The organism is Streptomyces sp. NPDC002265 (assembly GCF_040296125.1).
Taxonomy (GTDB): domain Bacteria; phylum Actinomycetota; class Actinomycetes; order Streptomycetales; family Streptomycetaceae; genus Streptomyces.
Genome location: NZ_JBEOWS010000033.1, coordinates 1 through 45069, shown reverse-complemented (window position 1 = coordinate 45069; position 45069 = coordinate 1). Strand labels below are relative to the sequence as shown.

The window sequence follows — 45069 nt, the reverse complement described above, 5'->3', positions numbered from 1 at the left end:
GCCACCCGCCACCTGACAGGCGGGTGGCGGCGCGCCACACCCTCCACGTACGCCACACACCCGGAAGCGCGGGAGATCGTGTTCGACTTTCTTGAAGGTTACGACGTCCTCGGGGCGTTCTGGACGACGGTGCAACTCACCGCCCTGTCCGCCGTCGGCTCCCTGGTCTGGGGCACCCTGCTGGCGGGGATGCGGGTCAGCCCGGTCCCGCTGATGCGCGGTTTCGGCACTGCCTACGTAAACATCGTGCGGAACATCCCTCTGACGGTCATCATCGTCTTCTCCTCGCTGGGCCTGGCCGACATCTTCGGCGTCACCATGGGTGCGTCCGACGACTTCAAGCTCCAGGGCTTCCGGCTGGCGGTGCTCAGCCTCTCCGCCTACACGGCGGCCTTCGTCTGCGAGGCGATCCGGTCCGGCATCAACACCGTGCCCGTGGGGCAGGCGGAGGCGGCCCGCGCGATCGGGCTGAGCTTCAGCCAGTCGCTGCGGCTGATCGTGCTGCCGCAGGCCTTCCGGGCGGTGATCGCGCCCCTGGCGAACGTGCTGATCGCCCTGACCAAGAACACCACCGTGGCGGCCGCGATCGGCGTGGCCGAGGCCGCCACCCTGATGAAGACGATGATCGAGAACGAGGCGCAGACACTCGCCATCGGCGCGCTCTTCGCCCTCGGCTTCGTGGTGCTGACCCTGCCCACCGGCCTCCTCCTCGGCTGGGTCGGCAAGCGCATGGCGGTGAAGCGATGAGTTCGGTCCTCTACGACGCCCCCGGCCCGCGGGCCAGACAGCGCAACATCGCCCTGTCGATCGTCTTCTTCCTGCTGCTCGCCCTGCTGCTGTGGTGGGCGTGGGGGAAGATGGACGACAAGAACCAGCTCGAATGGGCCCTGTGGGAGCCCTTCGTCACCGCCCAGGCCTGGAACACCTATCTGCTGCCGGGGCTCGGCAACACGATCAAGGCCGCCGCGCTCTCCATGGTCATCGCGCTTCCGCTGGGCGCGGTCTTCGGCATAGCCCGGATGTCCGACCATCGCTGGGTCCGCGTCCCGGCCGGAGTGGTGGTCGAGTTCTTCCGGGCGGTACCGGTACTGCTGCTGATGCTGTTCGCGATGGAGTTCTACGTCCGTTCCACGAACGTCTCCAGCGACGACCGGCCCTTCTACGCCGTCGTCACCGGTCTGGTGCTCTACAACGCCTCGGTCCTCGCCGAGGTCGTCCGGGCCGGCATCCTCTCCCTGCCCAAGGGACAGACGGAGGCCGCGTACGCGGTCGGTCTGCGCAAGGGCCAGACGATGAGCAGCATCCTGCTGCCGCAGGCCGTCACGGTGATGCTGCCGGCCATCGTCAGCCAACTCGTCGTGATCGTGAAGGACACCGCGCTGGGCGGTGTGATGCTCACCTTCCCCGAGTTGATGAGCTCGCGCAGCACCCTGGCGGCCAACTACGCCAACGTCGTCCCCAGCTTCATCGTGGTGGGGATCATCTTCGTCGCGCTGAACTTCGCCCTCACCTCCTTCGCCTCCTGGCTGGAGCGCCGGCTGCGCCGCAGCAAGCGGGGCACCGGCAAGGTGCTCGGCGCCGAGGACGTCGAGGAGCTCAACGCCGCGGAGGTCGGGGGCTCCTTCGGCGCCGGCGCGGGCGGCAGCATCTGACACTCGCTCAAGTGGCGGGTGCGGCCCGGGAACAGTGGCGTGACCAGTGCGGAAACCTGCCGGAAGCCGTCGGGTGACCGATACGGAGGCCGTGGCGTGATCGCCACGGCCTCCGTCACTTGACGCAAGCAGCGGCAATGGGTTGCATACGTTCTGTGATCGTGCACCCTGCCCCGACCTCCTGCTCACCCACGTCCCCGAGGACTTCGCCGCGGGCAGGAGGCGCCGCGCCGTGGACCCGGTGATCATCGTCGGCGCGGGGCCCGTGGGGCTCACGCTCGCCCTGGCGCTGGCCCGTCAGGAGGTGCCCTCGGTCGTCCTGGACGAGGGACCGGGCAAGGACGAACCCCGCCTCGCGCGCACAGTCGTACTGCGCGCGGACACCGCCGCGCTCGTGGAACGGCTGACCGAGGTGCCGCTCGCCGAGGAGGGCGTGCGCTGGGCCGGATGGCGGTCGCTGCGGCGCAAGCAGGTGATGCGCGAGATCACCTTCGACGACACCGAACCCGGACCGCTGCACCTCGCCCAGCACGTGCTGACCGGCGCCCTGCGCGCGGCCGTCGCCGGCGAGCGGCTCGTCAAGGTCGCCGTGGACAGCCGCCTGGACGCCGTCGAGCAGGAGTCCTCCGGCGTCACGGCGCGCACCCGGGGCGACAAGGGCACCTGGTGGCGCGGCAGTTACCTGGTGGGCTGCGACGGTCCGCGCTCGACGGTCCGCAAACTTCAGGACATCCGCTTCCCGGGCCGCACCGCGGTGGAACGACACGCCGTGGCCGCGCTGCGCACGGAACTTCCCTGGACCGACGAAGCGTTGATCCACCGGATGCCGCCCTGGCGGACGTCCGGGCCCTGGGCCGGAGAGGTCACCGCACGCCCGCTGCCGGACGGCGCCTGGCGGCTGGACTGGCTGCTGCCGCCCGGCAGCAAGGACCTGGTCACCCCCGAGCTCCTGGTCACCCGGGTCCGGGAGACCCTGGCCGGCTGGACGGACGGCTCCACACCGCCGTACGAACTGCTGGACACCGGCGTCCACACGGTTCACCACCGGCTGGCCCGCCGCTGGCGCGCGGGGCGGGTCTTCCTCGCCGGGGACGCCGCCCACCTGCTCGGCACGCTCGGCACCCAGGGGCTGGACGAGGGGCTCAGGGACGCCGACAACCTCGCCTGGAAGCTGGCGCTCGCCTGGCACCACGGCCCGCACGAGACGCTGCTCGACAGTTACCAGACGGAGCGGCGCGCCATCGTCGCCGCCCGGCTGCGCGCCGCCGACCAGGTACTGCCGCTGCTGCGCGGCAGCGGCGGGCTGCGGGCCTTCGTCCCCGGCTCGGCCCGGGGTCACGAGGCTCTGCTCACCGACGGCCACCTCGGCCGCGGCCCGCTGGGGGAACCCGGTGGGTACGCCGGCTCCCCGCTCACGCCACCGCCCCTGGAGGCCGAGGTCCCCGTGGACACCCCGCCGGGCACCCAGGTCGCGGACGTACGGGTGACGGCGGAGGACGGCTCCTTCGTACCGCTCCGCGAGCGGCTGGGCCGGGGGGCGCTGCTCGTCGTCCTGATCGCACCGGGCACGGGCGTGTGGGAGCGCAAGCACTGGGTGACGGCCGGGATCATGCCCCGGCTCGCCGCCGCGGTGACCGCGCTGCCGCACCCGGCGGAGCTGCTGGTCGCCGAGAGCTACCCCGGCGCGGCCGCCCACACCGTCCTCCTCGTCCGCCCCGACGGCCATCTCGTCACCGCCCTGAACGGCGTGCGCCCGGCCGACCTGTACGCGGCGGCCGAGGCGACGCTCGGCGGCCCGGCCCGCAGAGAGGCGACGGTCGGCTCCGCCTCGACGTGACCACATTGGGCGCTTGGGCGCTTGGGCGCTTGGTCAGGCGGGCGGCGGGCGCGGCCCCGCGCGGCCACCCGCGCGCGACTCACCGTCACCCTGTGGTCCGCATGGTGACAGTGAGTTGACCACCCGGCACCGGCATGGTCTACTCCGGATCGTGACCGACACCTGCGTGCGCCTTTGGCGGAGGGTCCATATGGACCTCGTCCGCTACGCGGGCTGCGTGTGTCGCCCGTCCTGCTGAATTCGCATCCCTCTTCACCCGCGCGCGCCGCCCTTCGCCGCCGCGCGCTCTCGCGAACGCTGACCAGGACGGTGCCCGTGTCTGTCACTCCCTCTGCCCCCGTCTCCGCTCCCGCCTCCGTGCCCCACCCGGCCCAGGCCCCCACGCAGGCGGACCTCCTCGACTTCGTACGGCGCACCGCCGCCGACACCGAGTTGATCGCCTCGCTCCCGCTGGACCCGCAGGGCCGCACCTGGGTGCGCCTGGACGGGCCCGGCGGCAGCGAGGCCTGGCTGATCGGCTGGCCGCCCGGCAGCGGCACCGGCTGGCACGACCATGCGGAGTCGGTCGGTGCCTTCCTCACCGCGCGGGGCGAGCTCAAGGAGAACTCGCTCGCCGCGCGCCTGCCCGCCGACGGCTGGAAGACCCTGGAACTCTCCGACGGCGTCGACCGGCAGCGCCGGCTCCCGGCGGGCCGGGGCCGCTCCTTCGGCCGCCACCACGTCCACGAGGTCCTCAACGAGTCCACCGCCGAGCATGCGATCTCCGTCCACGCCTACTACCCGCCGCTGCCGCAGATCCGCCGCTACAGCCGTACCGGACCGGTGCTGCGGCTGGAGCACGTCGAGCGCCCGCAGGACTGGCAGTGAGCGCCCCGGGCGAGCGCCGGCCGACCGGCGTCGACGAGCTGCTGGAGCGGGTGCGTGAGGGCTACGAGCGGATCGAGGCGCCGGCGGCGTACGCGGCCGCTCGGGCGGGCGAGGCACTGCTGGTGGACATCCGGTACGCGGCACTGCGCGAGCGGGACGGCCTGATCCCCGGCGCGCTCGTCATAGAACGCAACGAGCTGGAATGGCGCCTCGATCCGCAGGGCAGCCACCGCGTCCCGGAGGCCACCGGCCACGATCTGCGCATCGTCGTGATCTGCAACGAGGGTTACGCCTCCAGCCTGGCCGCCGCGTCCCTGCACCAGCTGGGCCTGCACCGGGCGACCGACCTGGTCGGCGGCTTCCAGGCGTGGCGGACGGCGGGGTTCCCGGTCAACTAGGGCCTGTCCCAGGGCCCGCCGGGAGTCGACACGCTGATCGCCGAAGGCCGCCCGGACGGGAGCCAGGGCGTCCACCACCCACGGCTCGTCGTCGGCCTCCCACGGCTTCGGCCGCGCCACTCCGCACCCCCCGGCCGGGCTCACCGCCCCTGTCCGACAGGGCCGTTCGGCCCTTGCCGCCGGTCAGGGGCACTGACTTCACTGATCCCGCGCGGGACGGACGGGCGAGCGAGAGCGTCGCAGGGCAGGGAGGGGAGCGGGATGATGATCTCGGTGGTCGGGCACGCCGACCTGACGCCGGACACGCTGGGGCTGGTGGAGGCCGAGCTGCGGGCCCGACTGGAGCAGCGGTTCGCACGAGCGTCCGGGGTGGTGCGTGCGGGTGCCGGTGGTGCCCTGGCGTTCGGGCGGGCGGTGCGGGCGGCGGGACACCGGCTGGTCGTGGTCACTCCCACCCAGGGGATGGTGCCCGCGCTGCTCCCGGCGCAGGACCGGACGGCCACCGGTGCCCTGCTGGACCTCGCCGAGCAGGTGCGCCTGGTGGCGTACGACCCGGCCGACCGCGACGCCTGCGTCGGCGCGGACGAACGGATGATCGCGGGATGCCGGCAGCTGCTGGCCGTATGGGACGGCTCGCCGTCCAGCGGCCGGGACGCCACCGCGCATCTGGTGGCGTACGCCCGTGCGCACGCCGTTCCGGTCGACGTCGTATGGCCCCGGGGCGCAGCGCGCGGAGGCATACGCATCGCACCGGAACCGGACCGCGAGGTCGGTCCGGTTCCGGTCCGCGAGGTCGCTCCGGTTCCGGTCCGCGACGACGGTCCGCGCGGCAGCGGCGACTCGTCGGCCGTCGTGGGTCCGTGGCCCACCCCTAGGACCAGTGAGGCGGGAACACCCCGATGACCGGCACCACCACGACCGCGCACCACCTCACCACCGGGACGGATGGCGGCGGACGCGAACGGAGGACCGTACCGGCGGACGGCACCGGCGCCTCCCGCGCCCTCGCCTGGCTGCTGATCGTCTCCGGCGCGCTCGGCGTCCTCGCCTCCTTCGTGATCACCGTCGACAAGTTCCAGCTGCTGCAGGACCCGCACTTCTCACCCTCGTGCAACCTGAGCCCGATCCTGTCCTGCTCCGACGTGATGAAGAGCGCCCAGGCGTCCGTGTTCGGCTTTCCGAACCCGTTGCTGGGCCTGCTCACCTATCCGGTGGTCGTCGCCGTCGGGTTCGCGCTGCTGGCCGGGGCCCGCTTCCGCCGGTGGTTCTGGCTGGGTCTGAACGTCGGCACGCTGTTCGGCGCGGGCTTCTGCATGTGGCTGATGACCCAGGCGCTGTACGAGATCGGCGCGTTGTGCCTGTGGTGCTGCCTGGCCTGGGCGGCCACCATCGCCATGTTCTGGTACACCACCGCGCACAACCTTCGGCACGGGATCGTCCGCGCGCCCCGCGAAGTGGTCGCGGGCGTGCTGGAGTTCCACTGGGTGGTGCCGGTCACCTGGTGCCTGGGCATCGTGATGCTGATCGCCACACGCTGGTGGGACCACTGGCAGACGCTGCTCTGAGTTCCTCCGTCTCCCGGCCGGCCGGGTCTCCTCGGGTGTCGGGGCGACCCGGCCGGCGCGGACGGTTCGGCGCGGGCTCTCACCCCTGCGTCGGTCTCGGCGAGACCGTGCTGTTCGCCGGCGGGGTGAGCACGACCTGCGGCTGTCCCCCGACCGCGGGCGGCGGGGTCAGGTCCTGGGCCGCGAGCGTGGGCGCGGTGGTCTCCTGGAGGACGACCTGGCCGAAGTCGACCAGGCCGGTCTTCTCCACGGCCGCGATGTGGTCCAGGACCGTGTCGTTGACCTGATCGGCCAGAGCGCGCACCAGCGAGTTCCTCGTGGTGGTGCGGACGTTCGCGATCACGGGGAGGAACTGGCCGTTCGTCGTGCGCACGATGGTGGCCAGGTCGGTGTCGAACTGCTTGCCGCTCTCCGCGTTCAGCCGGGACGCGAAGCCCTGCTGTTGTGGCGACGGCTGGTCGGGCAGTGCGATGCCCAACCGGACGGCGTCGTCGCGGCAGGCGGCGTCCAACACGGCGTCACCGTCGACCAGATGTTCCCCGGCGGTCCTGACCGCCTTCGTCGTTCCCTTCTTCGACGCCGTCCGACCGACGGGGTACTCCCACAGTCCGGTCGAGCGGACCTTGACCACGAAATCCCGGTCGGCTTCCGTCAGCGGTCCGGTCGCCGGGTTGGCGACCACCCGCTCAGGTGCGCTGCCGACCTTCTGGACTCCGAGCATGGAGGGGTAGAGGAGGGAGCCGAGGGTGAGGCTGATCGCGCCACCCACGAAGAGATTTCCCGCCGCCTTCCGTGAAACGAGCACTGTGTCTCCTGATCCGGTTCATCGGATCCCGCACACACGGACATACGGCTGCGAGCGCCCGTGGAACCTTTTGGGTTCGTAAAGTCCCGCGGGGCCGGCGCCCTGCACGCCGAGGAGCGGGGGCCGGCGCTGCAGCCGAGCGAAGAGGGGCCGTTGGGCCCTATCGGCGGGCCGGAGAGGGGCTGTTGGACCCTATCCGGGGCGGGTGCCCCACAGCCGATCATGTGACGGCGGCCGGGAAGGGCCAGGTCCATTCCCGCACTTCTGGTCCTTCCCGGCACGTCGACGACATCAACCGATCGGCATCAGCCGATCGACATCAACATCAACCGATCGGCATCGACCGATGGGGAGGACACCGTCCGGTGGACGAGATACAACAGCCGAGGACCGCACGGCCGGGTGCCGGCGTCGCCGTGGCAGACGGTCCGCCCGGACCTGCGGCAGGACCGGCGCCCCGGCCTGCGTGGACGGACTGGCTGACGACCACCGACCACAAGAAGATCGGGACGATGTACCTGGTCACGGCCTTCGCGTTCTTCCTCGTCGGCGGCGTGCTGGCGCTGGTGATGCGCGCCGAGCTCGCCCGTCCCGGCCTGCAGATCATGTCGAACGAGCAGTTCAACCAGGCCTTCACCATGCACGGCTCGATCATGCTGCTGATGTTCGCGATGCCCCTGTTCACCGGCTTCGCCAACTGGATCATGCCGTTGCAGATCGGTGCCCCGGACGTGGCCTTCCCCCGGCTGAACATGCTGGCCTACTGGCTGTTCCTGTTCGGCTCGTCGATCGCCGCGTTCGGCTTCCTCACCCCGGACGGCGCCGCCGACTTCGGCTGGTTCCTCTACGCGCCGCTGTCCGACGCCGTCCACTCCCCGGGCGTGGGCGCCGACCTGTGGATCATGGGCGTCGCCCTGTCCGGCTTCGGGAGCATCCTCGGCGCGGTCAACTTCATCACCACGATCATCTGCATGCGCGCGCCGGGCATGACCATGTTCCGGATGCCGATCTTCACCTGGAACGTGCTGCTGACCGGCGTCCTGGTCCTGATCATCTTCCCGGTGCTGGCCGCCGCGCTGTTCGCGCTGGAGTGCGACCGCAAGTTCGGCTCCCACGTCTTCGACGCGGCCAACGGGGGCGCGCTGCTGTGGCAGCACCTGTTCTGGTTCTTCGGCCACCCGGAGGTGTACGTCCTCGCCCTGCCGTTCTTCGGCATCGTCTCCGAGGTGATCCCGGTCTTCGCCCGCAAGCCGATGTTCGGCTACATGGGCCTGATCGGCGCCACCATCGCCATCGCCGGCCTGTCCGTGACCGTGTGGGCCCATCACATGTACGTCACCGGCGGCGTCCTGCTCCCCTTCTTCTCCTTCATGACCTTCCTCATCGCGGTCCCGACCGGCGTGAAGTTCTTCAACTGGATCGGCACCATGTGGAAGGGCTCCCTGAGCTTCGAGACGCCGATGCTCTGGGCCACCGGCTTCCTGATCACCTTCGTCTTCGGCGGGCTGACCGGCGTGATCCTCGCCTCGCCGCCGATGGACTTCCACCTGTCCGACTCGTACTTCGTGGTCGCGCACTTCCACTACACGGTCTTCGGTACGGTCGTGTACGCGATGTTCGCCGGCTTCCACTTCTGGTGGCCCAAGTTCACCGGCAAGATGCTCGACGAATGCCTCGGCAAGATCACCTTCTGGACGCTGACGGCCGGTTTCCACACGACCTTCCTGGTCCAGCACTGGCTCGGCGTCGAGGGCATGCCCCGCCGTTACGCCGACTACCTCGCCGCCGACGGCTTCACCGCCCTCAACACCCTTTCCACCATCGGCTCGTTCCTGCTGGGACTGTCGATCCTGCCGTTCCTCTACAACGTGTGGAAGACCGCGAAGTACGGCACGAAGGTCGAGGCCGACGACCCCTGGGGCTACGGCCGCTCACTGGAGTGGGCCACCTCCTGCCCGCCGCCGCGCCACAACTTCGTCTCCCTGCCCCGCATCCGCTCCGAATCCCCGGCCTTCGACCTGCACCACCCGGAGATCGTCGCACTCAAGGAAGTGGGCTGAGCCGTGGCGGGAACCGTTCCGGCGCTGGGCGCCGCGCTGCTGACCGCCGCCGGCTTCGTCTGGTACGTCCCTGCCGTCGCCGACCTGCGTGCGGGCCCCGACCGGCCGGTCTCCCGCCGTACCGCGGCGGCGGCCTGCCTGACCGGCTGGACGACGCTCGCCGCCGTCGCCGTACTGCTCTTCGCCGGCGCGGCGTGGCAGGCGGAGTGCGCAGCGGCGACGGCGGGCGCGACCGTCGCGGCCGTCCTGCGGATCCGTGCCGCCGCGCAGCACCGTCACGAGGTCCGGGAGACCGTCCGGCACTGGGCGGCGCTGGCCCCCGGCCTGCCCGGGCACGGCCGGGGCGACGACCGCTCCCGATACGTCCTCGCGTCCCTTCTCGGCTGCGGTCTGGTCGCCACCGTGGTCACCACGTCCGTCGCGATGACCATGGGCTCCGGCGGCGGGAACTGAGCGACGGCCGCCGCCGCGGCCACCGTCACCGGCCGGGCTCTCACCGGGCTGCGGCCGTGGCGGGGCCGGCGGCTCCGAGAAGGGACATTTCCGGGGACGTCTCCCGCTTGCGCCCAGGATGCCGAGCCCGACGCTCGCCCCTGGGCGGCAGCGGCCCGATCACCGTCTGCTCACAGGTCGTCCGACGGGCAGTAGAGCGGGGCCGTGTCCGCGTTGTCCTTGGTGACCAGGCGCAGGGACGTCCGGGCGATCCTGTCGACCCGGTCGTCCTCACGCAGCAGGTCCACGGCGTTGGTGACGGCCAGTGCGCCGGTGTCCGCGGCCGAGTTGGCGACCGTGGCGGAGAAACGGCCGTCCTTGAGGGCGGCCAGGGCCTCGTCGGTGCCGTTGACCGTCACGATCCTGACGTCCTCGGCGCCGGCCGCGTCGAAGGCCTTACGGACCGCGAAGGCCATCTCCTCGTTCGCGACGAAGGCGTAGTCGAGGTCCGGGTGGTCCTTGATCATGCCCTTCGCGACCTCCCGCGCCCGGCCCGGGTCGAACATGCCCGCCCCGGTCGCGACCACCTCGGCGTTGGCCGGCAGGGCACCCTTGAATCCGCCCACGAGGAGGTCGGACGCGGCGCCGGGAGCGCCCGCGACGATGCCGACCTGTACGTCCTTACCGGCCGCGTCCTCGTCGATCCAGCCGGCGTCGAGGCTGCCGACCTTCTTCAGGTCGACCACCACGGCGCCGAGCAGACCGGACGTGTCGTCGGGGACGACCGAGGTCAGGAAGATCGGGATGCCCGAGGCCTTCGCCCTGGCGATGTCGTCGTCGAGGGCGTGGACGTCGACGGTCTGCACGATCAGCGCGTCGACCTTCTTCGCGATCATCTCCTTGATGTTGGTCAGCTCGGTGGCGGCGTCCTGGTGCGAGTCGGCCGTGTAGAGCCTGACCCGGTAGTTCTTCGCCTCCGCCTCCACGGCCGCCTGGAGACAGGTGTGGAACTTCGTCGTGCCGCCGTTGACGAAGCCGAAGGTGAACGGCCCGGTGACCGCGTCGGAGGCCGCCTCCTGCCCCAGACCGCATCCGCTGAGCAGCAGGCTGGTACCGAGGGCCGAGGCGACCAGCGCTCTTCGGGGGCGAGCGGGCACGGGCATGTCTGGGCCGCCTTTCGGGCGCATTCGGGGATGCAGCGGCATGTCACGACCATCGGAATGTACGGCGACGGAAGTGCGCGGAACCGCAGGACGGCAGCAGACGGTACAGCCGGGGTGAAGAAGGACACCCTCCCGGGAACGCAACGTAAAGCTGCGCGCCACAGACCCCTCACGCGACGCGGCAGCCTCTAGTGTCGAACAGCGCGGCAGGACCTCTCGCGCGGGTCCTGCGGGGGTTGCGGGGGGTCTCGTGGGGGCGCGCTCAGCCCTCGTCGTACCCGTAGTGGTCCCCGTCGGCGAGGAACTCCGCGTCCTCGCCCTCCTCCTCCAGTGCCTGTCGGACCACACGCAGGGCCAGCCCCTGGGAGTAGCCCTTGCGGGCGAGCATGCCGGCCAGGCGGCGCAGCCGTTTGTCACGGTCGAGCCCGCGGGTGGTGCGCAGCTTGCGGGCGACGAGTTCGCGCGCGGTCGCCTCCTCCTGCTCCGAGTCGAGCCGGCCGACGGCTTCGTCGATCAGGGTGGAGTCGACGCCCTTGGTCCGCAGTTCCTGGGCGAGAGCGCGCCGGGCCAGCCCCCGGCCGTGGTGCCGGGACTCCACCCAGGCGCCCGCGAACGCGCCGTCGTCGATCAGCCCGACCTCCTCGAACCGCGACAGCACCGCGTCGGCGACATCGTCCGGGACGTCCCGCTTGCGCAGGGCGTCCGCGAGCTGCTTGCGCGTGCGTGGGGTCCCGGTGAGCAGGCGCAGACAGATCGCCCGCGCCCGCTCAGCCGGGTCTCCCGAGGACTCCCCCTGCTCGGCCCTCGACGAGGAGGAGGAGTCTTCGTCCTGTGGGTCGCCGGACGGCTGCGCGGCAGCGCGCCGCCGGCGACCGCGGCCGCCGCGCCCCGCAGAGCCCTCGCGCGACGTCGGCTCACCCCCGTACGCGTCATGGTCCGGCCCCCCGTGGCCGTAACCTCCGTCGTCCGGCACTGCGTACCCGTAACCGCCGTCTTCCGGCCCCTCGTACCCGTGACCGCCCTCGTCGGGTCCCCCGTACGGGCCGCCGTCCACGCCTCCGGGGCCGCCCCCGCCTCGCCTTCCCCGCCTGGGCGGGGCGTCGAGGCGGTCGTACTCGGCCCAGTCGGTTCGTCGTGTCACGGGTCAGCTCTTGGCAGCTGCGGCCTTGGTCCTGGTGGCCTTGGCAGCGGCGGGAGCAGGCACGGTCTTCGCGGTCTCGTCCGCGGCAGCGGTCGCCGGGGCCGCCGCGTCCGTACCCGACTGCGCGGTGGGCTCCTCCGGCCGCACGCCGACGCCGAGCTTCTCCTTGATCTTCTTCTCGATCTCGTTGGCCAGGTCGGGGTTGTCCTTCAGGAAGTTGCGCGCGTTCTCCTTGCCCTGGCCGAGCTGGTCGCCCTCGTACGTGTACCAGGCGCCGGCCTTGCGGACGAAGCCGTGCTCCACGCCCATGTCGATCAGGCCGCCCTCACGGCTGATGCCCTGGCCGTAGAGGATGTCGAACTCGGCCTGCTTGAAGGGCGGCGCGACCTTGTTCTTGACGACCTTGCAGCGGGTGCGGTTGCCGACCGCCTCGGTGCCGTCCTTCAGGGTCTCGATACGGCGGATGTCGATGCGCACGGAGGCGTAGAACTTCAGCGCCCGGCCACCGGTCGTGGTCTCCGGGGAGCCGAACATCACGCCGATCTTCTCGCGGAGCTGGTTGATGAAGATCGCGGTGGTCTTCGACTGGTTGAGCGCGCTGGTGATCTTCCGCAGGGCCTGGCTCATCAGACGGGCCTGGAGACCCACGTGGCTGTCGCCCATCTCGCCCTCGATCTCCGCGCGCGGGACGAGCGCGGCGACCGAGTCGATGACGATGAGGTCGAGCGCACCGGAGCGGACCAGCATGTCCACGATCTCCAGCGCCTGCTCGCCGTTGTCCGGCTGGGACAGGATCAGGTTGTCGATGTCGACGCCGAGCTTCTTCGCGTACTCGGGGTCGAGTGCGTGCTCCGCGTCGACGAAGGCGACCTGGCCCCCGGCCTTCTGCGCGTTCGCCACCGCGTGCAGGGTCAGGGTCGTCTTGCCGGAGGACTCCGGGCCGTACACCTCCACCACGCGGCCGCGCGGCAGGCCGCCGACGCCCAGGGCGACGTCGAGTGCGGTCGACCCGGTGGGGATGACCTCGATGGGCTCGTTCGGGCGCTCGCCCAGGCGCATCACCGCGCCCTTGCCGAATTGCCGTTCAATCTGTGCGAGCGCGGCGTCGAGCGCCTTCTCGCGGTCGGTTCCTGCCATGGGTTCCACCCGGTTTGCTTGAGTCGATCGCTTCACGTCAAAGACGCTAACGCCTGCCACTGACAATGCGCCCCGACGCCGGTCCGGCCTGTGGATAACTCGGGCACCTACCCCACCAAACCGGGCTTAAATGCCACCCGAGAGCCATGCCGGAGCCTCCATAAGAATGGATGTTCGATTTTCGTGTCAAGCGCACCACGCGCCACCTCCGAGCCTACGTTCACGCACCGACGGCGCCCCGGATCCGGCGCCGGGACCGCCCGGCAGGCCCCGAGCCGCCCGGCAGACCCCGGCAGGCCCCGGCTACTTCCCCCGGCGTACGCCGACCGCCTCCGGCCGGACGACGACGGCGCGCGCCGTTCCCGCGAGGCTCGAGCCATGAACAGCAGCGACGGGACCGTGCCCGGCAGCAGGGAGACCGGCTTGCGAGCCGGCCACGCGGACGGCCCCACAGACGGCCACGCAGACGGCCGGGGCGACGCCCGGGGAGCCGGCCCCGGAGACAGCCGGAAGGAAAGCCGGGCGGACGGCCGTGGGCGCGGTCTCCCCGACTCCGCCCTCGCCCTCGACCCTCCGGGCCCGGCCGTGGACCGCCGCCTGCTGGCGACCGGCCTGCTCCTGGTCCTCTCCGGGCTCCTGCACCTGCTGGTGTTCGCCGTCGACGGCGGCCCCTGGGACGGCCCCGTCTCCTGGCGCAAGCCGGTGACCTTCGGACTGTCCTTCGGCGTGACCCTGATCACGGTCGCCTGGGTCACGTCGTACCTGCGCATGGAGCGCCGGCTGCGCTCCGGGCTGCTGGCCGTCTTCGCGGCGGACTGCGTCGTGGAGGTCGGGGGGATCACCCTCCAGGCGTGGCGCCGGGTGCCCTCGCATCTCAACATGGAGACCCCCTTCGACACGGCGGTGTCCATGACGCTCGCGGTGGGCGGGGGTGTGCTCGTGGTGCTGCTGACCCTGTTCGCGGTCCTGTCCTTCCGGAACCGGCCGGCGGGCCCCGCGGGCATGCCGCTGGCGGTGCGTTCCGGGTTCGCGGTCCTGCTCGTCGCGCTGGCCTCGGGCGCCGCGATGATCGCGCGGGGGGTCGTGCTCACCCGTACCGGCCATCAGGAGGCCGCCTACCACTCGACGGCTTCGCTGAAGCCGCTGCACGGGGTCAGCCTGCACGCGGTCCTGGTCCTGCCCGCGCTGGCCTGGCTGCTGTCCCACACGTCCTGGAGCGAGCCGGTCCGGCACCGGATCGTGGCCGTGGGGGTCGGCTGCTACGCCGTCGCCGTCGCCGCCGCCGGGGTGTGGGCGGTCCTCACGTACTGACCGGGTCCGGGCCGGACGTACCGACCGGGTCCGGGCCGGGCTCTGCGCGCGTCAGTCGGACTCCCGGTCGGCCTCCTCGACGGAACCTCCGCCGGACCGGGTGTCCGGGGACCGCCGCGCCAGCTGCCACGCGCGCGTGAGCAGACTGGAACCCGCGCCGCGCCTTCGGTGCCCGTGCACCCGGGGATCGTCCGTGACGGCGTACCGCTTCACATACGCGCCGAGGAACGCCTGCAGCGTGGCGACCGCGGGGATGGCGATCAGCGCGCCGACCGCGCCGAGCAGGGCGGTGCCCGCCACGACCGACCCGAAGGCGAGCGCGGGATGGATGTCGACGGTCTTCGACGTCAGCTTGGGCTGCAACACGTAGTTCTCGAACTGCTGGTAGATCACGACGAAGACCAGCACCCACACCGCGTACCAGGGGTTGACGGTGAAGGCGATCAACATGGGCAGGGCGCCCGCGAGATACGTGCCGATGGTGGGGACGAACTGGGAGACCACACCCACCCACAGACCGAGCACGGGCGCGTACGGGATGCCCAGGGCCTCCAGCAGGATGTAGTGGGCGACGCCCGAGATCAGCGCCATCAGCCCGCGCGAGTACAGATAGCCGCCGGTCTTGTCGACGGCGATCTCCCAGGCGCGCAGCACCTCGGCCTGCCGGGCGGGCGGCAGCACGGAGCAGATGGTGCGGCGCAGCCGTGGCCCGTCGGCGGCGAAGTAGAACGAGAACAGCGCGACCGTCAGCAGCCGGAAGAGGCCGCCGAGCACCTGCGTGGACACGTCCAGCACGCCCGCGGCGCTGTTCTGCGCGTACCTCCGCAGCCAGTCGGAGTGGAGCAGGCCCTCCTGGACGTCGACCCGTCTGAGGTGGGTGTGGAACGTGGTGTTGATCCAGTTGATGACCGAGTCGAGGTAGTCCGGGAAGCCCTCGATCATCTTGATGATCTGCCCGGCGAGCATGGACCCGAGCAGGACGACGAAGCCGGCGGTGGCGATCAGCAGTCCGAAGAACACCAGGAAGGTGGCGAGCCCCCTGCGCATGCCGTGGGCGGCCATCCAGCTCACCGCGGGCTCTATGGCGAGCGCCAGGAAGAACGCGATGACTATGTTGATCAGCAGTCCGGTCAGCTGGTGGAAGGCCCAACTGCCGAGCTGGAACACAGCGATGAGTGAGAGCGCGAGCACCATGGCGCGCGGCAGCCAGCGGGGCATGCGCGCGGCCGCCCCGGCGGCCGCGTCCACCGGCGGGGCCGGCGGCGGCGTGCCGAACGGGGCTGTGTGCGGGGCGGGCTGTCCGGTCTCGTCAGTGGGTGCCACGGATCAAGTCTCGCCCACGCCACCGACAGCCGGTCACCGCGTACCGGTCTTCGTGCCCGTTCAACGTTTCTCCTGCGGTACGCCCATCACCGTGCAGACCACCCGCCACACGTCCTTGGCCGCCCAGCCGGCCGCCAGTGCCTCGTGCACCGTACGCCCGCCGAGTTCCGACATCACATGATCGCGTGCGAACGTCTCGGCGCCCGCACCGAAGTGCTCCGCCATCCGCTGCCAGAAGACCGTCAACCGCATGAATCCAGTATCCCGCCCCCTGGGAGTGGGCCCGCGCCGGGACCGCTTGCCGAGACCGCTTTCCGTCCTACGGTCTGACGCATGTCCGCAACAGGAGCTTCCGCACTCCCCTCGACACCCCCGGCCCGTTCCCCGCTCTTCCGCGCCGAGCAGTTCGTCTGGCTCACCGCGCGCGTGCTGGAGCAGCGCCTCTTCGCGTATCACTTCCTCAACGGCAGTCCCGATCCGGTGGAGACGGCGCTGGACGCCTACCGCAACCAGGACGGCGGGTACGGCAACGCGCTGGAACCGGATCTGCGCGGCCCGGTCAGCCAGCCGCTGCACACCGCGCACGCCCTGCGCGTCCTGGACTCCATCGGACGCTGCGGCGGTCAGCGGGTGGAGCGGGTGTGCCGCTACCTGACCGCCGTGTCCACGCCGGACGGCGCGCTGCCCGCCGTCCACCCCAGCCAGCGCGGCTACCCGGCGGCCCCCTTCGTCCCGATCGTGGACCAGCCGCCCAGCGAACTCCTGGCCACCGGACCGGTGGTGGGTGTGCTGCACCGCAACGAGGTGTGGCACGCCTGGCTGTTCCGGGCCACGGACTTCTGCTGGCAGCAGGTCGAGTCCCTGGAGAAGTCCCACCCCTACGAGATCGAGGCCGCCGTGGCCTTCCTGGACTCCGTTCCCGACCGCCCGCGCGCGGAGGCGGCCGCCGACCGTCTGGGCCGCCTGGTGCGTGAGCAACGGCTGGCGGCCCTGGACCCGGACCGCCTCGACACGTACCCCGTCGCGCCCGGCTACGCCCCGGGCGAGCACCACTTCCCGCACGACTACGCCCGCACCCCGCGTTCCCTCGCGCGCGCGTGGTTCACGGACGAGGAGGTGAGCCGCTCGCTGGACTTCCTCGCGAGCGAGCAGCAGGAGGACGGGGGCTGGCCCCTGCGCTGGCGGCAGTGGGCCGCGGGCCCCGCGCTGGAGGCCCGTCCGACGGTGACCGTCGAGGCACTGCGCACGCTCAGGGCGTACGGCCGCTCGGTCGGCTGAGCGGACCTCCGATCAGCCGCCCAGGGCCCGCACCCCCGCGGTCACCAGCACGGCCGCCGCGACGACCAGCAGGAACGGCGCGCGCAGCACGAGCGCCACCGCCGCCGCGGCAAGCCCCGCGGCCCTGGCGTCCAGCACGAGCGTGTGCCCGTCGGCGAAAGTCTGCTGGGCCGTGAGGGCGGCGAGCAGGGCGACCGGCAGCAACGCGGCGAGCCGCCGGACGAGCGGGCGCTCGAGTGCCCCCGCGGGGACGAGCAGTCCGGCGAGTTTGGCGGCGTAGCAGCCGAGGGCGGTCGCGCCGATGGCGATCCACGTGTTCAACGGTCCTCCTTCTCCACAGGGCCGGGTTCCGCGAAGGCGGGTTCCACGAGGGCGGGTCCCGTGCGGCCGGGATCCACCCGGTCGCGTTCCGCCGGCTCGTGTTCCGCCGGCCCGTGTTCCGCCAGGTCACGCGTCCCGCCCCGGCGGCGGCCGGTCGCGTAGAGGACGACCGGCGCCGCGAGCGCGGCCACCAGGACGGGCGCCCCCGCGGGCAGTACCGACAGCAGCCCGAGGCCGAGCAGGACCGCGAGACCCGCGACGGCCCGCTCGGTGGTGGACCTCAGCATCGGTGCCAGCAGCGCCAGGAACACGGCGGGTCCGGCCGCGTCGAGACCCCAGGCGCCGGTGTCCCCGATGGCCTCGGCGCCCAGCGCGCCGAGCAGGGTGGTGAGGTTCCACAGCAGGTACAGGCTGAGCCCGGTGACGGTGAACCCCAGGCGGGCGCTGCGCCGGGTCGGCTGCGCCAGCGCGACGGCGGTCGTCTCGTCGATGACCCAGTGGGCGGCGAACGGACGCACCGCGCGCGGAAGGGCCAGCAGCTGCGACAGACGCAGTCCGTAGAACGCGTTGCGCACTCCCAGGAAGAACGCGCCCGCGGCGGCCGTGAACGGGTTGCCGCCGGCCGCGAGGGCCCCCACCAGCGCGAACTGGGACGCCCCGGTGAACACCAGGAGGCTGAGGACGCAGGTCTGCGCCGGTGTGAGTCCGCTGCCGGCCGAGGTCACCCCGAAGGCGAAGCCGGACAGTCCTACGGCGACCCCGACTCCGAGGGCGTCCCGTACGACGGCGCCGTCGGGTTTCTCCCCGTGTCCGGCGCGCCTGTCCGCGAGTGCTGTCTGTTCTGTCACGTTCCGGACGGTACGGACGGCCGCGGCCGCGCGTCTTGTACGTTCTTGCGCTCGTATACGCCCTTGCGCTCGTGTACGTACGCCCTAACGCTCGTGTACGTCCTTGCGCTCATGTACGTCCTCACCCCGGCGTACGCCCTCATGCCCGCGTACGCCCTGGCGCTCGCGTACGCCCTGGCGCTCGCGCTGGTAGGCGCCCGGGGGCACGCCCACGATCCGCGCGAAGTGGCGGTTGAGGTGCGGCTGGTCGGCGAACCCGACCGCGAGCGCGGTCTCCGCGGGCGTCGTCCCCGCGTCCAGCAGCCGTCGCGCCCGGCGCACCCGGACGTCCGTGAGCCAGGTGTGCGGCGGCATCCCGTAGACGTCCCGGAACGCGCGGAGCAGCGCGAACGGGCTGGTCCCGAGGTCGGACGCCAGCCGTTCCAGGGTCGGCGGCGCGGCCATCCGCTCCTCCAGCACGGCACGCGCGCGTGCCGCGGACCGGGCGCCTGCCGTACGTACCTCGCGCCGTGGCAGGGGGCCACCGTTCAGCCGGAGCAGCCGGGTCACCGCGACCCGTAGCAGGGTGTCGGCGGCCAGTGCGTCACCCTCGTCCGCGGCACGCAGCACCTGGTGCACCAGTGCGACGGTGCGCGGGTCGTCGAGGACGGGGCTGACGAATCCCGGGGTGCCCCGCAGGTCGGTCGTCTCGGCCGCTATCTCCGACACGAGCTCCGGCGAGGGGTACACGGCTCCGTACCGCCAGCCCTCGGGCACCCCCGCCCGTCCGGTGTGCGGGGTGTCGGGGTTGACCAGGGCGACCGCTCCGGCACCCGCGTACTGGTCGCCGCCGCCGTGGTGGAAGACCTCCACGCCCTCGGCGATGGCGGCGATCACGAAGTTCTCGTGGGTGTGCCGCACGAAGGTCTTGCGCACGTACCGGGCGCGCAGCAGATCGACCCCCGGCAGTTCCGCGTACTGCCAGTGCCGTGCCCGCTCGCCGGAACCTGCCATAGGGGTCATTCTCCGCCACGGCCGGTCGCACGGCGATCGCCGGGTCCGCGAAGTGCCAGCATTCGCGCAGGTCAGGGCGATTGTCAGTGGCCGGGTGCAGGATGGACGCATGGTCAGCTCCGCACACCGAGCCCTCGACGGCTTCTCCCCCGCGACCCGCGGCTGGTTCACGGGGGCGTTCTCCGCGCCCACCGCGGCCCAGGCGGGCGCGTGGCAGGCCATCCGCGAGGGTTCGGACGTGCTGGTGGTCGCCCCGACCGGCTCGGGAAAGACGCTGGCCGCGTTTCTCGCCGCCCTGGACCAGCTCGCCTCCACCCCGCCCCCGGCCGACCCCCGCAAGCGCTGCCGGGTGCTGTACGTCTCCCCGCTGAAGGCGCTCGCGGTCGACGTCGAGCGCAACCTGCGCAGCCCGCTGACCGGTATCCGCCAGGAATCCGTGCGCCTGGGCCTGCCCGAGCCCGAGGTGAAGGTCGGCATCCGCTCCGGCGACACCCCGCCCGCCGAGCGCCGCGCACTGGCCACCCGCCCGCCGGACATCCTGATCACCACCCCGGAATCCCTCTTCCTGATGCTGACGTCGGCCACCCGCGACGCGCTGACCGGCATCGAGACGGTGATCCTCGACGAGGTGCACGCGGTGGCGGGCACCAAGCGGGGCGCGCACCTGGCGCTCTCCCTGGAGCGGCTGGACGAGATCCTGCCGAGGCCGGCCCGCCGGATCGGCCTCTCGGCGACCGTCCGCCCGGTCGACGAGGTCGCGCGCTACCTCTCGCCCCGCCGCAAGGCGGAGATCGTCCAGCCGAAGTCCGGCAAGGAGTTCAACCTCTCGGTCGTCGTCCCGGTCGAGGACCTGGCGGAGCTGGGCGGCTCTCCGGTCGCCGACGGCTCGGAGGGCAAGGAGCGTCCTTCGATCTGGCCGCACGTGGAGGAGCGGATCGCCGACCTCGTCCAGTCCCACCGGTCCACGATCGTCTTCGCCAACTCCCGCCGCCTCGCGGAGCGGCTGTGCAACCGGCTCAACGAGATCGCGTACGAGCGGGCCACCGGCGAGCCCCTCGCCGAACACCACGCGCCCGCCGAACTCATGGGCGGCTCGGGAGCGGCCCAGGGTGCCCCGCCGGTCATCGCGCGCGCCCATCACGGCTCGGTGTCCAAGGAACAGCGCGCCCTCGTCGAGGAGGACCTGAAGGCGGGCCGGCTGCCGGCCGTGGTCGCCACCTCCAGTCTCGAACTCGGCATCGACATGGGCGCCGTCGACCTGGTCGTCCAGGTCGAGTCACCGCCGTCCGTCGCCTCCGGCCTCCAGCGCGTCGGCCGCGCGGGACACCAGGTGGGCGCCGTCTCCACCGGTGTGGTGTTCCCGAAGTACCGCGGTGACCTGGTCCAGGCCGCCGTGGTCACCGAGCGGATGCGCGTGGGCGCCATCGAGTCCCTGAAGGTCCCCGCCAACCCCCTGGACGTGCTGGCCCAGCAGGTGGTCGCCATGACGTCCATGGACACCTGGCAGGTCGACGACCTGCTCGCCGCGGTCCGCCGCGCCGCCCCCTTCGCCTCGCTGCCGGAGTCGGCGTTCACCGCGGTCCTCGACATGCTCGCCGGCCGCTACCCGTCCGACGCCTTCGCGGAACTGCGCCCGCGCGTGGTGTGGGACCGCGTCGCGGGCACGATCACCGGCCGCCCGGGTGCGCAGCGCCTCGCCGTCACCTCCGGGGGCACGATCCCCGACCGCGGCCTGTTCGGCGTGTTCCTGGCCGGCGCCGACCCGAAGAAGGGCGGGGGCCGGGTCGGCGAACTGGACGAGGAGATGGTCTACGAGTCCCGGGTGGGGGACGTCTTCACGCTGGGCACCAGTTCCTGGCGCATCGAGGACATCACCCGCGACCGGGTCCTGGTCTCCCCCGCGCCCGGGGTACCGGGCCGACTGCCCTTCTGGAAGGGCGACCAGCTGGGCCGGCCGCTCGAACTGGGCCGCGCGCTGGGCGCGTTCCTGCGCGAGGTCGGCTCGCTGCCGAAGCAGGACGCCCGGCTGCGCCTGCTCACCGCGGGGCTGGACGCCTGGGCCGCGGACAACGTGCTGTCCTACCTGGACGAGCAGCGCGAGGCCTGCGGCCATGTGCCGGACGACCGCACGATCGTCGTGGAGCGCTTCCGTGACGAGCTCGGCGACTGGCGGGTCGTCGTGCACTCCCCCTTCGGCGCCCAGGTCCACGCCCCGTGGGCGCTCGCCCTCGGCGCCCGCCTCGCCGAGCGGTACGGCATGGACGCCCAGGTCATGCACGCCGACGACGGCATCGTGCTGCGCCTTCCCGACGCCGACCTGATGGGCCTTGACCTGCTCGACCAGGCACCGATGAAGGCGGGCACGGAGTACGACGCCGACCAGGCCCCGGTCGGCGCGGCGGACGTCGTCTTCGACAAGGGCGAGGTCGACCGGGTCGTCACCGACCAGGTGGGTGGTTCGGCCCTGTTCGCGTCGCGCTTCCGCGAGTGCGCGGCGCGTGCGCTGCTGCTGCCGCGCCGCAACCCGGGAAAGCGCACCCCGCTCTGGCAGCAGCGCCAGCGCGCCGCCCAACTGCTGGAGGTGGCGAGCGAGTTCGGCTCGTTCCCGATCGTGCTGGAGGCGGTCCGCGAATGCCTCCAGGACGTCTTCGACGTCCCCGGCCTGGTCGAGCTGATGGGCGACCTGGAGTCCCGGAAGGTGCGCCTGGTCGAGGTCACCACCCCGGAGCCGTCCCCCTTCGCCCGCTCCCTCCTGTTCGGCTACGTCGCCCAGTTCCTCTACGAGGGCGACTCACCGCTCGCCGAGCGCCGCGCGGCCGCGCTCTCGCTGGACTCTCGGCTGCTGGCCGAGCTGCTCGGCCAGGCGGAGCTGCGGGAGCTGCTCGACGCCGAGGTGCTGGGCGAGCTGGAGCGCGAGCTCCAGTGGCGCACCGAGGACCGGCGGGTCAAGGACGTTGAGGGCGTCGCGGACCTGCTGCGTCTGCTCGGGCCGCTCACCGACGCCGAACTGGCCGAGCGTGGCGCCGAACCGCAGTGGGCGCCGGAGCTGGCCGCCGCCCGCCGCGCGATCCGGGTCCGCGTCGCCGGAGCGGACCACTGGGCGGCGATCGAGGACGCGGGCCGGCTGCGCGACGCCCTGGGCACGGCGCTTCCGGTCGGTGTCCCCGAAGCGTTCACCGAGCCGGTCAAGGACCCCCTCGGCGACCTCCTCGCCCGCTACGCCCGCACACACGGCCCGTTCACCTCCGTCACGGTGGCGGCCCGCTTCGGCCTGGGCGTCGCGGTCTCCGAGGGCGCCCTCCAGCGGCTGGCGGCCTCCGGGCGGGTCGTGCAGGGCGAGTTCCATCCCGCCGGGATCGGCCAGGAGTGGTGCGACGCAACCGTCCTGCGCCGGCTGCGCCGCCGCTCGCTGGCGGCGCTGCGGCACGAGCTGGAGCCGGTGAGCCCGCCGGCGCTGGCCCAGTTCCTCCCCCAGTGGCAGCACATCGGCCAGGGGCACGGGCTGCGCGGCATCGACGGACTGGTACGCGCGGTGGAGCAGTTGCAGGGCGCGTCGGTTCCCGCGTCCGCGCTGGAGAAGCTGATCCTGCCGTCCCGTGTCGCGCACTACACCCCCGCGCTGCTCGACGAACTCACCTCCGCGGGCGAGGTGGTGTGGGCCGGAGCGGGAGCACTGCCCGGCAAGGACGGCTGGATCTCCCTGTATCTGGCGGACGCGGCCCCGCTGCTGCTGCCCCCGCCCCACCCGCTGGAACCGACGGCGCTCCACCAGTCAGTGCTGGACGCCCTCTCCGGGGGCTACGGACTGTTCTTCCGTCAGATCGCCGACCAGGTCCGCGCCACCACCCACCCCGACGCCACGGACCCCCAACTCGCCGACGCGATCTGGGATCTGGCCTGGTCCGGCCGGCTCACGAACGACACGCTCGCGCCCATGCGCTCCCTCCTCGGCTCGGGACGCACCGCGGGCTCCACCGCGCACCGCGCCAGACGCACCGTGCCGCGCGGGCGCTACGGCTCGCTGACGGCGGCGGCCCGCCCCGCCTCCCGCGGCGGACCGCCGACCGTCGCGGGCCGCTGGTCGCTGCTCCCGCAACGCGAACCGGACTCCACGGTGCGGGCCCACGCGCTGGCCCGCACCCTCCTCGACCGGCACGGGGTGGTGACCCGGGGCGCGGTCGCCGCGGAGGGCGTCGAGGGCGGGTTCTCCGCGGTCTACCGCGTTCTGTCCGCCTTCGAGGACAGCGGTCAGGCACGGCGCGGTTATGTCGTCGAGGGGCTCGGCGCGGCCCAGTTCGCGATGGACGGCGCGGTGGACCGCCTGCGCGCGGTGGCCAACGCCCGTGAACGCGGCGAGAACCCGTCGGACCAGGCGTCCGCCCCCGGCTTCCCCGACGGCCACGGCACACCCGGCCACCCGGCCGACGGCTTCACCTCCTCGGACGCCGACGCCCTCGACTTCCCGGACTTCGGCACAGCGGACTTCGGCGGCCTCGCCGCGCCGGACGCCTTCGCCGGGCCCGGTGTCCGCGTCCCGCCGCGCGGCTTCGCGCCGCCCGGCGCGGGCGGTCCCCGAGGTGGCTCCGGCGTCCCGTACGGCGCCGGATCCGTCTTCCCCGGCCACCGTGCCCGTCCCGCTCCCGCCCCCGGCTCCCGGGCCGTGGTCCTGGCGGCCGCCGACCCCGCGAACGCCTACGGCGCCGCCCTCTCCTGGCCGGAGCCCCCGAGCGGCGCCGGGCACAAGCCCGGCCGCAAGGCGGGCTCCCTGGTGGTGCTGGTCGACGGCGAGCCTGCGATCTACATGGAGCGCGGCGGCAAGACCCTGCTGGCCTGGCCCGAGGATCCCGACGGCGACGCCACCGAGGACCCCCGCCTGCGGGAGGCGGCACAGGCGCTCGCCGCTGCCGCCCGAGCGGGTTCCCTCGGCACGGTCACCGTGGAACGCGTCAACGGCGCCTCGGCCCTGACCTCGCCCATCGGCACCCTGCTGGAAGAAGCGGGCTTCATCGCCACCCCCCGGGGCCTGCGGCTACGGGCCTGAGCCGGCCCCGAACCCATCCGACCCCGTCCGGCCACCACCCCTCCCCGCACCCCGCACCCCGCACCCCGCACCCCGCACAGCCTCCCCCGTGCCACCCTTGACCCATGCCCGAAGGTGACACGGTCTGGCAGGCCGCGAGGCGTCTGCACATCGCCCTCGCGGGCCGGGTACTGATCCGATCCGACCTGCGGGTGCCGAAGTACGCCACGGCCGACCTCACGGGCCGCACCGTCCTGGACGTCACCCCGCGGGGCAAGCACCTCCTCACGCGTATCGAGGGCGGCCTGACCCTGCACTCGCATCTGCGGATGGACGGCTCCTGGAAGATCTACCGCCCGGGGGCGCGCTGGACCGGCGGTCCGGCCCACCAGATCCGGGCGATCCTGGGAACCACCGAGCACACGGCCGTCGGCTACCGCCTCCCGGTGCTCGAACTCCTGCGCACCGCCGACGAGCACCGCGCCGTCGGCCACCTGGGCCCCGACCTGCTGGGCCCGGACTGGGACCCCGAGCGGGCCCTGGTCAACCTCCGCACGGACCCCGCCCGCGCCCTCGGCGAGGCCCTGCTCGACCAGCGCAATCTCGCCGGCATCGGCAACGTCTACAAGAGCGAGCTCTGCTTCCTGCTCGGTGTGACCCCGTGGCTCCCCGTCGGCGCCCTGCCCGCCGACCGCGCGGCTCAACTCCCCGCGCTCGCCAAGAGGCTTCTGGAAGCCAACCGCGACCGCCCGGTCCGCAGCACCACAGGCCGACGCGGCCAGGAGCTGTTCGTGTACGGCCGGGCACACCGCCCCTGTCTGCGCTGCCGTACCCCGATCCGCGCGGCCGACCAGGGCGACGGCTCCCGTGAGCGCCCCACCTACTGGTGTCCCGCCTGCCAGCCGGGACCCGCCCCGGCACCGGGCGCCCCGGCCTCCCGCGGATTCCGGTCCCGCCCTACCAATTGACGACCCGTCAGATCCGCTCGTACCGTCCCCTCATGCCCGTCAAGGCGTACGACCTCACCGGACGCACCGCATTCGTCACCGGCGCCGCGGGCGGCATCGGCCGTGCCGCCGCCGTTCTGCTCGCCGAGGCGGGCGCCGTCGTGCACGGCGCCGACCGGGACGCGCAGGGCCTGCACGAGACGGCGACGCTGATCAAGGAGGGTGGCGGCACCGCCCACGTCCATCATCTCGACGTCACCGACCGCGAGCGGCTCCAGCGGGCCGTGGAGTCCTGCGGCCGTCTGGACGTCATGGCCGCGATCGCCGGCATCATGCACAGCAGTCCGGTCCTGGAGACCCGGGACGAGGACCTGGACCGGGTGCTGGACGTCAACTTCAAGGGGGTGCTGTACGCCTGCCAGGAGGCGGCCCGTCTGATGCTCGCGCAGGGCATCCGCGGCAGCATCATCACGATGGCCTCGGGTGCCGTCGACACGGGCGGTGCCGGTCTGCTCTGCTACGGCGCGGCCAAGGCGGCCGTCGTACAGCTGACGAAGACGCTGGCGACCGAGCTGGGCGGGCACGGCATACGCGTCAACGCGGTCGCCCCGGGCTGGATCCGCACGCCCATGACCGACCGCCACGACGCCGCGGCGCAGGCCCACACCGAGGCGCTGATGTGCCGGATGTCACCGCTGGGCCGGGTCGGCGCGCCCGAGGACGTCGCCCATGCCGTGCTCCATCTGGCCTCCGACGCGTCGTCCTTCACGACGGGCCAGATTCTGCGTCCGAACGGCGGAGTGGCGATGCCGTGGTGACCGGAGCGCCCCGCCAGGCCCGGATCCAGCGTCCCGCCCCGAGCGCACCGGGCGCCCCCGCCTTGGGCATGCAGTGGACCGGCAGCAGGCTCAGCCCCCAGCCCCCGACCACGACCGTGCCCTCCAGCGCACCCGAGTCCGGCGCGAGCGCGAGCCGCAGCACGGCCCACCACCACAGCGCCCCGAGTCCGAGAGCCGCCCCCCAGCGCACCGCCCGTATCCGCCCTGCCATGGTCCGCCACCACCTCCAGCCCGACGCCGCAGACCCACCGGCCCCGACGGGACGACGCTAGAACGCCGCCCTCGACACCGGGAGGGCGCACCGACAGCACACAGGCGCACCTCGCCTGTCGGTGTCTGTCAGACGTTCTCGGCCTGGAACATCCAGTGGTGCTTCTCCAGATCCGCCGTGACCGAGATGAAGATGTCCTGGCTGACCGGATCGGCGTCGCCGGTGGCGGCCACCCGCTCCCGCATCCGTGTGATCACCGCGCCCAGCGCCGCCACGAGCGTGCGTACGGCGTCCGTGTCCTTGATCCAGCCCTCGGGCACGGTGCCGATTCCGCTGCCGCCTGCCACCGTGGCGGCCCGTCCGTCGGGTGACACCCCGAGCGCCGAGGCCCGTTCCGCGACGGTGTCGGAGTGCAGGCGCGCACTGTCGACGACTTCGTCGAGCTGAAGATGGATGGACCGGAAGCGGGCGCCGACGACGTTCCAGTGGACCTGCTTCGCCACGAGCGACAGGTCCACCAGGTCGACGAGCGCGCCCTGGAGCGCCTCGGACACCGTCTTCAGGTCCTTGTCGGACAACGGGCTCTTCACGACGTTCATGCATCTCCTCCGCGGGCTGGTCCGGCCATGTCCCTCCACCATGACCGCCCCGCCGGACACCGGCAAACGGACCCGAAAGGGGCACGGGAAGCGCACCCGGAAAGGCGCGGAGGAGGCGGGGAGCCGGCACGGGGGAACGCGAAAGCCCCGGCAGCGCCCCTCCGGAAGGTCTGTCCGGAGAAGCCCCGGCCGGGGCTTGACGAATGTGCGTCGGTTCACACACCCACGGTGGTGGGTGTCACGCGGCGACCACGTCCACCGCTTCGGCGGGTGCCTTGATGGTCACACGTTCCGGTGGCACGCCGGTCACCGAAACGGAACCCAGCATGGCGCGCACCGGGGTGGGCACGGGCTGGCTGGGAGTGGCCGCAGCGGACTGGGCCAGCTCGGCGAGAGCGAGCTCGTCGCTCACTTCCCGCATGAGCTCGGACATCCGTACGTCCAGCGCGTCGCAGATGGCGGAGAGCAGCTCGGAGGATGCCTCCTTCTGCCCCCGCTCCACCTCGGAGAGATAGCCGAGTGAGACTCGGGCGGACGAGGAGACTTCGCGCAGAGTACGGCCCTGGCGTTGGCGCTGCCGACGCAGCACGTCACCCAGCAGGCGACGGAGCAGAATCATCGGTGGCTCCCTCCTCGGACCGCGTAGCCGCATCCTTCACGCCCCACCGTACCGCCTTGCGCCGCGGCCGTGCGGGGAGCGATGTCGTGTTCACTCAGGGCTGCAAACATCAAAACCCCCCGTTCTGTTCCGTATCCTGTGCCCGCTCGTTCCCGGTCTGTTCGCTCGCGAGCTCCCTCAGGAACAGTGCGAGTACGCTCCGTACACTCTCCATACGGATTTCCGCGCGGTCGCCGTTCAACCGCAGCGCCATCACTTTTCCGCCGCCGGCAGAACCGGAATGCGCCGCGGGAGGGCCGTCCAGGGCCACGAAGACCGTCCCGACCGGTTGGCCGTCCTGCGGTTCGGGGCCGGCCACGCCGGTGGTCGCGAGGCCCCAGTCGGCACCCAGCGCCTTGCGGACTCCCGCCGCCATCTCTGCCGCGACCTGCGGATCCACCGCCCCGCGCTCGGCCAGCAGAGTGGGGTCGACTCCCAGCAGCGCGTGCTTGAGGTCGGTGGCGTACGCGGTCACCGACCCCCGGAACACCTTGGAGGCCCCGGAGACCGCGGTGATCTCCGCCGCGACCAGACCGCCGGTGAGCGACTCGGCGACGGCGACCGTCTCGCCCTTCACCGTGAGTAGTCGCACCAGGTCGGCGGCCGCGGAACTCACGCCCCCGCCTCCTCCGACGCGGCTTTGCGCTCGGCGATTCCCTGCCTGCGCAGCACGATGGCCTGTCTCACGTAGTCGAGTCCGGTGACCACGGTCAGGACGACCGCCACCGCCATCACCCAGAACCTCGCGGTGGCCAGCCAACCCGTCAGTGCCAGGACGTACATCCCGACGGCGATGCCCTGGGCGAGCGTCTTGAGCTTGCCGCCCCGGCTCGCCGGGATGACGCCGTACCGGATGACGAGGAAACGGATCAGCGTGACGCCGAGCTCCCGGCCGAGGATGACTCCGGTCACCCACCAGGGCAGGTCGCCCAGCCAGGAGAGACAGATCAGCGCCGCGCCCATGATCGCCTTGTCGGCGATGGGGTCGGCGATCTTCCCGAAGTCGGTGACGAGGTTGTAGGTGCGGGCCAGATGACCGTCGAACAGGTCGGTGATCATCGCGATGGCGAAGGCCGCCCAGGCGAGCGAGCGCCACGCGGGGTCGTATCCGCCGTCGGCGAGCAGCAGGGCCACGAAGCCGGGCACCAGGATCAGCCGGAGCATGGTCAGCAGATTGGCGATGTTCCAGACGCTGGCCTGGTTGACGGCCGCGGCCGTCAGCTTCTCGCGCCGTGCCGACTTCCCGTTTTCGTGCTCTCCCTGCGCGGCACCGGACTCGCGGCCGGCGACGGAGTCGCGGACCGCACCGGACTCGCGAGCGGCGGCAGAGCCGCGGCCCGCGCCGGATGCGCGGCCGGCTCCCGACCCGGTCGCCGACGCGGCGCCCTTGCCGGACGGCTCGTTCACCGTGCGCGCCTTCGCGGGGCCGCCCGCCGCTGCTGCCGGGACACCCGTCATCTGCCCGCCTCCTCAGGACACGCGGGCGAGCCGACGAGCGGCTCGGCCACGAGGTCGACACCCTCCGTACCGACCACCTTCGCCTCGACGATACGGCCGACGCTCAGTCCGGCGCCGCTGGTGAGCAGCACCTGTCCGTCGGTCTCCGGGGCCTGGTGCGCCCCGCGGCCGTACGCGCCGTCCTCCGAGTCCACCGACTCCACCAGGACCCGCACGGTCTCGCCCAGGCGCTCCTCGGCCCGCTGCGAGACGAGTTCCTCGGCCAGCCGGGAGATCCGGGCCAGCCGCTCGGCGACGACGTCCTCGTCGAGCTTGTTGTCGTAGGTCGCCGCCTCGGTGCCCTCCTCGTCGGAGTACCCGAAGACGCCGATGGCATCGAGCCGCGCGCCGTTGAGGAAACGCTCCAGCTCGGCCAGGTCGGACTCGGACTCGCCCGGGAAGCCCACGATGAAGTTGGAGCGCACGCCGGCCTCCGGGGCCTTGCCGCGGATGGTGTCGAGCAGCTCCAGGAAGCGGTCGGTGTCGCCGAAGCGGCGCATCGAGCGCAGCACCGCGGGTGCCGAGTGCTGGAAGGAGAGATCGAAGTAGGGCACGACCTTGGGGGTCGAGGTCAGCACGTCGATCAGGCCGGGCCGCATCTCGGCGGGCTGGAGGTAGCTGACCCGCACCCTCTCGATGCCGTCGACGTCGGCGAGCTCGGGCAGCAGCGACTCCAGCAGCCGGATGTCGCCCAGGTCCTTGCCGTACGAGGTGTTGTTCTCGGAGACCAGCATGATCTCCTTCACGCCCTGCTCGGCCAGCCAGCGCGTCTCGTTCAGCACGTCGCTCGGGCGGCGCGAGATGAAGGAGCCGCGGAAGGACGGGATGGCGCAGAAGGAGCAGCGCCGGTCGCAGCCGGAGGCGAGCTTCACGGAGGCGACCGGGGAGCCGTCCAGACGGCGGCGCAGGGGCGCCCGGGGCCCGGAGACCGGGGCCACGCCCTCGGGGAGGTCCGTGGGGGCGCCGTGCCCGGGGAGGGCCACCTCGGCGCCCGCGTCCTGCCGCTCGGCCGGGCTGATCGGCAGCAGCTTGCGCCGGTCGCGCGGGGTGTGGGCGGCGTGGATGCCGCCGGACAGGATGGTCTGGAGGCGGTCGGAGATGTCGGTGTAGTCGTCGAAACCGAGCACTCCGTCGGCCTCGGGGAGGGCCTCGGCGAGCTCCTTGCCGTACCGCTCGGCCATGCAGCCGACCGCCACGACGGCCTGGGTTCTGCCCCGGCCCTTGAGATCGTTGGCCTCCAGGAGGGCGTCCACGGAGTCCTTCTTGGCGGCGTCGACGAAGCCGCAGGTGTTGACGACGGCGACGTCCGCGTTCGCGGCGTCCTCCACGAGGTCCCAGCCGTCCGCCTCCAAGCGGCCTGCGAGCTCCTCCGAGTCCACCTCGTTACGGGCGCAGCCAAGGGTGACGAGTGCGACGGTACGGCGTTCAGGCATGGGCTCAAGACTACTTCGTCCCGCTGACACCCCACGTCGACGGGGTTGGCCGATCTTGGCCAACCCCGTACCGGTTCACGTGTTCACAGGGTCACCCGACCTGCGGGTCGCCCTTCGTGTACGTCAGACGCTCCACGGCGCCCTGCTGGAAGTCGTCCTCGATCTTCTTGCCGTTGACGTAGAGCTGGATGGCGCCGGCGTCGCCGAGCACCAGGTTGATCTTCGAGGAGTCCTGGAAGGTCTTGGACTCGCCCTGCTTGAGCAGTCCGTCGAAGAGCAGCCGGCCGTTGTGGTCCTTGGCGGAGATCCAGCTGCGGCCGTCGGCGGCGCTGACCTGGACGGTCACCTTGTCCTGCGGGGCGGCCGCGATGGCGCTGTCGGACGGCTCCGGCTTGGGGTCGACGGGCTTGCTGTCCTTCTTCGGCGTGGCGGAGGCGGTGGTGCTCGTCGTGGGCGTGGAGCCTTCGGCGATCTGGTCCCGGCTGTCGCCGTCGCCGCCCTTGAAGGCGGTGAAGCCGACGAAGCCGACCACCGCGACGATGGCGGCGACCATGGCCGCGGTCCAGTTGGGTCCGCGCCGCTCGGGACGGATGCGCTCCGCCTCGAACAGGGGTGCGGCCGGGGTGGGTGCCGGGCGGCCACCACGCTCGGCGGAGAACTGGGCCAGCAGGGGCTCGGGGTCGAGGTGGACGGCCTTGGCCAGGGTCCTGAGGTGACCGCGGGCGTAGACGTCGCCGCCGCACGGGGCGAAGTCGTCCGCCTCGATGGCGTGCACGATGGCGATACGCACCCGGGTGGCGGTACTGACGTCGTCTACGGTCAGCCCGGCGGCGATGCGCGCCTGCTGCAGAGTGCGGCCGATGGAAAGGTGGGCATCCTCACGATCGTCCTCGAACGGACGCTCGTCTTCAGGGGAGTTGCCGATGGACACGGGGGCGCCTTTCGAGCGAGTAGCCACCTGTGCTGGAAGTTCAGTCTAGGGGTGGTACGAAAGGGTGGGGCAACCGGGCGGCAGGACTTTGTACGCCATCGGAATGGCCGGTCGTCCCGACGGTTCGGCAGCGGCTTTGCGCTTCCTCCAAGTTGACGTATGCCGGGGGGAAACGGTTGCCGTTGATCGCTTACGGATGGGTCACGATCCAACATCATCCTGCGGTACGGAGCCCGCTGCCGACCTGCCGACGCGCGCCGGTGTCCCTATTATCCTTCAGAATCACCGCGGATCACCGCGAGCACGCCGTCGAGTTCGTCCGGCTTCACCAGTACGTCACGTGCCTTGGACCCCTCGCTGGGTCCGACCACGCCACGGGACTCCATCAGGTCCATCAGCCGCCCGGCCTTGGCGAAGCCGACCCGGAGCTTGCGCTGGAGCATGGACGTCGACCCGAACTGGGTGGATACCACCAGTTCGGCCGCCTGGCACAGCAGGTCCAGGTCGTCGCCGATGTCCTCGTCGATCTCCTTCTTCTGTTTGGTGCCGACCACGACGTCTTCCCGGAAGACCGGGGTCATCTGATCCTTGCAGTGCCGGACGATGGCCGCGACCTCGTCCTCGGTCACGAACGCGCCCTGCATACGGGTGGGTTTGTTGGCCCCCATCGGCAGGAACAGCCCGTCGCCCTTGCCGATCAGCTTCTCGGCGCCCGGCTGGTCGAGGATGACCCGGCTGTCGGCGAGCGAGGAGGTGGCGAACGCGAGCCGCGACGGCACGTTCGCCTTGATCAGGCCGGTGACCACGTCGACGGACGGCCGCTGGGTCGCCAGCACCAGGTGGATGCCGGCCGCGCGGGCCAACTGGGTGATGCGCACGATCGCGTCCTCGACGTCCCGCGGCGCGACCATCATCAGGTCGGCGAGCTCGTCGACGATGACCAGCAGGTACGGGTACGGGCTGAGCTCGCGCTCGCTGCCCTCGGGCAGCTTCACCTTGCCGTTCCTGATGGCCTCGTTGAAGTCGTCGATGTGCCGGAACCCGAACGCCGCGAGGTCGTCGTAGCGCAGGTCCATCTCCCGCACCACCCACTGCAACGCCTCGGCGGCCCGCTTGGGGTTGGTGATGATCGGCGTGATCAGGTGCGGAATTCCCTCGTACGCGGTCAGCTCCACGCGCTTGGGGTCGACGAGGACCATCCGGACGTCCTCGGGGGTCGCCCGGACCATGACCGAGGTGATGAGGCAGTTGATGCACGAGGACTTGCCGGAACCGGTGGCTCCGGCCACCAGGATGTGCGGCATCTTCGCGAGGTTGGCCATCACATAGCCGCCCTCGACGTCCTTGCCGAGCGCCACCAGCATCGGGTGGTCGTCCTCGGCGGCGTCCGCGAGGCGCAGCACGTCCCCGAGGTTGACCATCTCCCGGTCGGTGTTCGGGATCTCGATGCCGACCGCCGACTTGCCGGGGATCGGGCTGATGATCCGCACGTCCGGACTGGCGACGGCGTACGCGATGTTCTTGGTGAGCGCGGTGATGCGCTCGACCTTCACGGCGGGGCCGAGCTCGACCTCGTAGCGCGTGACCGTCGGCCCACGGGTGAACCCGGTGACGGCCGCGTCCACCTTGAACTCGGTGAAGACGTTCGTCAGCGAGGCGACGACGGCGTCATTGGCGGCGCTGCGCGCCTTGCCGGGCCCGCCGCGCTCCAGCAGGTCGAGCGAGGGCAGCGCATAGGTGATGTCCCCGGACAGCTGGAGCTGTTCGGCGCGCGGCGGCAGGTCGCGCGGGTGTTCGGGTGCCGCCTTGGTCAGGTCGGGGACCGCGCCGACCGGGAGCCGCTCCTGCTTGGGCCGCGCCGCCGGCACGGGCGTGGGGGCGGGCGTCGGCGCGGTCGGCTCGCGGTCGGCGACGCTGACGCCCTGGGTGAGGTCGGCGACGATCGGCGAGGGCGGCATACCGTGCAGCACCGCGCCGTCGAGCGCCGCCGCGGCGGCCGCGGCCACGTCCACGGCGTCCGGCTGGCGCCCCATGTCCGGCTGCGGCACCGCGGAGCGCCGGGGGCGGCCGCGGCGCCGGGACAGCGCCTCCTGCTCCGCGTCGTCCGGGTCGTACGGCCGGGCGGCGCCCGGCTGTCTGCGGGAGCGTGCGGGCAGTCCCTCGCGCCACTGCTCGTCGTACCGCTCGTCGTCGTCGGTGAGGTCGTCCGCCGCGGGGTCGTGCAGTACGCCCAGCCGTACGGCGAGCGCCCGCAGCCGCTGCGGGACGGCGTTGACCGGGGTCGCCGTGACCACGAGCAGCCCGAAGACGGTGAGCAGCACGAGCAGCGGCACGGCCAGCACATCGCCCATGCCGTACGTCAACGGGGTCGCCACGCCCCAGCCGATGAGACCGCCGGCGTCCCTTATCGCCTGCATGCCGTCGCTGCGGGCGGGCGAGCCGCAGGCGATGTGGACCTGGCCGAGCACACCGATGACGAGCGCGGACAGGCCGATCACGATCCGGCCGTTGGCCTCCGGCTTCTCGGGGTGCCTTACGAAGCGCACGGCGATGGCCGCGAGCAGGACCGGGACGAGCAGGTCGAGACGGCCGAAGGCACCGGTCACCAGGATCTCGACGAGATCGCCGACCGGGCCGCGCAGGTCGGCCCAGGTGCCGGCGGCGACGATCAGCGCGAGACCGAACAGCAGCAGCGCCACGCCGTCCTTGCGGTGCGCCGGGTCGAGGTTCTTCGCGCCCTGCCCTATGCCCCGGAACACCGCGCCGACGGCGTGCGCAAGGCCGAGCCAGAGGGCGCGGACGAGCCGGTAGACGCCCCCGGTGGGGCTGGGCGCCGGCTTGGGGGGCGCGGCCTTCTTCGCCGCGGCCTTCTTGGCAGGTGCCTTCTTCGCCGGGGGTTTCTTGGCAGCGGCCTTCGCCGGAGCCTTCGCTGAAGCGGCCGCCTTCTTCGCGGGCGGCTTCTTGGCTGCGGAGGAACGTGAGGCCATAGGTGTGAGGTTACCGGTGGAGGCGACAGCGGACACGTGTGGCCAATGCTTCACCCGTTCGTGTCGCCCTTGTGGGGGCCCGGAACTGACGCGGGTTCACACGTACCCGCGACTTCACCGCGCGTCAGTTCTGCGACGGGACCGGGGCCGTGCCGCCGGTACCCGGCTCCAGGGCGTCCAGGGCCCGGCGCAGCCCGGTCAGCTTGCGTTCGAGGTGGGCCGCAGTGGCCACCGCCGCCGCGTCGGCGGAGTCGTCGTCGAGCTGCTTGGACAGCGCCTCGGCCTGCTCCTCGACGGCCGCGAGGCGCGCGGAGAGCTCCGCAAGCAGACCGGGCGACTCCTTCGCCCCGCCGGCCACGGCCTTGCCGCCGCCCTCCAACTGGAGCCGCAGCAGCGCCGCCTGCTCCCGCAGCTGGCAGTTCTTCATGTACAGCTCGACGAAAACGGACACCTTCGCGCGCAGCACCCACGGATCGAAGGGCTTCGAGATGTAGTCCACCGCGCCCGCCGCGTAACCGCGGAAGGTGTGATGGGGACCGTGGTTGATCGCGGTGAGGAAGATGATCGGGATGTCCCGGGTCCGTTCCCGTCGCTTGATGTGTGCGGCTGTTTCGAAACCGTCCATTCCCGGCATCTGGACGTCCAGCAGAATGACCGCGAAGTCGTCCGTCAGCAGCGCCTTGAGCGCTTCCTCCCCGGACGATGCCCGCACCAGCGTCTGATCGAGCGCAGAGAGGATCGCCTCCAGCGCCAGCAGATTCTCCGGCCGGTCATCGACCAGGAGGATCTTGGCCTTCTGCACCATGGCCCGCCCTCCTCGCCCCGGCATGGGGCCTCCCCGGTCCGCAGGACTTGGGAAAGCACCACCTGGTGCCGCCCCAGCGGACGACTCCCTTGCGTCGCCCGTCCTCGTGCCGGTCATGGTAGCCGCACCCCGCCCGTCGCCACACCCTGTCACCGCGATGTCACTGTGCACGTAGCAGAAACGCAGCAGGAGACCAGAAGGTTCCCCGAATACCGTACTTCTACACGGCTTCGGACACACTGCGTCAGCAACTCCGTGTGAACTCCCGAGGATCCCGCCACATCCGCACCAGCCCTGTGCGAACTCCGACCGATACCGCCACTACTGCCGCATCCACTGCTCCATCACGGCCAGCAGATGGTCGGGATCGACCGGCTTCGTCACATAGTCGGACGCGCCCGATTCGATCGCCTTCTCCCGGTCGCCCTTCATCGCCTTCGCGGTCAGCGCGATGATCGGCAGCCCGGAGAACTGCGGCATCCTGCGGATCGCGGTGGTCGTCGCATACCCGTCCATCTCGGGCATCATGATGTCCATCAGAACGACCGCCACGTCGTCGTGCTGCTCCAGCACCTCGATGCCCTCGCGCCCGTTCTCGGCGTACAGCACCGACAGCCCGTGCTGCTCCAGGACGCTGGTGAGCGCGAACACGTTGCGGATGTCGTCGTCGACGATGAGCACCTTCTCGCCCCCGAACCGGAAGCCCTGCGCGGACCGCTCCTCGGGCCCCTGCCCGGTCTGCCACTGCTCCGGCTGCCCGATGCCCTGCTCCAGCCCCGGCGCGCCCCGGCGACGGCGCCGGAAGAGCGCGGCCGGACCGTTCTGCGTCTCGCGGTACGACTTCACCTCGGCCGGCGTCTCGACCTCCGCCTCGGAGAACACGGACAGATCGCCCTCGGACGCCACCAGCTCGCCCGCCTCCAGGGTCGGCACCGGCTGCTGGTAGCCGTGCGGGGGCAGCTCGCTCGGGTGCAGCGGCAGGTACAACGTGAAGGTCGAACCCCGGCCCGGCTCGCTCTGCGCGTGGATCTCGCCGCCGAGCAGCTGCGCGATCTCCCGCGAGATCGACAGCCCGAGACCCGTACCGCCGTACTTGCGGCTGGTCGTCCCGTCCGCCTGCTTGAACGCCTCGAAGATCACCCGCATCTTGCCGGCCGCGATCCCGATCCCCGTGTCGGTCACCGAGAACGCGATCAGCGGCGCATCCGGGGCGCCGAGCGAACCGGCCTCCAGCAACTGCTCCCGGATCGCCACCGGAACATCCGCCCCGGCCGGCCTGATCACCAGCTCCACCGACCCGGAGTCGGTGAACTTCACCGCGTTGGACAGCAGGTTGCGCAGCACCTGGAGCAACCGCTGCTCGTCGGTGTGCAGGGTGGCGGGCAGCTCGGGCGACACCCGTACGGACAGATCGAGCCCCTTCTCCGCGGTCAACGGCCGGAAGGTGGCCTCCACATAGTCGACGAGCTGCACCAGCGCGATGCGCGTCGGGGAGACGTCCATCTTGCCCGCCTCGACCTTCGACAGGTCCAGGATGTCGTTGATCAGCTGAAGCAGGTCGGACCCGGCCCCGTGGATCGTCTCGGCGAACTCGACCTGCTTCGGGGAGAGATTGCCCTCGGCGTTGTCGGCGAGCAGCTTGGCCAGGATCAGCAGCGAGTTCAGCGGCGTACGCAGCTCGTGCGACATGTTGGCCAGGAACTCGCTCTTGTAGCGCATCGACACGGCGAGTTGCTCGGCGCGCTCCTCCAGGACCTGCCGCGCCTCCTCGATCTCGGTGTTCTTCACCTCGATGTCACGGTTCTGCTGGGCCAGCAGCTCGGCCTTCTCCTCCAGTTCGGCGTTGGACGCCTGAAGGGCCTTCTGCCGCTGCTCCAACTCCACGGAGCGCTCGCGCAGTTGCTCGGTGAGCTCCTGCGACTGCTTCAGCAACTGCTCCGTCTTGGTGTTGACCGAGATGGTGTTGACGCTGGTCGCGATCATCTCGGCGATCTGGTTGAGGAAGTCCTTCTGGATCTGCGTGAACGGCGTGAACGACGCCAGCTCGATGATCCCGAGCACCTTGCCCTCGAAGAGCACCGGCAGCACGATCACCTGCGCGGGCGGCGCCTCGCCGAGCCCGGACGCGATCTTCAGATAGCCGCTCGGCGCGTTCTCCACGAGGATCGTGCGCTTCTCCTCGGCCGCCGTGCCCACCAGCGCCTCACCCGGCCCGAACGAGCTCGGCATGGAGCCCATCGAGTAGCCGTACGAGCCCAGCATGCGCAGCTCGTACCGGTCGTCCGCGCCGCCACCCACCTCCTTGCCGTCGACCAGCGGCATCGCGACGAAGAACGCGCCGTGCTGCGCGGAGACCACCGGGGTCAGCTCGCTCATGATCAGCGAGGCGACGTCCTCCAGGTCGCGGCGGCCCTGCATCAGCGCGGAGATACGGGCCAGGTTGCCCTTGAGCCAGTCCTGCTCCTTGTTGGCGATCGTGGTGTCGCGCAGGTTGGCGATCATCTTGTTGACCGAGCCCTGGAGCTCCTCGATCTCACCGGAGGCGTCCACGTCGATCTTCAGGTTCAGGTCGCCGCGGGTCACCGCGGCCGCCACGCGCGCGATGGCGCGCACCTGCCGGGTCAGGTTCCCGGCCATCTCGTTCACCGACTCGGTGAGGTCGCGCCAGGTGCCGTCGACGTCACGCACGCGTGCCTGGCCGCCCAGCTGGCCCTCCGTGCCCACCTCACGGGCCACCCGGGTGACCTCCTCGGCGAACGAGGACAGCTGGTCGACCATCGTGTTGATGGTGGTCTTCAGCTCCAGGATCTCACCGCGCGCGTCGATGTCGATCTTCTTCGTCAGGTCACCCTTGGCGATGGCGGTCGTCACCATCGCGATGTTGCGCACCTGACCGGTCAGGTTGGACGCCATCTGGTTCACCGACTCGGTGAGGTCCTTCCAGGTGCCGGCCACACCGGGCACGTGCGCCTGGCCGCCGAGGATGCCGTCCGTGCCCACCTCGCGGGCCACCTTGGTGACCTGCTCGGCGAACGAACTCAGCGTCTTCACCATGGTGTTGAAGGTCTCCGCGAGCTGGGCGACCTCACCGCTCGCGTCGATCGTCACCGTCCGCGTCAGGTCGCCGTTGGCGACGGCCGCCGCGACCTGCGAGATGTTGCGCACCTGCACGGTCAGGTTCTTGGCCATCAGGTTGACGTTGTCGCTGAGGTCCTTCCAGATGCCCGTGACGCCCGGCACGTGCGCCTGGCCGCCGAGGATGCCCTCGGTGCCCACCTCACGGGCCACCCGCGTCACCTGCTCCGCGAACGACGACAGCTGGTCCACCATCGTGTTGACGGTCGTGACGAGTTCGAGGATCTCGCCCTTGGCGTCGACGGTGATCTTCTTCGACAGGTCGCCCTTGGCGACCGCCGTCGTGACCTCGGCGATGTTGCGGACCTGGATGGTCAGGTTGTTCGCCATGAAGTTCACGGACTGGGTGAGGTCCTTCCAGGTGCCCGCGACCCCCTGCACCTCCGCCTGACCGCCCAGCATGCCCTCGGTGCCCACCTCGCGGGCCACCCGCGTCACCTGCTCCGCGAACGACGACAGCTGGTCCACCATCGTGTTCAGGGTGTTCTTCAGCTCCAGGATCTCGCCGCGCGCGTCCACGGTGATCTTCTGCGACAGATCACCCCGCGCCACCGCCGTGGCGACCTGCGCGATGTTGCGCACCTGGGCGGTGAGGTTGCCGGCCATGCCGTTCACCGAGTCGGTCAGGTCCCGCCACACACCGGCGACACCGGGCACCTGCGCCTGACCGCCGAGACGCCCGTCCGTACCCACCTCGCGGGCCACCTTGGTCACCTGGTCGGCGAACGCGGACAGCTGGTCCACCATCGTGTTGATGGTGATCTTCAGCTCCAGGATCTCGCCGCGCGCGTCCACGGTGATCTTCTGCGACAGATCACCCCGCGCCACCGCCGTCGTCACCTGCGCGATCTGCCGCACCTGGGCGGTCAGATTGCCGGTGATGGAGTTGACGGAGTCGGTGAGTTCCTTCCAGGTGCCGGACACCCCGGGCACCTGGGCCTGACCGCCGAGCCGGCCCTCCGTACCCACCTCGCGGCCCATCTGGATGACCTGGTCGGCGAACGACGACAGCTGGTCCACCATCGTGTTCACGGTGTTCTTCAGCTGGAGCATCTCACCGGCCACGTCCACCGTGACCTTCTGGGACAGATCACCGTTGGCGACCGCCGTCGTCACCTGGGCGATGTTGCGCACCTGCCCGGTGAGGTTGCGGAACGCCGTGTTGACGGAGTCCGTCAGGTCCTTCCAGTCGCCCGCGACCCCGGGCACCTGGGCCTGGCCGCCCAGCTCGCCCTCGTTGCCGATCTCCCGGGCGACGCGGGTGACCTCGGCGCCGAAGGCGGACAGCTGGTCCACCATCCCGTTGACCGTGTTCTTCAGCTCCAGCATCTCGCCGGCCACGTCCACCGTGACCTTGCGGGACAGATCACCGCTGGCCACGGCCGTCGTCACGGCGGCGATGTCCCGCACCTGCGTGGTCAGGTTCCGGAAGACGGTGTTGACGGAGTCCGTCAGGTCCTTCCAGGTGCCCGCGGCCCCCGGCACGTTCGCCTGCCCGCCGAGCCGCCCCTCGCCACCGACCTCGTTGGCCACCCGCGTGACCTCGTCCGCGAACACCCGCAGGGTCTCGGTCATCTGGTTGATCGTGTCGGCGAGCTGGGCGACCTCGCCGCGCGCCTGCACGGTCACCTTCCGAGACAGGTCACCGCTGGCGACCGCGGTGGTCACCTCCGCGATCCCCCGCACCTGGGCCGTGAGGTTACCGGCCATGGTGTTCACCGAGTCGGTGAGTTCCTTCCACACCCCGTCGACACCGGTCACCTGGGCCTGACCGCCCAGGATGCCCTCGGTGCCCACCTCGCGGGCCACCCGCGTCACCTCGGAGGAGAACGCGGAGAGCTGGTCCACCATCGTGTTGACGGTGTTCTTCAGCTCCAGCATCTCGCCGGCCACGTGCACCGTGACCTTGCGGGACAGATCACCCTTGGCGACCGCCGTCGTCACCAGGGCGATGTCGCGCACCTGGGCCGTCAGCCGGTACGCCATCGTGTTGACGGAGTCCGTGAGGTCCTTCCAGGAACCCGACATGCCGCGCACCTGGGCCTGACCGCCCAGCTTGCCCTCCGTACCGACCTCGCTGGCCACCCGCGTGACCTCGTCGGTGAACGTCGACAACTGGTCGACCAGGTTGTTGACCGTACGCCCGACCTTCAGGAACTCCCCGCGCAGCGGATGCCCCGGCCCGTCCGGCCCCTGGGTCCGCAGATCCATCCGCGGCGACAGATCACCCTCGGCCACCCCCGACAACACCCGGCTGACCTCGGAGACAGGCCGTACGAGATCGTCCACGAGCGCGTTGGAGTTGTCGATCGCGGTCGCCCAAGAACCCTCGCAGGCCCCCGTCTCCAGGCGTTCGGTGAGCTTTCCCTCACGTCCGACCATGCGCCGCACCCGCGACAACTCGCCCGTGAGATGCAGATTGCGGTCGGCGACCTCGTTGAAGACCGCCGCGATCTCCGACATCACGCCGTCCCCGGACACCGTGAGCCGCTTGCGGAAGTTCCCGTCCCGCATGGCCAGCAGAGCGACGAGCAACCGGTTCAGGGCAGCCGTGTCCACCGTGGTGGTGCCGTTGCGCCCCTTGCCCCGGCTGCTACTAGGGGACTGTCCGCCTTTCGCGCGCGCCTTCGTGGCCCGCGTAGGTGCGCCAGACTCCACTGTGTCCCTCCCGCAAGGGTCGACCATTGCCGCTCTGTGCCCCGGCACTCCCGATCGGCGTACCGGTGTCATGCTGCCTGCTTGTGCCCGATGCGGTCAGACCGCCCGAGGGGCTGCTGCCCACCATCCGCAGTACCCACTCAGCCTGCCGGTTCCTTCACCGGAAGCTTGCCCAGTGTTTCACCCTCACCGAACCAGGCCATAACAGTTCGGCAGCTTCGCACATCGTCCGCACACCCTCCGGACGGAAACACGGACGACCGGCATCCGCGCGGGCAGGGAAGGTAAGTAACCTTGCATGCGGCTGTCCAGCCGTGCCGGCGCATCCGGCCTGGGCGGTGGCACGAGCACCAGCGGGCATCGGAGGGGCGGCCGCACACATGACCACCGGACTGATCCCCGGGGGACCGACCCCGGAACCCCGGCCGACGAACGGCCTCGCCCCGCAGGCCCCGCGCCTTCCGGTCGGCCCGGGAACCCTGCACGCAGACGACCGGCCGAGGAGTTCTGTGATCACCGCGCGCGCGGCCGCCAGCTTCGAGCCCGTCGGGCGCTCCGTAGCAACCGCCCGCTCCTTCGTCCGCGACACCCTCCAGGGGTGGGGCTTCGCCGACATCGTCGACGACGCGGTGGTCCTCACCAGCGAACTGGTGACCAACGCCGTGGTCCACGCGGGCACGGCCGCGGACGTCCTGTGTCTGCGCAGCGACGACGGCGCACGCATCGAGGTCTCCGACCGCTACCCCGAGCGGGAGATCCCGCTCCAGGGCGCCGCCGTCAACATGGGCAGCCCCGACCGCGAGGGCGGGCGCGGACTTCAGCTGTGCGCGGCCCTGGCGGGCCGGTGGGGCGTCGAGTACACACCGACCCACAAGAACGTCTGGTTCCAACTCGACCTGCCCGCACGCCCGGTGGGCACCCGTTCCGCGGGCCCCTCGCTGCCCGCCCACCTCCTCCCGCTCGCCGACGGCCGGGTCCGCGTCGCCGTCGTCCAGATCGACCGCAACGGCGCGATCATCGCCTGGAACGAGGACGCCGAGGAACTCTTCGGCTACGCCGCGGACCAGGTCACCGGCAAGCCCCTCACCGATCTCGCCGCCTGGCCGCACACCCCCGGCACGGGCACCGGCATCGCGGAGGCCCTTCAACTCTCGCGCTGGGAAGGCAGTTACGGCCTGCGCACCGCGGGCGGCCGGGTGATCCCGGTCTACGCCTCCCATCTGCGCGTCCGCGACACCGGCGGCGAGCCGTCCACGGTCTGCCTGCTCGTCCGCGACCACGAACGCGCCGTCCTCCAGACCCCGTTGCGCGTCCCGGCCTCCGACGCGGGCTCCTCCTCCGACATCCAGGGCGCCGACCCCTTCGAGGTGTTCATCGGCTCCCCGGCCCCGGACGACCTCGACGGTCTCCTCCAGCGCACGGTGGAGCGCGCCCGCGACATGCTCGACGGCGACTCGGCCTTCCTGCTCCTGGCCACCGACGACGAAACGGAGTTGGAGGTCCGCGCCTCGACCGGACTGCCCTCCGCGCGCCAGCGCTTCGCCCGGGTCCCCGTCGAGGCGGGCCCCGGCCGCTACGGCTCGGCCCGTATGCCCGCCGTCCACGAGGACCTCGCGGCCGTCCCCGGCGCCGTGCCCCTGCTGAACGCCACCGGCATGCGCTCGGTCGTGACGGTCCCGCTGAAGGTCGAAGGCCGGCTCACCGGCTCCCTCGGGGTGGCCGCCGAGGCCCCGGGCAGATACTCCAACGAGGAGGCGCTGCGCCTCCAGTTCGCCGCGGACCGCATCGCGCTCGCGGTGGAGTCGGCCCGCCTGGGCGAACTGGAGCGCCTGCGCCGGGGCTCCCTGAGCTTCCTCGTCGAGGCCTCCGACCTGCTGGCCGGCACCCTGGACCGGGACCAGACCCTGGCCCTGATGGCCCAGATGACGGTGCCCACCCTGGCCACCTGGTGCGCCGTGTACACGATCGCCGACCAGGCCTCCGAGCCGTACCTGTCCTATGTGCTGCACGAGGACGAGGAGCTGATCGACGGCATCAAGTCGCTCCTGTCCAAGATCGCCCCGCCGGACCCGGTCCCCACCCCGGGCGCGCGCGTCTGGACGGCTCCGGGTGAAGTGGCCCACCAGGCGGCCCTGCGCAGCTCCATGCGCAGCCTGGGGCTCAGCGGCGGCGCCCCGATCCACCATGCCGCCTCGCGCATCGGTCCGACGCTGGCCACGGCGGCCGCGGTCGGCGGTGAGACGGTGGTCCTCCCGCTGGTCGCCCGCAACCGCGTCATCGGCATGCTGACGCTCGGCAAGCCGACCGACGAACACTTCCGCCAGGAGATCCTGGAACTGGCCGAGGACCTGAGCCGGCGCGCCGCCCTGGCCCTCGACAACGCCCGCCTCTACTCGGAGCGCACGGCGATCAGCCAGTCGCTCCAGCGCAGCCTGCTGCCGCCCGAGCTGCCCACCATCGACGGCGTCGAGGTCGAGGTCATCTACCGCGCGGCCGGCGAGGGCAACGAGGTCGGCGGCGACTTCTACGACCTGTTCCCGATCAGCGACGGCGCCTACGGCTTCGCCATCGGCGACGTCTGCGGTACCGGACCGAACGCGGCGGCGGTCACGGGCCTCGCCCGGCACGCGCTGCGACTGCTGGCCCGCGAGGGCCTCAGCGGCCCGGCCGTGCTGGAGCGCCTGAACTCGGCGATCCTCGACGAGGGCGCCCGCAGCCGCTTCCTGACCCTCCTGTACGGCGAGATGCGCCCCCAGCCGGACGGCAGCGCGGAACTGAAGGTGGTCTGCGCCGGTCACCCGCTGCCGCTCCGGCTGCGCCAGGACGGCACGGTCGAGGCAGCCGCCGAACCCCAGCCGCTGCTCGGCGTCATCGAGGACCTGGAGCTGTACGAGCAGACGGTCACCCTCGATCCGGGGGACGTCCTGCTGTGTGTCACGGACGGGGTCACCGAACGCCGCGAAGGCACCCGCATGCTGGGCGACGACGGCCTCACCGACGTCCTCACGACGTGCACGGGCCTGACGGCCGGCGCGGTCGCGGCGCGCATCATGCGCGCGGTGGAGCGTTTCGCTTCGGACGCCCCGTCGGACGACATGGCGATCCTCGCAATGCGGGTCCCGGGCCTCCAGCACGATTAGGCGGCAGGGAACAGGACATGAGAAAGGCCCCGCCCGATGGGCGGGGCCTTTCTGGTGGAGCCCCCAAACGGAATCGAACCGTTGACCTTCTCCTTACCATGGAGACGCTCTGCCGACTGAGCTATAGGGGCCAGTTGCGTTTTCGAGGTTTCCCTCGCGGCAACGAAATAGAGCATACCCCGAACAGACCCGTGCTCCCAACTCGCTCAGAAGGCGGGCTGGAGCAATCCTCCGAGCGCATTGCACGCGGCCACGATCCGCTGCATGTCCCGCTTCGTCAGGGACGCTTCCACGGGCAGCGCGAGCGTCTCGTCGGCGGCCAGTTCGGTCTCCGGCAGGGACACGCAGCGCCGGAACTCGGGCAGCCGGTGCACCGGTGTCTTCACCGGCACCCGGCAGTCAACTCCCCTGCCGCGCAGGGCGCGTGCAAAGGCGTCACGGTCGGGCCGCCCGTTCCCGGGGACCCGGACGACGTACTGCTGGTAGGTGTGTCCGTCACCCCCGTCGGGCGTGCGCACCCCGCGCAGCTTCCCGTCGAGGTACGCGGCACGCTGCCGGCGCTGGGCGACCTCGTCGTACGGCGCCTCGGACTCCCCCTGCTGCAGTACGAGCAGTCCGTGCCGCTGTCCGAGTGCGTGGAGACGGGCGACGTCGGCCGGTCGGCCGAAGCGGTGTACGGCCACGACGGCCGCCGTCCGCGAGGTCACGGAGGCTTCGACAGCCGACACGTCGAGGCAGTAGGTGACCGGATCTATGTCGGCGAACACCGGGAGCGCACCGGCCAGGGTCGCCGCCTCGGCGACCTCCATGTTCCCGAAAGCCGGCACGATGACCTCGTCACCGATTCCGACACCGGCGGCCCTGAGTATTGCGGCAGTACCCATGCCGTCGATGCTCGTAGCGGAATGTGAACGTCAAGTGTCGACCAACAAAAAAGGGTTGGTCCCTGAACAGAAGTTCAGGGACCAACCCTTTGAATGATTGTTCGGCGGCGTCCTACTCTCCCACAGGGTCCCCCCTGCAGTACCATCGGCGCTGTGAGGCTTAGCTTCCGGGTTCGGAATGTAACCGGGCGTTT

Annotated in this window: 35 protein-coding genes, 1 tRNA gene, 1 rRNA gene and 1 pseudogene; 16 read left to right on the top strand and 22 right to left on the bottom strand. The window is 71.5% G+C overall.

The genetic code is table 11. The features are described from left to right. Positions 1-78 precede the first annotated feature (78 nt). The 8 genes and pseudogenes from ABT085_RS08990 (at position 79) to ABT085_RS08955 (ending at position 6319) form a co-directional block, all read left to right on the top strand. Positions 79-747 (top strand): amino acid ABC transporter permease, encoded by a 669-nt coding sequence (locus tag ABT085_RS08990; RefSeq protein WP_351603772.1) that lies wholly within the window; start codon positions 79-81, stop codon positions 745-747. Further along, positions 744-1652 (top strand): amino acid ABC transporter permease, encoded by a 909-nt coding sequence (locus ABT085_RS08985; protein WP_351603762.1) that lies wholly within the window; start codon positions 744-746, stop codon positions 1650-1652. Before ABT085_RS08990 ends, ABT085_RS08985 begins: the two co-directional genes overlap by 4 nt. Before the next feature lie 232 nt (positions 1653-1884). Next, positions 1885-3489: an FAD-dependent monooxygenase gene (locus ABT085_RS08980; protein ID WP_351603760.1), complete on the top strand. Its 1605-nt coding sequence runs from the start codon at positions 1885-1887 to the stop codon at positions 3487-3489. Between the two features lie 190 nt (positions 3490-3679). Continuing rightward, positions 3680-3727 (top strand): hypothetical protein, encoded by a 48-nt coding sequence (locus ABT085_RS46670; RefSeq protein ID WP_309506048.1) that lies wholly within the window; start codon positions 3680-3682, stop codon positions 3725-3727. Positions 3728-3804: 77 nt separating this feature from the next. Further along, positions 3805-4356 carry a cupin domain-containing protein gene (locus tag ABT085_RS08970; protein ID WP_351603758.1) on the top strand — a complete coding sequence of 184 codons (552 nt, stop codon included), beginning with the start codon at positions 3805-3807 and terminating at the stop codon, positions 4354-4356. Then, a complete protein-coding gene (locus tag ABT085_RS08965) occupies positions 4347-4754 on the top strand; it encodes a rhodanese-like domain-containing protein (protein ID WP_351603770.1) in 408 nt (135 codons plus the stop codon). Before ABT085_RS08970 ends, ABT085_RS08965 begins: the two co-directional genes overlap by 10 nt. A gap of 264 nt (positions 4755-5018) precedes the next feature. Further along, positions 5019-5495: pseudogene (locus tag ABT085_RS08960) on the top strand (hypothetical protein); the annotation flags it as partial. Between the two features lie 158 nt (positions 5496-5653). Continuing rightward, on the top strand, positions 5654-6319 hold the full coding sequence (locus tag ABT085_RS08955; RefSeq protein ID WP_351603756.1) for a vitamin K epoxide reductase family protein: 666 nt from the start codon (positions 5654-5656) through the stop codon (positions 6317-6319). A gap of 79 nt (positions 6320-6398) precedes the next feature. Here the strand turns inward: ABT085_RS08955 and ABT085_RS08950 are convergent, their stop codons facing one another. Then, entirely contained in the window at positions 6399-7124 is a 726-nt protein-coding gene (locus tag ABT085_RS08950) for a DUF4142 domain-containing protein (RefSeq protein ID WP_502982699.1), read from the bottom strand. Positions 7125-7489: 365 nt separating this feature from the next. Here ABT085_RS08950 and ctaD point away from each other — a divergent pair, with 365 nt between their 5' ends. After that, complete coding sequence (ctaD, locus tag ABT085_RS08945) at positions 7490-9184, top strand: aa3-type cytochrome oxidase subunit I (protein WP_502982698.1); 1695 nt, start codon at positions 7490-7492, stop codon at positions 9182-9184. A 3-nt stretch (positions 9185-9187) separates the two neighbouring features. Further along, positions 9188-9637 carry a hypothetical protein gene (locus tag ABT085_RS08940; protein WP_351603752.1) on the top strand — a complete coding sequence of 150 codons (450 nt, stop codon included), beginning with the start codon at positions 9188-9190 and terminating at the stop codon, positions 9635-9637. 170 nt (positions 9638-9807) lie between these two features. On the opposite strand, the gene ABT085_RS08935 is transcribed toward ABT085_RS08940, so the two are convergent. From ABT085_RS08935 to recA, 3 genes are all read right to left on the bottom strand, one after another. After that, a complete protein-coding gene (locus ABT085_RS08935; RefSeq protein WP_351603750.1) occupies positions 9808-10779 on the bottom strand; it encodes a sugar ABC transporter substrate-binding protein in 972 nt (323 codons plus the stop codon). Between the two features lie 262 nt (positions 10780-11041). After that, positions 11042-11920 (bottom strand): recombination regulator RecX, encoded by an 879-nt coding sequence (gene recX / locus ABT085_RS08930; protein WP_351603748.1) that lies wholly within the window; start codon positions 11918-11920, stop codon positions 11042-11044. Positions 11921-11923: 3 nt separating this feature from the next. Further along, entirely contained in the window at positions 11924-13057 is a 1134-nt protein-coding gene (recA, locus tag ABT085_RS08925; RefSeq protein WP_351603746.1) for a recombinase RecA, read from the bottom strand. 378 nt (positions 13058-13435) lie between these two features. Between recA and ABT085_RS08920 the strand changes: the two genes are divergently transcribed. Next, a complete protein-coding gene (locus ABT085_RS08920) occupies positions 13436-14368 on the top strand; it encodes a hypothetical protein (protein WP_351603744.1) in 933 nt (310 codons plus the stop codon). 51 nt (positions 14369-14419) lie between these two features. On the opposite strand, the gene ABT085_RS08915 is transcribed toward ABT085_RS08920, so the two are convergent. Then, complete coding sequence (locus ABT085_RS08915) at positions 14420-15691, bottom strand: AI-2E family transporter (RefSeq protein ID WP_351603742.1); 1272 nt, start codon at positions 15689-15691, stop codon at positions 14420-14422. A gap of 60 nt (positions 15692-15751) precedes the next feature. After that, positions 15752-15943 (bottom strand): DUF3046 domain-containing protein, encoded by a 192-nt coding sequence (locus tag ABT085_RS08910; protein WP_152893815.1) that lies wholly within the window; start codon positions 15941-15943, stop codon positions 15752-15754. An 81-nt stretch (positions 15944-16024) separates the two neighbouring features. On the opposite strand from ABT085_RS08910, the gene ABT085_RS08905 reads away from it, so the two are divergent. Continuing rightward, positions 16025-16969, top strand: coding sequence for a hypothetical protein (locus tag ABT085_RS08905; RefSeq protein ID WP_351603739.1), 945 nt, complete (start codon positions 16025-16027; stop codon positions 16967-16969). A gap of 12 nt (positions 16970-16981) precedes the next feature. On the opposite strand, the gene ABT085_RS08900 is transcribed toward ABT085_RS08905, so the two are convergent. The 3 genes from ABT085_RS08900 to ABT085_RS08890 all read right to left on the bottom strand — a co-directional run bounded on the left by ABT085_RS08900 (position 16982) and on the right by ABT085_RS08890 (position 19131). Next, entirely contained in the window at positions 16982-17290 is a 309-nt protein-coding gene (locus ABT085_RS08900; protein WP_351603737.1) for an AzlD domain-containing protein, read from the bottom strand. After that, positions 17287-18138 (bottom strand): AzlC family ABC transporter permease, encoded by an 852-nt coding sequence (locus ABT085_RS08895; RefSeq protein WP_351603735.1) that lies wholly within the window; start codon positions 18136-18138, stop codon positions 17287-17289. The genes ABT085_RS08900 and ABT085_RS08895 overlap by 4 nt, the downstream gene beginning before the upstream one ends. Before the next feature lie 84 nt (positions 18139-18222). After that, a complete protein-coding gene (locus ABT085_RS08890) occupies positions 18223-19131 on the bottom strand; it encodes an AraC family transcriptional regulator (RefSeq protein ID WP_351603733.1) in 909 nt (302 codons plus the stop codon). Between the two features lie 109 nt (positions 19132-19240). Here ABT085_RS08890 and ABT085_RS08885 point away from each other — a divergent pair, with 109 nt between their 5' ends. From ABT085_RS08885 to ABT085_RS08875, 3 genes are all read left to right on the top strand, one after another. After that, on the top strand, positions 19241-24172 hold the full coding sequence (locus ABT085_RS08885; protein ID WP_351603731.1) for an ATP-dependent helicase: 4932 nt from the start codon (positions 19241-19243) through the stop codon (positions 24170-24172). A gap of 104 nt (positions 24173-24276) precedes the next feature. Beyond that, complete coding sequence (locus ABT085_RS08880) at positions 24277-25119, top strand: Fpg/Nei family DNA glycosylase (RefSeq protein WP_351603729.1); 843 nt, start codon at positions 24277-24279, stop codon at positions 25117-25119. A gap of 32 nt (positions 25120-25151) precedes the next feature. Beyond that, positions 25152-25916, top strand: coding sequence for an SDR family NAD(P)-dependent oxidoreductase (locus ABT085_RS08875; protein ID WP_351603727.1), 765 nt, complete (start codon positions 25152-25154; stop codon positions 25914-25916). Here the strand turns inward: ABT085_RS08875 and ABT085_RS08870 are convergent. The 10 genes from ABT085_RS08870 to ABT085_RS08825 all read right to left on the bottom strand — a co-directional run bounded on the left by ABT085_RS08870 (position 25864) and on the right by ABT085_RS08825 (position 40851). Beyond that, positions 25864-26148, bottom strand: a complete 285-nt coding sequence (locus tag ABT085_RS08870; RefSeq protein ID WP_351603725.1) for a hypothetical protein — start codon at positions 26146-26148, stop codon at positions 25864-25866. The genes ABT085_RS08875 and ABT085_RS08870 overlap by 53 nt on opposite strands. A gap of 128 nt (positions 26149-26276) precedes the next feature. Beyond that, positions 26277-26747, bottom strand: coding sequence for a Dps family protein (locus ABT085_RS08865; protein ID WP_351603723.1), 471 nt, complete (start codon positions 26745-26747; stop codon positions 26277-26279). Positions 26748-26985: 238 nt separating this feature from the next. Then, on the bottom strand, positions 26986-27366 hold the full coding sequence (locus ABT085_RS08860; protein ID WP_351603721.1) for a helix-turn-helix domain-containing protein: 381 nt from the start codon (positions 27364-27366) through the stop codon (positions 26986-26988). 109 nt (positions 27367-27475) lie between these two features. After that, entirely contained in the window at positions 27476-28021 is a 546-nt protein-coding gene (locus tag ABT085_RS08855; RefSeq protein ID WP_351603719.1) for a CinA family protein, read from the bottom strand. Further along, positions 28018-28863, bottom strand: a complete 846-nt coding sequence (gene pgsA, locus ABT085_RS08850; protein ID WP_351603717.1) for a CDP-diacylglycerol--glycerol-3-phosphate 3-phosphatidyltransferase — start codon at positions 28861-28863, stop codon at positions 28018-28020. Before pgsA ends, ABT085_RS08855 begins: the two co-directional genes overlap by 4 nt. Further along, on the bottom strand, positions 28860-30335 hold the full coding sequence (gene rimO / locus ABT085_RS08845) for a 30S ribosomal protein S12 methylthiotransferase RimO (RefSeq protein ID WP_351603715.1): 1476 nt from the start codon (positions 30333-30335) through the stop codon (positions 28860-28862). Before rimO ends, pgsA begins: the two co-directional genes overlap by 4 nt. Positions 30336-30426: 91 nt before the next feature. Then, positions 30427-31266 carry a helix-turn-helix domain-containing protein gene (locus ABT085_RS08840; protein WP_351603710.1) on the bottom strand — a complete coding sequence of 280 codons (840 nt, stop codon included), beginning with the start codon at positions 31264-31266 and terminating at the stop codon, positions 30427-30429. Between the two features lie 269 nt (positions 31267-31535). Further along, entirely contained in the window at positions 31536-34253 is a 2718-nt protein-coding gene (locus ABT085_RS08835; RefSeq protein WP_351603708.1) for a DNA translocase FtsK, read from the bottom strand. Between the two features lie 124 nt (positions 34254-34377). Next, entirely contained in the window at positions 34378-35058 is a 681-nt protein-coding gene (locus ABT085_RS08830; RefSeq protein WP_152893342.1) for a response regulator, read from the bottom strand. A gap of 321 nt (positions 35059-35379) precedes the next feature. Then, the gene (locus tag ABT085_RS08825; RefSeq protein ID WP_351603706.1) at positions 35380-40851 is read right to left on the bottom strand and encodes a HAMP domain-containing protein; all 5472 of its coding nucleotides are present in this window, start codon (positions 40849-40851) and stop codon (positions 35380-35382) included. A 380-nt stretch (positions 40852-41231) separates the two neighbouring features. Between ABT085_RS08825 and ABT085_RS08820 the strand changes: the two genes are divergently transcribed. Continuing rightward, a complete protein-coding gene (locus tag ABT085_RS08820; protein WP_351603704.1) occupies positions 41232-43991 on the top strand; it encodes a SpoIIE family protein phosphatase in 2760 nt (919 codons plus the stop codon). 55 nt (positions 43992-44046) lie between these two features. Here ABT085_RS08820 and ABT085_RS08815 read toward each other — a convergent pair. The 3 genes from ABT085_RS08815 to rrf form a co-directional block, all read right to left on the bottom strand. Beyond that, positions 44047-44122: transfer RNA gene (locus tag ABT085_RS08815), tRNA-Thr, on the bottom strand. Between the two features lie 75 nt (positions 44123-44197). Beyond that, on the bottom strand, positions 44198-44860 hold the full coding sequence (locus ABT085_RS08810; RefSeq protein WP_351603764.1) for a DegT/DnrJ/EryC1/StrS family aminotransferase: 663 nt from the start codon (positions 44858-44860) through the stop codon (positions 44198-44200). A gap of 114 nt (positions 44861-44974) precedes the next feature. Further along, positions 44975-45069: ribosomal RNA gene (rrf, locus tag ABT085_RS08805) — 5S ribosomal RNA — on the bottom strand; the annotation flags it as partial.

Bases quoted from the DNA above. Each gene is read 5' to 3' on its own strand.
- ABT085_RS08985 (WP_351603762.1), top strand. From the start codon at position 744: ATGAGTTCGGTCCTCTACGACGCCCCCGGCCCGCGGGCCAGACAGCGC.
- ABT085_RS08955 (WP_351603756.1), top strand. From the start codon at position 5,654: ATGACCGGCACCACCACGACCGCGCACCACCTCACCACCGGGACGGAT.
- ABT085_RS08935 (WP_351603750.1), bottom strand. From the start codon at position 10,779: ATGCCCGTGCCCGCTCGCCCCCGAAGAGCGCTGGTCGCCTCGGCCCTC.
- recA (WP_351603746.1), bottom strand. From the start codon at position 13,057: ATGGCAGGAACCGACCGCGAGAAGGCGCTCGACGCCGCGCTCGCACAG.
- ABT085_RS08920 (WP_351603744.1), top strand. From the start codon at position 13,436: ATGAACAGCAGCGACGGGACCGTGCCCGGCAGCAGGGAGACCGGCTTG.
- ABT085_RS08910 (WP_152893815.1), bottom strand. From the start codon at position 15,943: ATGCGGTTGACGGTCTTCTGGCAGCGGATGGCGGAGCACTTCGGTGCG.
- ABT085_RS08905 (WP_351603739.1), top strand. From the start codon at position 16,025: ATGTCCGCAACAGGAGCTTCCGCACTCCCCTCGACACCCCCGGCCCGT.
- ABT085_RS08890 (WP_351603733.1), bottom strand. From the start codon at position 19,131: ATGGCAGGTTCCGGCGAGCGGGCACGGCACTGGCAGTACGCGGAACTG.
- ABT085_RS08885 (WP_351603731.1), top strand. From the start codon at position 19,241: ATGGTCAGCTCCGCACACCGAGCCCTCGACGGCTTCTCCCCCGCGACC.
- ABT085_RS08880 (WP_351603729.1), top strand. From the start codon at position 24,277: ATGCCCGAAGGTGACACGGTCTGGCAGGCCGCGAGGCGTCTGCACATC.
- ABT085_RS08875 (WP_351603727.1), top strand. From the start codon at position 25,152: ATGCCCGTCAAGGCGTACGACCTCACCGGACGCACCGCATTCGTCACC.
- ABT085_RS08870 (WP_351603725.1), bottom strand. From the start codon at position 26,148: ATGGCAGGGCGGATACGGGCGGTGCGCTGGGGGGCGGCTCTCGGACTC.
- ABT085_RS08865 (WP_351603723.1), bottom strand. From the start codon at position 26,747: ATGAACGTCGTGAAGAGCCCGTTGTCCGACAAGGACCTGAAGACGGTG.
- ABT085_RS08860 (WP_351603721.1), bottom strand. From the start codon at position 27,366: ATGATTCTGCTCCGTCGCCTGCTGGGTGACGTGCTGCGTCGGCAGCGC.
- pgsA (WP_351603717.1), bottom strand. From the start codon at position 28,863: ATGACGGGTGTCCCGGCAGCAGCGGCGGGCGGCCCCGCGAAGGCGCGC.
- rimO (WP_351603715.1), bottom strand. From the start codon at position 30,335: ATGCCTGAACGCCGTACCGTCGCACTCGTCACCCTTGGCTGCGCCCGT.
- ABT085_RS08835 (WP_351603708.1), bottom strand. From the start codon at position 34,253: ATGGCCTCACGTTCCTCCGCAGCCAAGAAGCCGCCCGCGAAGAAGGCG.
- ABT085_RS08830 (WP_152893342.1), bottom strand. From the start codon at position 35,058: ATGGTGCAGAAGGCCAAGATCCTCCTGGTCGATGACCGGCCGGAGAAT.
- ABT085_RS08820 (WP_351603704.1), top strand. From the start codon at position 41,232: ATGACCACCGGACTGATCCCCGGGGGACCGACCCCGGAACCCCGGCCG.